This window comes from Onishia taeanensis, from assembly GCF_013349955.1.
In the GTDB taxonomy this organism is placed as follows: Bacteria; Pseudomonadota; Gammaproteobacteria; order Pseudomonadales; family Halomonadaceae; genus Onishia; species Onishia taeanensis_B.
The window spans coordinates 541,644-599,314 of record NZ_JABVXC010000001.1; the positions used below are offsets into that span (position 1 = coordinate 541,644).

The window sequence follows — 57,671 nt, forward strand, 5'->3', positions numbered from 1 at the left end:
GCGGCCAAAGCCGGCGCCGAGGTCTATCGGCGCCATAAACGAAGGCCCCGCCGGCAATGCCGGCGGGGCCTTTTTTGCTTCCGTCTTTTTTGCTTCAGTCACCGGATAACGTCGACGGGCGACCACTAGGTGGAAGACGACGCCGCCGGGCTGCGGCAACAGGCAGGCGCCATCTTCATGCGCCTGCCATCGGGTCGCTCACAGCTTAGAAGGCCCGGCGACGATACTCGCGATAGCGCGGGTACCAGAAGTTGCGCTCGATGGACGCCCACAGCACATCGTCATCGCACTCGAGTGCCTTGCCCTCGTGCTGCGCCATCTTCGCCACGTCGAAGGCGATGGACTGGCTGATCTCGCGGATATCCGACAGGGCCGGCAGTAGCGCGCCTTCTCCGTGCTGCACCATCGGCGCATGCTTGGCCAGGGCATTGGAGGCCGCCATCAGCATCTTATCGGTGATGCGGCTGGCGCCGGAGGCGATGACCCCAAGGCCGATGCCCGGGAAAATATAGGCGTTGTTGCACTGGGCAATCGGGAAGGTTTCGCCGTCGAGCTCAACCGGCTTGAAGGGGCTGCCGGTGGCGACCAGCGCCTGGCCATGGGTCCAGGCGAGCACGTCATCCGGGGTCGCCTCGACCTTCGAGGTGGGGTTGGACAGCGGCATCACCAGCGGCGCCTTGCAGCCGGCGTGCAGCGCCTCGATCAGTTCCTGGTTGAACAGACCGCGCTGGCCGGACACGCCGATCAGCACGGTGGGCTTGGCCTGCTTGACCACCCCGAGCAGGCTGGTGTCAGCAAAGTCCGCCGCATCATGGGCAAGCCGGCTCTGGAAGTCGTAGAGACCATCCATATCGCGGGTCAGGAGGCCATGACGGTCGACCATCAGGATCCGCGACCGGGCCTCGGCTTCTGAGAGGCCTTCGGCGCACATGGCGACCACGACCTGCTCGGCGATGCCGCACCCGGCGGAGCCCGCGCCGACGAAGGCCACCCGCTGCTCGGCCACACCCTCTTTCTTGGCCTTGCAGGCGGCAAGCAGAGTGCCCACGCAAACCGCCGCGGTGCCCTGAATGTCGTCATTGAAGCAGCACAGCTCGTCCCGATAACGCTCGAGCAGCGGCATGGCGTTGGTCTGCGCGAAGTCTTCGAACTGCAGCAGCACCTTGGGCCAGCGGCGCTTCACGGCGGCAATGAAGTCGGCCATGAAGGCGTTGTACTCGTCCTGAGAGACGCGCTTGTGACGCCAGCCCATGTACATGGGGTCATCGAGCAGGGTCTGGTTGTTAGTGCCCACATCCAGAGTGATCGGCAGGGTATAGGCCGGGCTGATGCCGCCACAGGCGGTATACAACGACAGCTTACCGATGGGGATGCCCATGCCGCCGATGCCTTGGTCGCCAAGCCCCAGGATGCGCTCACCGTCGGTGGCCACGATCACCTTGACGTTGTCCTTGGTCGCGGAGCGCAGGATGTCATCCATGTACTCCCGGTCGGGATAGGAAATGAACAGGCCGCGATGGTTGCGGTAAATATTGGAGAACTCTTCGCAGGCCTCCCCCACGGTCGGGGTGTAGATGATCGGCAGCATTTCCTCGAGGTGTTCCTCGAGCAGGCGGAAGAACAGCGTCTCGTTGTCGTCCTGGATGGCGCGCAGGTAGATATGGCGATCCAGGTCGGTCTGGCATTGGCAGTACTGGCGGTAGGCTCGCGAGGCCTGTTCTTCGATGGACTCGACGTTCTGCGGCAGCAGGCCAATCAGGTTGAAGGCAATGCGCTCTTGCAGGGTAAAGGCGCTGCCCTTGTTGAGCAGCGGCATCTCAAGAAGCGACGGCCCGGCATAGGGCACATAGAGAGGGCGCTTGGGAAATGTGGTCATCGTCTCATCCTTTGACTGGCAGTGGGCGAGCATCGCCGCCCGATGGTTGGGAGCTTGGCACGGACCACCACAACGACCGGCCCCAGCATTCGACCGGGGCAGGATGACGGAGGCCGCCAATGGCTTGCGCTCAGACGAAGCGGCCGAGGCCTGCCGCCTCACGCAGGCGATCCATGAAGGGCGCGGCCTCAGAACGCGCCCGTTCGGCACCCTTGGCCAACACCTGCTCGATGTGTCCCGGGTCCTCCATCAGCGCCTGGTAGCGCTCACGGGGTTCGCGCAGATGGGCATTCAGGGACTCGAAGACCCGGTCCTTGGCCACACCCCAGCCGATACCGTTCTCGTATTCGCGGCGCAGATCGGCGGTGTCCTCGGCGCTAGCGAAGGCCGAATAGATCTGGAACAGGGTGCAGGTGTCCGGGTCCTTGGGTTCGCCGGGTTCCAGGGAGTTGGTCTTGATCTTGCGCACCAGCTTCTGGAGTTTCTTCTCGGACACGAACAGCGGAATGGTGTTGTTGTAGCTCTTGGACATCTTGCGCCCGTCGAGACCGTTCAACACTTCCACCTTATCGTCGACCACCGCCTCGGGCTGGGTAAAGAACTGACCCTTGTAGAGATGATTGAAGCGCCCAGCGATATCGCGGGCCATCTCGATATGCTGAATCTGATCGCGACCGACCGGCACCTTGTGGGCGTTGAACATCAGGATATCGGCGGCCATCAGCACCGGATAGCCGAACAACCCCATGGTGATCCCCTTGTCCGGGTCAGGGTAGCCAGCGGACTCGTTGTCGGCCACCGCTGCCTTGTAGGCGTGTGCCCGGTTCATCAGTCCCTTGGCGCAGACGCAGGACAGCATCCAAGTCAGCTCGGGAATCTCGGGGATATCCGACTGGCGATAGAAGATGGCGTTGTCGGTATCGAGCCCCAGCGCCAGCCAGGTGGCCGCGATTTCCAGCCGCGACTGTTCCACACGCTTGGGATCCTGACACTTGATCAGGGCATGCAAGTCGGCGAGAAAGTAGAAGGACTGGACGTTGGGGTCCTGGCTTGCGGTGATGGCCGGCTTGATCGCTCCGACGTAGTTGCCGAGATGCGGCGTACCGGTTGTCGTGATACCGGTGAGAACGCGTGTCTTGTTCATGAATTCGGACGGGTCCACTGAGTAAATGGCAAGTGCCCACAGTCTACCGCGCCGCCCCCATCAAGGCGAACAGGACGGCCCGTTGGGGACGGCCCGCTGGACGACATCGAAGCGCCATTCCAACGGGCCGCTCTGCACGATTGCCGCCCTCGCTGCGCTGCACGCGAGGGCTGGCCTTAGCTCACCAGGGTCGCCGCATCGATGCTTTCAAGGCCAAAGGCCTTGGCAACCGCCGGGTAGGTCACCTGGCCTGCGTGGATATTGAGCCCGGCCAGGAAGTGCGGGTCATCGGCCAGCGCCTGCTGCCAGCCCTTATCGGCCAGCGCCATCACGAACGGCAGGGTGGCATTGGTCAGCGCCTGGGTCGAGGTACGGGCCACGGCGCCAGGCATGTTGGCCACGCAATAGTGCACCACGCCATCGACCGCATAGGTCGGCGCGGCATGCGTGGTGGCATGACTGGTCTCGAAGCAGCCGCCCTGGTCGATCGCCACGTCGACCAGCACACTGCCGGGCTTCATCTCGGCGAGCTGGGCACGCGAGATCAGCTTGGGCGCGGCGGCACCGGGCACCAGCACGGCACCGATGATCAGATCGGACTCGCGCACCGCCTCGTCCAGGGTGTCGGCGGTCGAATAGACGACCTTGATGCGACCCTGGTAGCGGTGATCGAGCACCTCGAGACGCGCGAGGGACTTGTCGAGGATGGTCACCTCGGCGCCCAGCCCCAGCGCCATGCGCGCCGCATTCTCGCCGACCACGCCACCGCCGATCACCGTCACCTTGGCCGGCGCTACACCAGGCACGCCCGGCAGCAGAATGCCGGCACCGCCCTGGGCCTTCTCCAGGCTGTGGGCCCCCGCCTGCACTGCCATGCGCCCAGCCACCGCGCTCATCGGCGCCAGCAGCGGCAGGCCACCGCCGGCTCCGGTGATGGTCTCGTAGGCGATGCAGGTGGCGCCGCTCTGGATCAACCCCTGAGTCAACGCCTCCTCGGCAGCCAGATGCAGATAGGTAAATAGAATCTGGCCGGACGACAGCCGCTCGACCTCTTCCGGCTGAGGCTCCTTGACCTTGATGATCAACTCGGCATCCCGCCAAAGCGTCGTTACATTGGCCTCGAGGGTCGCGCCGGCGGCCTCGTAGTCGGCATCCGGGAAGCCGGCACCCTCCCCGGCCCCCGCCTGCACCACCACCTGATGATCACGGCCGGTCAGCTCGCGCACACCCGAAGGTGTCAGGGCCACGCGGTATTCATGATTCTTGATTTCCTTCGGCACAGCGATCTTCATGGCACCTCCTGAGGAATAGCGGGCGCGCCGGGGCGCAAGGCGGGTCATCACAGACCCGACACGTGATAGCAGTACAGCACAGCGGCACAAGAGCAACCAAGGCCAAGGGAAACTTTAGAAAGATGCCAAAGAAAAACCCCCGGCTGACAACGGTTTTCGTTGTCAGCTGGGGGTTAAAAAACAAATATTTCTGGTGTTGGCAGCGCGTTCGGCCATCAGTCGCGCCGATGCGTACCGCAGGCCCAGCAGGTTTCGAAGACGCCCTCGAGATGCTCGCCGCAGCCCGGGCAGCTCCAGTCAGGGCGGGCCTCGCCAGGCCCCTCGAGGGCCTCGCGTACCAGCGTTCTGGCGCGGGCGGCGTTATGCGGCGCCACCCACACCTCCGGCTCGCACTCGCCAAGCGGCAGCTCCCCTGCCCCACCACCGAGGGTCAGGTTTCTGAGTTCGGCCCGCACCCCAGCGCTTTCCAGCACGTTGTGCACATGGCTGACCAGCAGCGCGTTGGGGTAGGCGAAGACCCGCACCCAGCCCCCCATCAGTCGCGGAAGACCCTCACGCCGAGCGCCTTGAGATAATCGGTCTCGGGAATCGACGGATGCACTGGATGATCGCTGCCCTGATGGCCCTGATAGATCACCTGGCCATGACGGTCCTGGTGACGCACCGCCCCACGCACGCACTCGACGAGGCGCTCCGGCGCCAGGTGCATCGAGCAGGAGGCGCTCATCAACAGGCCGTCACGGCCCAGCAGACGCATGGCCTCACGGTTGAGGCGCGAGTAAGCCCGCTCGCCGCTGGGAATATCCTTGCGCTTCTTGATAAAGGCCGGCGGGTCGAGGACCACCACATCGAACTGCTCGCCTTCGGCCTTGAGCGCAGCCATGGCCTCGAAGGCATCCCCCTCGCCGATGGCCACCTGGTCGGTGAGACCATTGAGGGCGGCGTTGGCAGCCACGTGCTCGAGGGCATCGCTGGAGGCATCCACGCACAGCACCTCGCTGGCCCCGTGCGCCGCCGCCTGCACGCCCCAGCCACCCACGTAGCTGAACACGTCCAGCACGCGCTTGCCGGCCACCAGCTTATTGAGCCAGGCGCGGTTGTCGCGGTGGTCATAGAACCAACCCGTCTTCTGGCCGTCGAGCACCCGGGCGACGAAGCGCACGCCGTTTTCCTCGAGCAATACTTCCTCGGGCAGCTCGCCCTTGACCACTTCAACCTGGCGATCGAGCTGCTCCTGACGGCGCCCGGAGGAGTCGTTCTTGAAGACGATGGCCCGCGGCGACAGCACCTTGTCCAGGGCATCGATCACCTGCTCGGCCATGCGCTCCATGCCCAGAGTGTTGAGCTGGACCACCAGCACATCGTCGAAGCGGTCGACGATCAGTCCAGGCAACAGATCACCCTCGCCGTGCACCAGCCGATAGAAGGGCTTGGCGAAGAGCCGCTGGCGCAGGCCCAGGGCCTGCTTGAAGCGATGCACCAACAGCGAGCGGTCGAGGCGCATTTCCGGGTCCCGAGACACTACCCGAGCACAGATCAGCGAATGCGGATTGACGTAAGCGACCGCCATGGCACGGCCGTTACTGGCCTCGACCACCGCCTGGGCGCCCGGCTCAAAGGTCTTGAGCGGGGTCGCATCGGTATCGATCTCGTTGGAATACAGCCACAGATGCCCCGCCTTCAGGCGGCGGTCGGCGTTCTTCTTCAAGCGCAGGCGTTCGGTCACGGAAGTCTCCGTCAAACAGACAACAGGAAAGTAAGGACAGTCTACCCTGACAAGCCCGATAACGCGCGGGCCTGCCGGGTTGATCGAATCAGGTCTGGCAGTTGGGGCAAAAAACACTGGCGCGCTGGCCGAGAGTGACCAAGCGCAACTCCCTGCCACAGCGCCGGCACGGCTCGCCGTCACGGCCATAGACGTTGAGGCGCTGGGCGAAATAGCCCGGCTCCCCGGTACCGCTGACGAAGTCGCGCAGGGTCGTACCGCCCTGGGTAATGGCCGACGACAGCACCTCGCGGATGGCCGCGGTAAGGCGCACGTAGCGCTCGCGGGAAATCTGGCCGGCGGCTCGGCGCGGATCGATGCCGGCAAGGAACAGCGCCTCGGCGGCGTAGATATTGCCCACGCCGACCACCACGGCGTTATCCATCAGGAAAGGTTTCACGGCCAGGCGCCGCTTGCGCGAGCATTGGAACAACCGCTCGTCATCGAAGGCCGGCGACAGCGGCTCGGGGCCTAGCCGAACGAAGCGCCGGTCGCTTGCAACATCACCCTGGAGCCAGTCCAGGAAGCCGAAGCGACGCGGGTCGTGATAGCGCAGAATAGCGCCATCCTCCATCACCAGATCGACATGATCGTGCTTCTTCGGCGGGTCGCCAAGCCGCGCGATACGCAGGCTGCCGGACATGCCCAGATGCCAGAGCAGCGCAGGTCCTGCCGCCTCCTCGTCATGCAACGCATCGCCGACCGGCGCGCCATCGGTCACCGCGCTATCGGTCGGCGACTCGATGGGCAGGATCAGGTACTTGGCACGGCGCGAAAGCGTCCCGATCCGCGAGCCTATCAGTGCATTTTCGAGCCCTTCCGGCACCGGCAGGCGCAGGCGACGGTTGCGCACGATCACCTCATGGATCTCGCGCCCTTCCAAGTAGGGCGCAATGCCGCGGCGCGTGGTCTCGACTTCGGGAAGTTCGGGCATGGCACAACGGGTCCGTGAAGCGACGGGGGTGGGCGAAATAGTGAGCGTCCAGAGACGCAAAAACCCGGCGCTAACCGGGTTTAGGCGACAGACTTGCGCCTGCGGCAGGAGCCATCAAGACTTACTTGATCTTGGCTTCCTTGTACATCACGTGCTTGCGGATCGTCGGGTCAAACTTTTTCATTTCCAGTTTGTCCGGGGTGTTCCGCTTGTTCTTATCGGTGGTGTAGAAGTGGCCGGTACCGGCGCTGGACACCATACGAATCTTATCGCGCATGACTCAGTTCTCCCTAGAAGGCTGCTTAGACGCGTTCGCCGCGCTTGCGGATATCAGACAGCACCGCTTCGATGCCTTTCTTGTCGATGATGCGCATACCCTTGGAGGAGAGGCGCAGCTTGATGAAGCGCTTCTCTGACTCCACCCAAAAACGGTGGGAATGCAGGTTCGGCAAGAAACGACGACGGGTCTTGCGCTGGGAGTGAGATACGTTGTTACCTGTTACCGGACGCTTGCCGGTAACCTGACATACATTGGACATGGGAGCCTCCAACCGCTTGGCGAGTTGTTCAAAACCTGTCGGGCAAACCGGGTAGGGCGAACGGCTGGCCACCGCCTCGATGCCCCCTTATTTAACCCAGGGAATTCTAAAGGGTGCATGTTATACCAGAGGCCGGCACGCGCGGCAAGCATCAACGGCACAACAACCTACCCCTGCACCCCCATGAGCGCTGGCCTGGACGTCAAGACGGGCTTCTCTGTTGGCACGACACCTACACGACAGACAGGTGCTGTGTGACCGGACGCGACGGCGACCACTCGTAGCCGTCACGCCGGGCGACGCATTTTACCCCAGCTTTTTCTATAGCGAAACGGCCCAGGGACAAAACCGGGCCGCCCTACAACCAGCCTCGCTCGGCGAAGGACACCACTTCGCCATCACCGACCACGAAGTGATCGAGCACCCGAATCTCGAATAGCTCCAACGCCGCCTTGAGGCGCTGCGTGATGCGCCGGTCGGCGTCGCTGGGCTCGGCGACACCGGAAGGATGATTGTGCGCCAGGATGGTGGCCCCGGCGCCCAGCGCCAAGGCGCGCCGAGCCACTTCCCGGGGGTAGACCGAGGCACTGTCGAGGGTGCCGCGAAACAGCGATTCGAAGTGAATTACGCGATGCTGGCTGTCGAGAAACATGACGGCGAACTCTTCATGGCCCAGGTGGCGCAGCTTGGAGGCCAGAAAGGCGCGCACCAGCGACGGAGAGGTCAAGGCATCGCCCCGGGTGAGCTGGCTTGCCAAATGGCGACGCGACATCTCAAGAACCGCCTGAAGCTGCACGAAGCTGGCATCGCCCAGCCCATGCTCGGCACAGAAACGCGCCCGGTCGGCCTCGAGCAGCGGTCGCAACCCGCCGAAGCTCGACAGGAGATCCCGCGCCAGATCCACCGCCGAGCGCCCCTTGACACCCACCCGCAGAAATATTGCCAGCAGTTCCGCATCGGACAGGGCCGCAGGCCCCAGACTCAGCAGTTTCTCCCGTGGGCGTTCACCCTCGGGCCAGTCTCGAATCGCCATATGACGCCTCCCTGCGTCCGGTTCACGCTATCGCCGCCTTTCCCGCCGTTCTCGCAGCGGCTAGCCGACGCTGCCAAGCCCTGGCGAGGCAACAGACCCAACCAAGTAAAAAGTAGTAACAGAGGCGCTCCAAGCCCGCCAGTCTCACCGCACGCGCCCTGCTAACGCAGCACGACAGTCGGCCCCGGCACGGGAATGGAAAGACTGCAATGGAAAGCCGGGCAGCCCACCTTAGGGCATTACCGGGGGACATGCCGGGCGCTACGCAAGAAATGCTGCGAGTGGTAAGGTAAGAGCTTCGCTCACTGCTCGGATACTGAGATGGCAACACCCTCCGGCAAGCGCATTCTGCTGGGCATCAGCGCCGGCATCGCCGCCTACAAGAGCGCCCACCTGGCCCGCCTTTTGAAGAAGGCCGGGCATGAGGTGCGCGTGGTCATGACCGACGGCGCACAGGCCTTCATCACCCCACTGACGCTGCAGGCCCTTACCGGCGAGCCGGTGCGCACCTCCCTGCTCGACCCCGAGGCCGAGGCCGGCATGGGCCATATCGAGCTGGCTCGCTGGGCCGAGCTGATCTTGATTGCCCCGGCCACTGCAGACCTGATGGCGCGCCTCGTCCACGGTCATGCCGACGACCTGCTGACCACCCTGTGCCTGGCCAGCGACGCCGACAAGGCCATGGCTCCCGCCATGAACCAGGCCATGTGGCGCCACCCGGCCACGGCCCGTAATACCCGCCAGCTAGAGGCCGACGGCTGGTGGCTACTGGGCCCGGATGCCGGTGACCAGGCCTGCGGCGATGTCGGGCCCGGGCGCATGCTCGAGCCCGAAACCATCGTCGATACGCTTTTCAAGGCGCCCAGTGACGCCCCCTTAATGGCGCCCGATGCCGCGCCTTGGATGACGCCCGATACCACGTCAGCCGAGGCTCGCCCAGCGCAGGGCCTGACGGTGACTATCACGGCGGGCCCGACTCGCGAGCCGCTGGACCCGGTCCGCTACCTGTCCAACCACAGCTCGGGGAAGATGGGCTATGCGCTGGCCGAGGCGGCCGCCGCACTGGGTGCCACCGTGCACCTGATCAGCGGCCCGGTGAGTCTCGCCACACCCAGCGGGGTTAACCGCATCGACGTGACCTCGGCCAACGAGATGGCCGAGGTTGCCTACCGGCTGGCGGCGCAAAGCGACGTCTTCATTGGCTGCGCGGCCGTCGCCGACTACCGGGCCGCCAACGTCAGCGAGCACAAGATCAAGAAGAGCGCGGAGAATGACGAGCTGACGCTTACCTTGGTCAAGAATCCCGACATCATCGCCGAGGTGGCCAAGCACCGCGCTGGTGCACCCCGCCCTTTTATGGTGGGCTTCGCCGCCGAGACTCGCGATGTCGAGACCTACGCTCGGGACAAGCTGGCCCGCAAGGGCCTCGACATGATCGTCGCCAACGATATCTCCCTGGCCGGGCTCGGCTTCGGCGCCGACCACAACGCCGCCCTGCTGCTGTGGCCGAGCGCCGATGAAGCCAGCCAATCGCTCGGCCGCCGGGCACTGCCCGCCCAGAGCAAGGCTACGCTGGCCGCGACGATCCTCGACTGCCTGCTCGAGCGCCTCGAACAGGCCGACGCGACAGCATCTTCCATTGCTGCTACCCCAGATTCACCACAGGACCCCCAATGACCGCGACTTCCTCCGCCCCGCGCCTGGCCGTCAAGATTCTCGACGAGCGCGTCCGCGATCATCTGCCCCACTATGCTACCGCCGGTAGCGCCGGCATGGACTTGCGCGCCCTGCTCGACGCCCCACTGACCCTGGAGCCGGGCGATTGCGAACTGGTACGTACCGGGCTCGCCGTGCATATCGCCGACCCCGCGCTCGCCGGCATGATTCTTCCTCGCTCGGGGCTGGGTCACAAACACGGCATCGTGCTTGGCAACCTGGTCGGGCTGATCGACTCCGACTACCAGGGCGAGCTGATGATCTCGGTATGGAATCGCGGTCAGACAAGCTTCGTGCTCGAGCCCTGCGAGCGCCTGGCACAGTATGTGCTAGTACCCGTGGTACAGGCAGAGCTCGAGGTCGTCGACGATTTCGACGCCGGCCTGCCCAACGATCGACAGAGTAGCCCTGGCCAACAGGGCACCGGCCAGCGTGGCACCGGCCAGCGTGGCACCGGCCAGCGTGGCACCGGCCAGCGTGGCACCGGCGGTTTCGGCAGTTCCGGGCGCCACTGAATAGCCGCTTCTTGCATGCGGGGCCCGGATGCCCCGCTCCCCCTACAAGCCTCTAGCGAAGGAATGGCCTCATGACACAGGTACCCGCTTCGATCTTCCGCGCTTATGACATCCGCGGCATCGTCGATGACACCCTTAGCGAAGATGGCGTCGAGCAGATCGGTCGCGCCATCGGCAGCGAGGCCGCCGCACGCGGCGAAACCACCGTGGTGGTGGCCCGCGACGGCCGCCTCTCCGGCCCGCGCCTGGCCGCCGCCCTGATGCGCGGCCTGGCTGGCGCGGGCCAGAACGTCATCGACATCGGCATGGTGCCGACCCCGGTGCTCTACTACGCTACCCACGTGCTCGACGGCACCGCCTCCGGCGTGATGGTCACCGGCAGTCACAATCCGCCTGACTACAACGGCCTGAAGATCGTGCTGGCCGGCGAAACCCTGTCCGGCGAGGCCATCACCGCCCTGCATACGCGACTCGTCGAGGATGACCTGACAAGCGGTCAGGGCAGCATCCGCGAGGACGACGTGCGCGAGCAGTACCTGGCACGCATCCTTGGCGACGTGACGCCGGCGCGGCGGCTCAAGGCAGTGGTCGACTGTGGCAACGGCGTAGCCGGCGAGCTCGGCCCCCAGCTCGTCGAGCGTCTCGGCATCGAGACCATTCCCCTGTTCGCCGAAATCGACGGCACCTTTCCCAACCACCACCCGGACCCGGGCAAGCCCGAAAACCTCACCGACCTGATTCGCACCGTCAAGGAAACCGGCGCCGACATCGGCCTGGCCTTCGACGGCGACGGCGACCGACTGGGCGTAATCACCCCGGCCGGCGAGCTGATCTACCCGGACCGGCTGATGATGGCCTTCGCCGAGGACATGCTGGAGCGCAACCCCGGCGCCAGGGTGATCTTCGACGTCAAGTGCACCGGTAATCTGGCCCAGGTGATCGAGGCCGCCGGCGGCACCCCGGAGATGTGGCGCACCGGCCACTCGCTGATCAAGGCCCGCATGAAGGAGACCGGCGCGGCGCTCGCCGGCGAGATGAGCGGCCATATCTTCTTCCAGGAACGCTGGTACGGCTTCGACGACGGCCTCTACGGCGCCGCTCGCCTGCTCGAGATCCTGGCCAAACAGCCCGAAGGACAGGATGCCGACGACTTCTTCGCCCGCTTCCCCCAGGACCTGGGCACCCCGGAGCTCAACATCACCGTCACCGACGAGACCAAGTTCGCCCTGGTCGAGCGCCTGGCCCGAGAAGCAGACTTCGGTGAAGACGGCGTCAAGACGACCCTGGACGGCATACGGGTCGACTATCCTGATGGCTGGGGCCTATGCCGCGCCTCCAACACCACGCCGGTGCTGGTGCTGCGCTTCGAGGGCAAGAGCCAGGCAGCGCTCGAGCGCATCCAGGCACGCTTCGGCGATGCCCTGAAGCAGATCGACCCGAGCATCGCACTGCCGCTCTGAGTCACCGGCTCGGATGACGTCGATCCGAGTGCTCTGAAGAACGCGGCGCCGAACCAGCGGCGCCGCCCGATCACGCCCCCGACCATACCGGGGCGCTGCCACGAGAGACATTCCCATGAGTGAACACAGCCGCGACCCCCGCCAGGTCGTCGAGGTCCTCTCCGAGGCCCTGCCCTATATCCAGCGCTTCTCCGGCAAGACCGTGGTGGTCAAGTACGGCGGCAACGCCATGACCGAGGACACCCTGATCGACTCCTTCGCCCGCGACATGGTGTTGATGAAGGAAGTCGGCATCAATCCGGTGGTAGTCCACGGCGGCGGCCCGCAGATCGGCGAGCTGCTCGACAAGCTCAAGATCGAGTCGCGCTTCGTCAACGGCATGCGGGTCACCGACGCCGAGACCATGGACGTGGTCGAAATGGTGCTAGGCGGGCTCGTCAACAAGGGCATCGTCAACCTGATCAACCAGTGCGGCGGCAAAGCCATCGGCATGACCGGCAAGGACGGCGCCCAGATCCGTGCCCGCCAGCTCAAGGTCGAACAGAAGACGCCGGAGGTGACCGCCTCCGAGATCATCGACATCGGCCATGTCGGCGAGGTCGAGCACGTCTCCACCGACCTGATCGAGATGCTGACCGCGCGCGACTTCATCCCGGTGATCGCACCGATCGGCGTCGACGAGAACGGCCGCAGCTACAACATCAATGCCGACCTGGTGGCCGGCAAGGTCGCCGAGGCGCTGTCCGCCGAGAAGCTGATGCTGCTGACCAATGTCGCCGGCCTGATGAATGCCGAGGGCGAGGTACTCACCGGGCTCTCGACCCAGGACGTGGACAACCTGATCGCCGATGGCACCATCCACGGCGGCATGCTGCCGAAGATTCGCTGTGCCCTCGAAGCGGTCAAGGGCGGCGTGGCCAGCGCGCACATCATCGACGGTCGCGTCCCCCACGCCACCCTGCTGGAGATTTTCACCAAGGCCGGGGTCGGCACGCAGATTCTTGAAAGCGAGCACTGATCGCGAGTCTCGGTTAACGGTTTGCCCCGCTTGCGGAGGCTCAGTAGGATGAGGTCAAGATCCCAAAATATTATTAGAAGAAGCTCATGACGCAGGAAACCAACAAACCCAACCGCCGCGAGCAGATCCTCCAGGCGCTGGCGCTGATGCTCGAGGAAGACAGCGGCAAGCGCATCACCATCGCCGCCCTGGCCCGCCAGGTCGGCGTCTCGGAGGCTGCGCTATACCGCCACTTCCCGAGCAAGGCGCGCATGTTCGAAGGCTTGATCGAGTTCATCGAGGAGAGCCTGTTCGAGCGCATCCGGCGCATCCTCGACGAGACCCCGGAGACCCTGCCGCGCTGCCAGCAGATCATCACTCTGCTGCTTGGTTTCGCCGAGAAGAATCCGGGCCTGTCCCGGCTGCTCGGCGGCGACGCCCTGACTGGCGAGACTGCGCGTCTGCGCCTGCGCATCCACCAGCTCTTCGAGCGCCTGGAGACGCAGCTCAAGCAGGTCCTGCGCGAGGCCGAGCTTAGCGAGCGTCGCCGGCCGCGGGTCTCTGCCTCGGCCAGTGCCAACCTGCTGATGGTGCACGTGGAAGGCCAGATCTCCCAGTACGTCAGGAGCGACTTCAAGCGTCGCCCCACCGAATTCTGGGACGACCAGTGGACACTGCTTGCCGAGCGCCTGCTCGTCGATGTCCCGGAACTCGCCCGCGCCTGACGGCGGCTAATGCCACTGACCCAGCGACGACTTCCCTGAAACGCAAAACCCCCGGTGCCAAGGGCACCGGGGGTTTTCTTGTCAGCTCTCGCCCTCGACCAACTTCGAGTGGAGATGCCTCAGCGCAGAACGCTAGTCAACAAAGGCTGGAAACCTAAGGGCTATGCGAATGGCTATGCCACCAGGGCGTCGCCGATCTGCTGCTTGATCTTCTTCATGGCGTTCTTCTCGAGCTGACGAATACGCTCGGCGGACACGCCATAGACATCTGCCAGGTCGTGCAGGGTTGCCTTGGGCTCATTGAGCCAACGACGCGTCAGGATGTCCTGAGAGCGCTCGTCGAGCTCGCCCAGCGCTTCGCGCAGGCGACGGGTGGAGTCTTCTTCCCAATCGCTGTCCTCGATCTGGGTCGCCGGGTCATAGCGACCGTCGTCGAGGAAATTGACCGGCGCCTGATAGGACGAGGACTCATCGTCATCGCTCGGCGACGCATCGAAGCCGGCGTCGTAGGACGACAGCCGCCCTTCCATGTCGCGCACCACATGCGGCTTGACGTCGAGGTCCTTGGCGATGGCATCGACCTCATCATTGTTCAGCCAGGCCAGGCGCTTCTTGGCACTGCGCAGGTTGAAGAACAATTTGCGCTGAGCCTTGGTGGTGGCGATCTTGACGATACGCCAGTTGCGAAGCACGAATTCGTGAATCTCGGCCTTGATCCAGTGCACCGCAAAGGACACCAGACGCACACCCTGATGCGGGTCGAAGCGCTTGACCGCTTTCATCAAGCCCACGTTGCCCTCTTGGATCAGGTCTGCCTGGGGCAGGCCGTAGCCGGAATAGCTGCGGGCAATGTGAACCACGAAACGCAGGTGCGACATGACGAGCCGACGGGCCGCCTCAAGGTCGTTCTCGTCATGAAGGCGGAAGGCCAGTTCGCGCTCTTCATCGGCGGTCAACACGGCAATGCCGTTCACCGCCTGAATGTAACCATTCAGATCGTGGCCCGGGGAAAGGTGGCCAGCAGGCAGAAGACTGGTGCTCATGCAGGATGTCTCCAAGTTTGCCCTCAGTATCGTGCGCACAAGAACATAAGAATGAATCGCTTGCGCGCGGTAGCGGACGTCATGGTCAAGGCTGGGGTATAGGCCCTTGATCATTAGATGACTAACGTTTCGCCTGTTCGACGCCCACCAGACCATAAAGTTCCGGTGAATGCCAGCCCATCTTCATGCGATATCCGCATCGTCACGCAGTGTAGCTTACCGGGGCCGAATGTCAGCCAGATGACGTGACACCGCAATCCAGGCCCCCAGCAAACCCAGTAGTGTACTCGAAACGAGCAGCGTTGCCGAGCCTGCACCATCCAGCCCAGGCATCGTGAAGCTGGCGCCGTAACTCTCGGCCAGCGCCGTGGCCGGGGCGCTCAGCCACTGCCTGCCCAGCGCCAGCAGCGCCCAGGCCAACAGCCCGCCGCCCAGTCCATACCAGGCGCCGCTGTATAGGAAGGGACGGCGCACGAAACCGTGGGTGGCGCCGATCAGGGTCACGACTTCGATTTCCTGGCGGCGGCTCTCAACCGCCAAACGAATGGTATTGCCCACCACCAGCAGCACGCCCAGACCAAACAGCACACCGAGCGCCAGCGTCACTCGCCGACCCAGCTCGGCGAGACGCTTGAGGCGCTCGAGCCAGGCCAGGTCCACTCGCACCTCGTCGACGCCGCCGACCGCCTCCAGTTGGGTCGCCAGGGTGCGCATCGCCTCCGGCGACGCATCCTGAGGCGAGACCACCACGCTTGCCGGGAGTGGGTTGGTCTCGAGTCGCTCGAGGGCATCCTCGAGCCCCAACGCCTGCTGGAACTCGGCCATGCCTTCGGCGGCGGTAATCAACCGTACCGCCTCGACCGCCGGAGCGGCTCCCAGCGCTTCAGCCACCCGCATCGCTTCGCGCTCATCGACATCGCTGTCCAAATAGGCCGTTAGCGTCGCACTTTCATCGAGCTCGGCATCCAACAGCCTGGCGCCGTCCAGGGACAGCCACAGGGCGGTCGGCAGTATCAGCGCAATGGCGATGGCCAGCATGGTCAATAGGCTGGCAATGGGGGTACGAATCAACCGACCGGCACTGTCCAGGCACATGGCCCGGTGATGGCGCGCCCAGGCACTGAACCGGCTACGCATCACGGTACGCTGGCTGCGTGCGCCGCGCGGCGAGGACGAACGCGCCGCTTTTGCACTCTCGCGCTCGCTCATGTGGCCTCCTGGTCACCGACCAGACGCCCGTCCCGCAGGCGCAGCACGCGATGGCGCAGCCTGGCGATAAGCGCTAGATCGTGGCTGGCGATCAGCACCGTGGTGCCAATGCGGTTGAAGTCCTCGAACAGCGTCATGATGTCGGCGGAGAGCTGGGGGTCGAGATTACCAGTCGGCTCGTCAGCCAGCAGCAGCGACGGTTTGTTGACCACCGCCCGGGCGATACCGACCCGCTGCTGCTCGCCGCCGGAAAGCTCGATAGGCAGCGCTTTTTCCCGATGCAAAAGCCCTACCTTGTCCAGCGCCGCACGCGTACGGCGCGCTATCTCCCGAGGCTCGGCGCCCTGAATCTCGAGCGGCAGGGCCACATTGGCGAAGACATCCCGATCAAAGAGCAGCTGGTGATCCTGAAAGACCACGCCGATCTGGCGTCGATAGAAGGGCACCTGGCTGGCATGCAGGCCAGCGATATCATGGCCGGCCACCCGCACCTTGCCACGGGACGGGCGCTCCAGACGCATGATCAGGCGCAGCAGCGAGCTCTTGCCGGCCCCGGAGTGGCCGGTCAAGAAGACCATCTCGCCGCGCTGGACCCGAAAGTCGATATTGGCCAGGGCCTCGAAGCGCCCACCATAGCGCTTGCCGACATGTTCGAAGGCGATCATCGCTTAGCGTCTCATTCGCTGCGCGACGTATTGAAGAGCGCATCGACGAAATCACGGCCGGCAAAGGGCCGCAGGTCGTCGACGGTCTCGCCGACGCCGATATAGCGGATCGGCGTGCCGAGCTGCTTGGCCAGAGCGAAGATGATGCCGCCCTTGGCGGTGCCATCGAGCTTGGTCAGGGTGATGCCTGTGACCGGCACCGCCTCGTTGAAGGTGGCCGCCTGTGACAGGGCGTTCTGACCGGTGCCGGCATCGAGCACCAGCATCACCTCGTGGGGGGCGGCGGCGTCGAGCTTGGCCATCACGCGCTGCACCTTCTTGAGTTCCTCCATCAGGTGGCCCTTGTTGTGCAGGCGCCCGGCGGTATCGGCAATCAGCACATCGACGCCCCGGGCCTTGGCGGCGGAGAGCGCGTCATAGATCACCGAGGCACTGTCGGCGCCGGTGTGCTGGGCGATCACCGGCACGCTGTTGCGCTCGCCCCACACCTTGAGCTGCTCGACGGCGGCGGCACGGAAGGTATCGCCGGCGGCCAGCATCACGCTGCGCCCCTGGCCCTGGAAACGCTTGGCCAGCTTGCCGATGGTGGTGGTCTTGCCAACGCCGTTGACGCCGACCATCAGGATAACGAAGGGCCCCTGCCCTTTTTCGGGCAGCACCAGGTCCTTGGCCACCGGTTCGAGCAGTGCGGCCAGCTCCTCTTGCAGGGCGTCATAGAGCGCCTGCGGCTCCTTGAGCTCCTTGCGTGAGACTCGAGCGGTCAGGCGGTCGATGATCTCGGTGGTCGCCTCGATGCCCACATCCGCCATCAGCAGCTGGGTCTCGAGGTCTTCCATCAGCTCATCGTCGATCTGCTTCTTGCCGAGGAACAGATCGGCGATGCCTTCACTCAGGTTGGCGCGGGTCTTGCCCAGACCTTCCTTGATACGGGCGAACCAGCCTTTCTTCTTGCCTTTCTCTGGCGCATCCTTTTCTGGCGACCCCTTCTCTGGCACGTCCTGCTGTGATGCGCCCTCCTCAGGTTCCTGGCTCTGCTGAGGCTGGGCGTCACGGTCGGCGGCGCGAGACTCAGGGGCGGTCTCGGGCTCAGGCGTCAGCTCTGCTTGCGCCTCTGCGGCCGGACGCTCGTCATGCTCGCCGCCTTGTGTATCGGGTTTCGCTGTATCCAGCCCGGGGCTGACGTCCTCCGCCTGCTCGGCGGGCTGTTCAACGTTTTGTTCAAAGGCCTGGTTAGAGGTCTGCTCAGACGCTTCGTCCTGGCGCGGCGCGCTCTCAGGGTCCTGCTCGGCCGGCTCCTCGGCAGCCTGAGCCTGTGACGAGTGGTCCTGCGATGGCTGGGCCTCGCCAGCCCGCTCTGCGGTATCGGCGTTCGTCGCGGAGCCATCATCGTCGGTGCCTTCTTCCGCGCCGGGGGAAACCTCCTGGTCCGACGAGGGCTCTTGCTGAGCCGGGTCCTGCTTCTTCTTGCGCTTGAAAAATCCGAACATGGGCGTGATCTGGTCTCGAGTGCGGAGAATCAGCTCATCGTACCATCGCCGACCATGACTGTGGACAAGCCCCCGGGTACAATTAGCCGATCATGAAACAACGTCGATCCTCTTCATCACGCTCCCGCCACCAGGGCAAGGCTCAGGGCAACGGCTCGAAGGCCGGCCGCCGGAGCGCCGGCCGCCGGGACGCCGGCCGCCTGAGAATCATCGGCGGCGACTACCGCCGCCGCCAGTTGCCGGTACTCGACCACCCCGGCCTGCGCCCGACGCCGGACCGCGTCCGCGAGACCCTGTTCAACTGGCTGGCCAGCGCCACCGCCGGCGCACGGGTGCTGGACCTTTTCGCCGGTACCGGCGCGCTGGGCCTCGAGGCGCTGTCGCGCGGCGCCCGGGAGGCGCTGTTTATCGAACAGAGTGCCCCGGTCGCGAGGGCGCTGGAGGCTAACATCGCCACCTTGGGGGCCAATGGCCGCGTCATCAGCGCAGACGCCAAGGCTTTTCTCGGCGACACCTTGGGCGACAGGCCAGCCGGCGCCTTCGATCTGGTCTTTCTGGACCCCCCCTTCCGCCAGGATCTGGCCGAAGAGAGCTGTCGCCAGCTGGTCGACGGCGGACTTCTGGCCGCCGGCGCCTGGGTCTATCTGGAAGTCGAGGCGGAGCTGACGCCCAGCGTGCCGGCGGACTGGATGCTGCATCGAGAGGTGCGCGCCGGCGACAGCTGCGGACGGCTCTACCGTCTGCCCTAGACGACGCTTGCCGCGCCGCGCCACCCGTCGTACGCTGCGCCCTGACCATTACCCGTCTGCCAGTGAAGGTAGACTGTCATCAGGAGATACAGGATGAGCATCGAACTCTTCAATCAGCTCGAGCAGCAAGTCAACAACGCCGTCGAAGCGATCGAAATGCTGAAGATGGAAGCCGAGGAGCTGCGCGAGGAGAACACCCGTCTCAAGCAGGAACACGACGAGTGGGAGCAGCGCCTGAATGGCCTGCTGACCAAGTTCCAAGCCCTCGACACGGGCGACGGCAGCGACACCAACGCCTCCTGATCCATTGGCGTAAAGACGCTCAAGAAAGCACAAGGCGCCACCCTTTCGGGTGGCGCCTTAGTATGCATGTGATATGCATAGGGTATGCATGGCGTGGGCATGAATCGTCGGCTGTCGCCCAGGTGCCTCACCAACAGGTGCACAGGGTCAGTTGACGTAAAGCAACCTAGCCTAAAGCCAGGCCCATCAGCAGCGCATCCTCGCGCGGCGATGACGGCTCTGCAGCAGGGTAATAACCGCGACGTCGCCCTTCCTCGATGAAGCCAAGCGCAAGATAGAGCCCCAGCGCGGGGGCATTGCTCGCCCGGACCTCGAGCAGCAGCCGTTCACTGCCCCAGGCTGTCGCCGTGGTGATCAGCCGTTCGAGCAGCGCCCGAGCCACGCCCTGGCGGCGCGCCGCGGGTGCCACGGTGATCGCTTGAAGTTCGGCTTCGAAGGGCAAGCGGGCCAGAACGGCGAAGCCCAGAAGCGCATCGCCGTTGACCTTATGATCGCTCTTATTACCGCCCCTATCGCGCAACACCACCCCCACGACCTCATGATCTTCGGCGGCAAGGGCCTCGGCGAGCTGACGCGCCGTCCAGGGGTGCGACTGGCCGGCACGCTCCACGGCCAACACCGCCTCATGCCAGTCGGGCGTCAGCACCATAAGCAGAGGCTCGGGGTTCATGGCGCGCCAGTCCCTTGCTCGTCGGGCCTGCGCGCCTGGGCATCGCCCTGACCAACCTCGTGCTCGATGTTGCCCATGTTGTCTTGTCGCTGGGTGCCCTCCTGCACCGGTTCTCTATGCCAGGCCTCTGCCCACTGGCGCAGTAGCGGCCACAGGTCGCGCTTGGCCTCGGCATCGGTGGCCAACGCCTCGAGCGACGGCAGCTGCCAGGCGGGCAGCTCGAGCAGGGTGCAGTCGCCCCCCTCGAGGGCCAGCACCCGGGAAAGGGTGGCGTCTTCACCGAATACCAGCAGCCGCTCGGGCCGCCAGCCTTGGCGACGGCGACCGTCGAGGAAGGCTCGCAGACCATCGCGGGCCTCATCGAGGGGAGCCGAGACCGGCAGCTCGTCCATCATCGGCCAGCGGAAATGCTGGAAGGCCGGCATCTCGGCCGGGCGAATCCCGGCGGCACGCAGAAGATTGGCCAGCAGACGCCTGTGCATCTCGTTCGGCGGCGTCTCGGCGGGAAGCAGCAACAGCCAGCGTCCCTCGAGGGCGGCCAGCTGCAACGAGAAACGCAGCGCCTCGGCAGGCGTCGAACGGGTTGTTTGGTCCGCTGAGGCAGAAGGCGCATCGGCGCTGGCCTGATGAGAGTGGCGCTGATCAGAAAGGCCCTGCTGTGGCCGTGCCTCTTGAGAAGGCCGGGCGTTAGGGGGCGCTTCACTGCCCGAGCCCAGATGATCCTGGGGCGAGGCCTCGGCAGGTGCCTCCCCGGTCAGCAGCGCCCTCGCCCGACCGATGCCCTTAACCTCATCTTGGCCGGGTGGTGGCTCGGCAGGCGGCTGACCCGCCTGCGCACTCGCTCCGGCTGCCGGTGCGGGCCTTACAGGTGCGGCGACATCATCGATCAGGGCCTGTAGACGCGCGGCCGGCGCCTTGGCCGCAGGCGCCGCCGGCTCTTCCCAGGCGCAGGCCTCGGTAGGAGCCGCATTAGGCAGGCGATAGCGCCCGACCCAAGCGGTCAGGCCCATCGCCTCGAGATACTGCAGGCGCTGCGGTTCGTTCACGAGCGACCGCCACCCCGGCAATTAGGTGAGTCGGGGCGTGCTTCGCCACGGGTCTGCCACTCTTCATCGGTGTAGAGGTGCAGCGCCAGCGCATGCACCGGGCCTGCCAGCTCGTCCGCCAGCAGCGCGTAGATCATCTGATGACGCTTGACCGGCATCAAGCCGGCGAAGCGCTCGGACACCAGGGTGACCTTGAAGTGAGTCTCGGAGTTGGCTGGCACATTGTGCATGTGGCTCTCGTTCTCGACCGCCATATGGGTCGGTTCGAGGGTCTTAAGCGTGTCTTCGATGCGCGCCTGAACGCTCATGGTATTTCCTCCCGGGTCGCAAGCCTTGCATTGTAACGTCTTCGCCGCGCGCTGGATAAGGCTCGCTCAGGCCGGACGGCCACGTCTCGCCAGCGGCACGCGCCACAGACTGAGCATCAGCGCGACCACGACGCAGGCGCAGCACACCCAAAGCGCCAGTGACAGCGAACCGGCCGACAGCGCCAGCATCATCCCCACCATCGCAGTCCCCAGCGCCTGACCGAAGGTACGCACCGAGGCCAGCACGCCAGAGGCATTGGCGCTGTGCTCGAGCGCCACACTGCCGATCATTTCGCGGTTGTTGGGCGCCTGGAAGATGCCGTAGCCGATCCCGCACAGGGCCACGCGCCAGACGATGTCCGTGGCGTTCGCCGCCTCGCCGAGCATCGCCAGCGACAGCATGCCGAGCAGAAAGATCGAAAGCCCCAGCGATGAAATCAGCGTCGGGTTGAAGTGATCCGCCAGACGGCCGGCGAACGGACCGGTCAGCATCAACGCTAGTGGCCAGGGCGTGAACAGGAGCGCCGCGGCGATCGGGCTCAGGCCCATCCCACTCTGAAACAGAAAGGGCAAGCCGACAAACGAGGCCCCCTGGGCGATGAATGCCAACATCGAGATGATCGCCGCCACGCTGAAGCGCGGCTCGCGAAAGATCACAAGCGGCACCAGCGGGCTGATCGCCCGGCGCTGCCGCCAGACAAACAGCGCCAGGCAGCCCAGGCTAACCGCAAGCGGCAAGAGCATGGCGGTACTGGCATTGCCGTGGCCGGCCCGGTCGAGGGCAAACACGAAACCGCTGACCATGACCATGGACAACAGCGCACCGGGCCAGTCGAAACGCCCCGCTTCGCGCGCCTCGCGTGGGAGTGCCTGCAGCGCCAACACCAGCGCCGTGATACCGATCGGCACGTTGATGGCGAAGAGCCACGGCCAGCTCGCCAAGTAGAGGATGCCCCCACCAAGCGACGGCCCGAAGGCAATGCCGAACGCCACCACCAGCGCCCCGAGACCGATGGCCGATCCCAGCAGGCGCGAGGGAAAGATCACCCGATACATCGACGGGCCGATACTCAGCATGGCCGCCGCGCCGAGCCCTTGAACCATCCGCGAGGCCAGCAGCCATTCAATGCTATTCGACAGCGCACAAGCCAATGACGCCAGCGTGAACACGCCTAGCCCGCCGATATAGAGACGGTGACGGCCAATCAATCGGCTAAGTGCAGCAAACGCCAGCAGCGTCGAGGCACTCACCAACTGGTAGATATTGGTGATCCACACCGCGCGGGATTCGCTGATGTCGAGCTCACGGGCCAGGGTCGGCAACGCAATGTTGACGATGCCGCCGTCTAGCACCGCCATCAGGGTGCCCAACACCAAGACCAGCATCGCCAGGCGGCGCTGCGGGCCGGGTAAACCATCATCCTCGGGCCGGGTCTCGAACAATCGACTCATGGGCCATCTGCCATGCCAACAAGGTGGGTGGCGCACCGCCATGCGGGGCCAGAACGAAAAAACCGGCCGCGGCCGGTCTTCATCGAGACGAGGGACGAGGCGCCAAGCGCGCCTTTGATGCCGGCTAGTGCCGTCGGGTCCATGCGAAAGACTATGCTAAAGACCGTGCTAGCAAACCCAGCTCATACGCCCTGCTCGCAAGTGCTGCTGCTAGTTCTGGTGGCTAGTCCTGCTCGTGTTCGAGCAGCAAGTCGTCATCGATCTCGGCAACTTCCAGCGGTGCCTCGTCATCCAGGTCGACCGCCAGGTAGCTATGCTCGACGCACACGAAGCGCTGGAACAGCGCCCAGTCGAGGGTCTCGGGCCACTGGCGCCGGTCTTCCTCCCAGGCCTGGAGCTCGGATTCCAGGATTTCCAGATAGCGCTCGCGCACGAAGCCTTCGAGGGCTTCCGGCGAGTCCATCTCAGGAATCAGATAGACGGTATTCTCGCGATCGACGTCCTCGAGCGTCAGGTCGTCATCGCCTACCGTCGGTTCCAGCGAGTTGATCCAGTCCACGAACAGCTGGGTCGGCTTGACGCTCAAAGCGGAGCGGTTTAGCAGTTTCATTGGACTCTCCTCGACTTGCCTGCCACGACGGCGAAACGCAGCCCATTATGGGTGCTGTGACCGCGCGTTACCAACACTTCCCGGCGCGCTCGGCGAATCCGGGCTACCGAGGGCGGTCGACCGCCTCTACCGATGCCTCCCGGCGACCGGGCGGCATCGGAGCGAACCTCTTTTTTCAGGGATGAAAAAAGGAGCGCCCATGGAAGGGTGCACCGCGTGTTCGCGATGGTGCTATCCCCGGGCGGTTACTCCCCGGCCGATCATTCCACCTCGGGGCGCATCGCCGGGAACAGCAGTACGTCACGAATCGAGGCGCTGTCGGTAAACAGCATCACCAGGCGATCGATGCCGATGCCTTCGCCGGCGGTCGGCGGCAGGCCGTACTCGAGCGCACGCACGTAGTCGGCGTCATAGTACATGGCCTCCAGGTCTCCGGCGTCCTTCTCGGCGACCTGGGCCTTGAAGCGCTCGGCCTGATCCTCGGCGTCGTTGAGCTCCGAGAAACCGTTGGCGATCTCGCGCCCGCCGATAAAGAACTCGAAACGGTCGGTGACGAAGGGATCTTCGTCGTTGCGACGCGCCAAGGGGCTGACCTCGGCCGGGTAGGCGGTGATGAAGGTCGGCTGCTCGAGCTTCTCCTCGGCGACTTCCTCGAAGATCTCGGTGTGCAGCTTGCCAAGTCCCCAGCCTTCCTTGACCTCGATACCCAGACGCTTGGCCAGCGCGCTGGCGGCCTCGAGGCTGTCGAGGTCGGCATCCTGGATGCCCTCGCCGTGCTCGAGGATCGCCTGGCGCATGGTCAGGCGTTTGAAGGGCTTGTCCAGTTCGAAGGTGGTGCCCTGGTACTCGAGCGTGGTGGTGCCAAGCACTTCCTTCGCGGCGTTGCGGATCATTTCCTCGGTCAGGTCGAGCAGGTCAAGATAGTCCGCGTAGGCCCAGTAGAACTCGAGCATGGTGAACTCGGGATTATGCCGGGTAGACAGCCCCTCGTTACGGAAGTTGCGGTTGATCTCGAAGACCCGCTCGAAGCCGCCGACCACGAGACGCTTCAAGTAAAGCTCCGGCGCCACGCGCAGGAACATGTCGATATCCAGCGCATTGTGATGGGTTGTGAAGGGCCGCGCGGTGGCGCCACCGGGGATCGCCTGCAGCATCGGCGTCTCGACTTCCATGAAGCCGCGGGTCTCGAAGAAGCGACGGATCGAAGCGATGACGCCGGCCCGCACCTCGAAGGTACGCCGCGAGTCCTGATTCATGATCAGGTCGACGTAGCGCTGACGATAGCGGGCCTCCTGGTCGGTGAGGCCATGGAACTTGTCGGGCAGCGGGCGCAGGCTCTTGGTCAGGAGCCTGGCCTCGCGCATCATCACGTACAGATCGCCCTTACCGGACTTATGCACCGGACCGCGACCGGCAACGATATCGCCGATGTCCCAGCCCTTGATGTCATCGAGCACCTCGGCGGGCAGCCCCTTCTTGTCGACATAGAGCTGGATCTGAGCGGAGGAATCCTGGATGACGATAAAGGGACCGCGCTTGCGCATGATGCGCCCAGCCACGGCCGCCTGACGATCCAGCGTCTCGAGCTCGGCCTTGTCCTTGTCGCCAAGCTCGGCGTCGAGCGTGGCGGCCAGGCTGTCGCGGCGGAAGTCGTTGGGAAAGGCGCTCGCGCCAGTGCGCTGCGCATTCTCGCGGCGCTCGGCCAGCTTGGCGCGGCGCTCGGCGATCAGGTGATTCTCATCGGGCGAAGTGGGATCTTGATGGGCCATTACGCTACCTGAAATGTGATGGGCGACGGGGGTGACGAATGGGCAGCGTGGTGCTGCCCCTGTCGATCACAGCCCCTGCTTGAGACTGGCTTCGATGAACTGATCCAGATCCCCGTCGAGGACCTTCTCGCAGTTGCTGGACTGCACGCCGGTGCGCAGGTCCTTGATCCGCTGGTCGTCCAGTACGTAGGAACGGATCTGGCTGCCCCAGCCGATATCGGCCTTGGCTTCCTCGGCCTGCTGCTTGGCGGCATTGCGCTCCTGCATCTCACGCTCGTAGAGCCGGGCCTTGAGCATCTTCATGGCCTGGTCACGGTTGGCGTGCTGGCTGCGCTGGTTTTGGCAGGCCACCACGATACCGGTCGGCTCGTGGGTGATACGCACCGCCGAGTCGGTGGTGTTGACGTGCTGACCGCCGGCGCCACTGGAGCGATAGGTGTCGGTGCGCAGGTCCGAGGGATTGATATCGACCTCGAAGCTGTCATCGATCTCCGGTGATACGAACACCGAGGCGAAGGAGGTATGGCGACGGCCGCCGGAGTCGAACGGACTCTTGCGTACCAGGCGGTGCACGCCGGTTTCGGTGCGCAGCCAGCCGAAGGCGTGGTCGCCCTGGACGTGGATCGTCGCCGACTTGATGCCCGCTACATCACCCGCCGAGACCTCGATGATATCGGCCTTGAAGCCGTGATGTTCGGCCCAGCGCAGATACATGCGCAGCAGGATGTTACCCCAGTCCTGGGCCTCGGTGCCGCCGGAGCCGGCCTGGATATCGAGATAGGCGTTGTTCTCGTCCATCTCGCCGGAAAACATGCGACGGAATTCGAGCTTGGCGAGGCTCTCCTGCAGGCCGGCCAACTCACGGCTGACCTCATCGACGGTATCCTGGTCTTCTTCCATCTCAGCGAGCTCCAACAGGTCGCCGTTATCGGCCAGGCCCTGCTCGAGTGTTTCGATGGTTTGGACGACGGCTTCCAGCGAGGCCCGCTCCTTGCCAAGCTTCTGGGCATAGTCCGGATCGCTCCAGACGTTGGGGTCCTCGAGCTCGCGGGTCACTTCCTCTAGCCGATCTTTCTTCTCGGCATAGTCAAAGATACCCCCTCAGGACGTCTGTCCGTTCGGACAGGTCCTTGATCTGAGTATGAATCGGGTTGGTCTCTAGCATGGATACGCTGCCTGAGTTCTCTAACAAGTAAAGATCCCGGGACGTCAATGCGCACCGGGCGAAAAAGCGCTCCATTATAGCGAACCCCGCGGCACCCGGCCATCCCAACGCGGGGGCAAACGCAGCGACCCCGGCCGATGGCCGGGGTCGCTAGTCGCGGGTCGTAAGGCACTCGATCAGAAGCGGTAGTCCATCGACAGGGCGAACACGTCCGCCGATACATCATACTCGCCGGACAGGCTACCTTTCTGCGCATTTTCGGCTTTGCTGCCGTCCTGGTCGATATCGCCACCGTCCCCGAAGACACGCATATAGCCTGCGGTAACGCCGAAGTTCTCGGTGGCCTGATAGGTGGCACCCAGCGCTGCCCAGGTACGATCGGCATCCGGCACTCGTGGGGTGCGGTATTCGGCGCTCGGCACCGGCGTTTCGTCATAGCCGACACCGGTACGCAGCAGCCACTTGTCGGTCAGTGCATAGTTGGCGCCCACCGAGTAGGCCCAGGCGTCTTCCCAGTTTTCTGTCGTCGTGCTCGGATCACGGCCGTCTTCATAGGTGACCTTAAGCTCCTCGAAAGAGCTCCAGTCTGTCCAGCTGGCGTTGGCCATTAGCGCCAACCGCGGGGTCAGCTGGTGATAGATACCGATATTGGCATTGGCCGGCGTTGAGATGGAAGCACTGCCATCAGAACCGGTCACCTGACCACCCGCCACAGCTGCATTGGAAACGGGGTCAGTGCCGCGCACCTTGAGTTGCCCATCCAGGTCGAGATCGACTTCAGACCGATAGCTGAGTCCCAATCGGGTCTTGTCGGTAACCTGGAAAAGCGTGCCCAGGGTAAAGCCATAGCCCCAGTCATCGCCCTCGACGGTACCAATCACATCATTTCCACCAGGCGTCGCTACCGGGCTACCCTGTGCGGCCGCTCGCGAACCAAAGTCCACCGCGTTGGAAATGGTGGCATCGCCATATTCGGCGATCAGGCCCGCCGCCACCGACCAGCGATCGGTAACGCGAAAGTTGACCGTGGGCTGGATATCGATGGTGGTAAGCTCGGTCTCGATGGCGTGATAGCGGCCGATCCAGTCGTCGTCGTACTTGGTAGAAAGCCCATAGGGCGCGAAGACCGCCAGGCCCAGGTCGATGCGCTCGCTGGCCCGGGTCTTGATGGCGAAACTTGGCACCACGGCGTTCTCGCCGCCCTGGCGGGAGCCGCCCTGGTCATAGCTGACGGATGGCGCATTAGCAGGGCTGGCCGCGGCATCCTGTAGCTCGAAGTCGGCATTGATGGCGGCAACCCCAATGGAGACTTCGTTGCCGTCGATATTGCCAAGGGCGGCCGGGTTATAGGCCATGAAGCTGACATCTTCGGCCCCAGCAGCGGCGTTCGACAGGGCGTTGCCCAAGGTCTTGGCACTCTGTTCACGCACCTGGAAGCCGGCGGCGAAAGCCTGGCTGGCAACCAGACTGGCAGAGGCGATGGCAACGGCGATGGCGAGCTTGTTGGTCTTGTAATGCATCGTATGACGTCCTGTTCAGGAAAGGCTGGCGTGGCTGGTGTTCCTCACCCACATCAGGCGAGCTGATGCCTTACTTGTGGCGTAAAGTGCCGCCGGGATCAAGGACAAACGATCGTTTTAATCCCATATTTGCTAATACTTTAGCATCAATAAACGCATTCTCTTTGAACTTTCATAGGCTTATAAAACCTGCCCCGTCGCCCTGGCGACTGCCTCGCACCTCGCTTGACCTTTGTGTAACCCAAAGGTTTTACACTGAACTCGTTAACCGCTCGTCAGTGCCAGGAGAGGTACATGAAAGTCAGCGATCTGGCCAAGGCCGCCGGCGTGACCGCCGAAACGGTACGGCACTACACCCGTGAGGGCTTGCTGGCCCCGACCCGGGACCCTAACAACGGCTACCACTGCTTCGATGCACAGGATCTCGAGCGGCTGGCCTTCATTCAGCGTGCTCGCACCCTGGGATTCAGCATCAAGGAAGTCCGCGACATCCTGGCCCACGCCGACCACGGCGACTCGCCCTGCCCACTGGTGCGCGACCTGCTGGCCCAGCGCTTGCCGGAAATTCGTGAGCGCATTCGTGAACTCGAGGCCCTGGCCGCCCGCATGGAAGAAGCGCTGGATGCCTGGGCCGACATGCCCGATGGCACCCCGGACGGCCACAGCCTATGTCGGCTGATCGAAAGCCTGCCCGCCCCATCCACCGACAAGGCGGGACTCGCCACCGCCAAGGAGGAGGCATGACCCAGCGCAACCAGCCGACAACAACGGCACGCCAGATCCCCGGCATGAACTGCCAGGGCTGCGTCTCGACCATGCGCCAGGCCATCCAGGCCGAGGACCCGGACGCCGAGGTCAGCGGCGAACCCAGCGAAAAGCGCCTCGAGGTCACGACTCGCCTCGATGGCAATCGAGTGGATGCGCTGCTCGAGGAAGCCGGTTACCCCGCCGATGAATCTCCGGGCACGGCCCGTCAGTCGGATGACACCAAAACCGCAGCGCCGCCGGCAGATACCACGCCAGAGACACAGCAAGCGCCAGGGCCGGAGGCGTCCGCAGCAAGTGATCAGCCTGCATCCGGCAAATCCGGCAGCGTGCGCCTATCGCTATCCGGCATGACCTGCGCCAGCTGCGTGAAGAGCGTGCAGCAGGCGCTCGAGCGCACCCCGGGAGTCATTGGCGCCGAGGTCAACTTCGCCAGCCACACCGCCCAGGTGCGTGGCAGCGCCAGCGCCCAGTCCCTTGTCGAGGCCGTGGAGAGCGCGGGCTACGGCGCCTCACCCATCGAGGACCTGCGCCAGGCCGAGGCACGGCGCGTCGAAAACGATCAACAGGCGTACCGGCAGCGCCGGCGCGGCAGCCTGGTGGCGTTGGCCCTGGCGGCACCACTGATGGTCGCCATGTTCTTCCATCACCCGGTCCTTAGCGGCGCCGAGCGGGGTGTCTGGGCACTGATCGGGCTCGCGACGCTGGGTGTGCTGGCAGGGCCCGGGCGGCACTTCTTCGTCAGTGCCGCCAAGGCGCTGCGCCACCATGAAGCCAACATGGACACCCTGGTGGCCATGGGCACCGGCACCGCCTGGCTGTATTCGATGACGGTGGTTGCCTTCGCCCCCTGGCTGCCCGAGGCGGCCCACAACCTCTACTTCGAGGCCTCGATCATGATTGTCGGCCTGATCCTGGCCGGCAACGCCCTGGAACTCCGGGCCCGAGGCCGCACCAGCGAGGCCCTGGGCCGACTGCTCGACCTGCAGTCCAGCACGGCTCGGGTGATCCGCGATGGCGAGGAAGTCGACATCGACATCGATGCCGTGCGCGAAGGCGACCGCCTTCGCGTGCGCCCCGGCGAACGCCTGCCGGTGGACGGCGAGGTCGAGGACGGCGAGAGCCACGTCGATGAATCCATGCTCACCGGCGAGCCACAGGAAGTCGCCAAGTCGGTGGGTGATGAGGTCAGCGCCGGCACCGTCAACGGTCGCGGCAGCCTGATCTATCGCGCCACCCGGGTCGGCGCCGACACCCGCCTCGGCCGCATCACCGATCAGGTGGCCCGCGCTCAGGGCTCGCGCCCGCCGATCGGCGCCCTGGCCGACCGGGTCGCCGGCGTCTTCGTGCCCACGGTGATGATCATCGCCGTCGCCACGGCCCTGGCCTGGTTCAACCTGGGCCCCGAGCCCCGGGTGCTGCATATGCTGATCACCGCCACTGCCGTGCTGATCATCGCCTGCCCCTGCGCCCTGGGGCTCGCCACGCCGCTCTCGACCATGATCGGGGTCGGCAAGGCCGCCGAGCACGGCGTCCTGATCAGAAACGGCGAGGCGCTGCAGCTGGCCAGCCGTCTGACCACCCTGGTGGTCGACAAGACCGGCACCCTCACAGAGGGCAAGCCCCGCGTCACCGACGCCCACTTTTTTTCTGACACGGGCCTCGATGCCCGGGGCAATGAGTCCGAGAACGACGAGCTCCAGCGCAGTGAGTCTCAGGCGCTGAGTTTGGTCGCGGGCCTCGAGCAGGGATCCGAGCATCCGATGGCCGCCGCGTTACTGGCCCACGCTGACGAGGCCGGCGTGCGCCCACAGGCGGTCAAGGACTTCACCAGCGTCACCGGCGGCGGGCTCAAGGCCACCAGCGAGCAGGGCCAGGCCCTGCTGCTCGGCAATGCCCGGCTACTCGAGGATGAAGGCATCGACCTGGCACCTGGCCAGGCGAGGGTCGAGCAGCTCGAAGACCAGGCCCGCACCGTCGTGCAACTGGCTGTCGATGGTCGACTCATCGCGGTATTCGGTATCAGCGACCCGCTGCGCGAGGACAGCCGGGCGGCCGTTGCCCGCCTGCAGGCGGATGGGCTCAAGGTAGTGATGCTGACCGGTGATAATGCCCATACCGCCGAGGCCATCGGCCGCGAGGTGGGTATTGACGAGGTGCGCGCCGGACTCCTGCCCGAGGACAAGCATGCCGAGATAAAGCGCCGCCAGGACGCCGGCGAAGTAGTCGGGATGGTCGGCGATGGCATCAACGACGCCCCGGCACTGGCACAGGCCAGCGTCGGTTTCGCGATCGCTCAAGGCACCGACGTGGCCATCGAAAGCGCCGGTATCACCCTGATGCGAAGCTCGCTTGCCGGCGTGGCCGATGCCATCGAGATCAGCCGCGCGACCCTTGCCAACATCAAGCAGAACCTGTGGGGAGCCTTTGGCTACAACAGCCTGTGCATTCCGATCGCCGCGGGCGTGCTCTATCCCGCGACCGGCTGGCTGCTATCGCCGATGATTGCCGCGGCGGCGATGTCGCTGTCTTCGGTCACGGTGGTCGCCAACGCCAACCGCCTGCGCCGCTTCCGGCCGTCCGCAGAGGCAGCAGCGGCTTCGCAAGCAACCTCAGGCCCCGACACCCAATCCCAGGAGGTGCGCTCATGACGCTACTCGTGAATCTTGGTGGCATCGCCCTGATCGGCGCCATCGTCTGGTGGTTCTGGCTCGGTGCCTAATCAAGTACTTAGACCAAGTACTTAGGTCAAGCACTTAGGTCGAATGCTTAACCGATCCCAGGCGCCCGCTCAGCTCACTCCGATATAGCGCCCGGGCTTGTGGTTGAGGGCGATGATCAGGTTCATGATGACCGCCCCCAGCACCGACAGCGCGATGCCGTTGGGCTCGAGCACCAGGAAGGACAGGCCCAGGATCAGCATATCCACGCCGAGCTGCACAAGGCCCGCACGCCAGCCGAAGCGCTCCTGCAGATAGAGCGCGAGGATATTGATACCGCCGAGGCTGGTGCGGTGACGAATCAGCACCAGCAGACCGATCCCCAGCAGGCTGCCACCGATCACTGCCGCATAGACGGGGTTCAGCGACGCGATATCGACCCAGCCAGGCGTCAGAAAAGCAAAGAGCGACAGCAGCGCCGTGGCGATGAAGGTGCGCAGGGTGAAGGACCAGCCCATGCGCTTGATCGCCAGATAGTAGAAGGGAAGGTTGATCACAAAGAACATGCCGCCGAAGCCGAGCCCGGTGACGTACTGAGCGAGCAGCGCCAGGCCGGCGGTACTGCCGGCGAGCAGCATGGCCTGGGAGTAGAAGGTCACTCCGAGCGCCACCAGCAGGGTGCCAAGCAGCATAGCCAGGACGTCTTCGTGGGGCCGATGAGGGTCCTGGGGCAGGTCCTCAGCCTCGACGTCTTCCAGCTCGGGGCGCACATTCTCAGCGCTCTCCCCCGCATCGTGGCTTGCCTGCGCGGCGTCGTCTTGCGGCGCGGCCGCAATCTTTTCGTCGTCCTTCGGGCGTTGAGATTCGCTACGCTTATCGCTCATTGGCGGCCTCCTCGGCCAGGTCATCCAACTGGAACAGGGTCGAATCAGGCCTGGCTCAGCGGCTCGGCGTGCTCGACCATCAATTGCAGCGACTCGCGGCCCTTCCAGCGGTTGCGGTTGAGCTTGAAGGCGCAGCGCAGCCGGTCGCCGAGCCCGAAGGCCGGCACCTCGCCCGGCGTCAGGGCGCGGAACCAGATCGCCCGCACCGTGGTGCGGCCATGGCCGAGCTCCAGCATCAGGTGGCTACCGTCAGCGCCCACCGGGCGCAGCGCCTCGACGAGGAAGTCGCCCTCGAACAGCGGCGCCTCGAACTCGCGGCCGAAGGGCGCGAGGGCCGCCAGCTCATCAAGCGTCGCAAGCGACAGCTGTTCCGGGGACAAGGCACCGTCGGTGTAGACGCAGGGATAGAGTTCACGCTCGCCCAACTGCTCGCCCACCGCCTGCCAGATCGCCCGGCGGAAGTCGTCGAGTCGCTCCCTGGGCAGGCCGATACCGGCGGCTCCACGGTGGCCGCCGAAGCGCGGCAACGCTTCCGGGGCCAGGTCGTGGGCGCGCTGCAGGGCGTCACGCAGGTGCAGGCCCTCGATGGAGCGCCCGGAACCGGTCAGCATGCCGGCGGTCGCCGCCGGGGTCAGCACCAGCGCCGGGCGGCCGAAGGCCTGAACCAGCCGTGACGCGACGATGCCCTGCACCCCGGCGTGGCCGGTCTCCAGGAACACCACCAGCGCCGGCACACCATCGGCAAGCTGAGCGCTAGCCAACACCTTGGCCTCCTCGGCCATCTCGGCCTCGATGGCCTTGCGGGACTGATTGTCCTGATCCAGCACCTCGAGGTGACGCGCCGCCGTGCCATCGTCGGCGGCCAGCATGAAGTGCAACGCCGCATAGGGGTCATCGAGGCGCGAACGGGCATTGATGCGCGGCCCCATCTGAAAGGCCAGGGTCTCGGCGTCGAAGGGCACGCTATCCGGGCCCAGCCGAGCGGCCATGGTCCGCCAGCAGGCGGCCTCCATGCGGTTGATCAGCGTCAGGCCATGATTGACCACGGCGCGGTTGGCGACGCTGCCGCCCAGCGACACACAGTCGGCGACGGTGCCCAGCGCCACGTAGGAGAGCCAGGGCGAGAGCTTGGGGGTCGAGGACGACAGTGCGCCCCAGTCGATCAGCACCTGCCGGGCCAGTGACATGGTCAGCCAGGCCACCATGCAGCCGGCAATGGTCGGGTCCGGGTAATCGCAGTCGTCCCGGGTCGGGTTTACGGTGGCATAGGCCGAGGCCGGCGGCCCCTCCTCGGGCAGCGCATGGTGGTCGGTCACCACCACCTCGAGCCCCGCCTCCTTGAGCCTGGCGATGCGCGGCTCGTCGGAGCTGCCGCAGTCGGCGGTGATCACAAGCCTCGGGCCCGGCGACAGGCGCAGGGTGCGCTCGACCAGCGGCAGGCTGATGCCGTAGCCATCGTTGATGCGGTGGCCGATCAGGCTGTGCAGGCGCGACTCCGGCACCCCGAACAGCTCGTTGAGCGTGCGCCGGATCACCACATGTGAGGTGATACCGTCGACGTCATAGTCGGTAAGAATGCCGATATGCTCGCCCTCGACCACCGCCTGGGCGATGCGCTCGGCAGCGCGGCGGGCATCCTTGAGCCGCTCGGGATGGGTCAGATGGCGAAGGCTGGGCGTCACCAGGGGGGCAATGTCGCCCCGGTAGCCAGGGAGCCGCCCAGCCAGCACCCGCGCCTGCAGCTCGGTTAGGCCCTCGGCCTGGGCGCGGGCATAGAGCGCCTCGTCACGCTGGCGCGGCTCGATGCGCGGGGTGAGCGAAGCGGCAAGGACGGTTGAAAGCGAGGCGGGTTCCACGGCGGCTCCTCAAGAAAGGCAGGATGTAGGGACGAAAAACGCCCGGCGAACCGGGCGTCATGACGGCTTGGCAGCGCTGGGCTAAACCAGGTATGGCTCAGCGACGCTGGTCGGCGACGAAGCGCTGCACCGCTTCGAGCTCGGCGGGCAGCACCGCATAGCGTTCCTCGCGCTCGAGCAGATCGTCCATGTGCGGCGGCAGCGGCACACCCGGGAAGCCGGCCTTGACCACCGCATCGGCGAACTTCGCCGGGTGGGCGGTCGCGAGCGTGACCATCGGTGTCGCGGCATCGGCCCGCGCCCGCTCGGCCGCCCGATAGCCGGTGGCGGTATGCGGATCGAGAATCTCGTGAGTGCGATGGTGCGCCTCGCGGATCACCTCGAGGATGGTCGCATCATCGACGCTGTAGCTCGCAAACTTCTCGCGCAGCTTCTCAAGCGGCGCTTCGGCAAGCGCCGTTGGCTCCTGCTGGAAGCGCTCGAGAAGCTCGGCCACGGCATTGCCGTCACGCTCGTAAGCATCGAACAGCAGGCGCTCGAAGTTCGACGACACCACGATATCCATCGACGGCGCCAGGGTCGCTTCGAGATCGCGCTTGGAGAAGTCGTTGTCGGCGAGCGTGCGGTGCAGGATGTCGTTGGCGTTGGTAGCGATGATGAACTGCTTGACCGGCAGGCCCATCTGACTCGCCATGTAGCCAGCGAAGAGGTTGCCGAAGTTCGCCGAGGGTACGCAGAAGCTGACCTCCCGCTGCGGGGCGCCGAGGGCCACGGCCGAGGCCACGTAGTAGACGATCTGGGCCATGATGCGCGCCCAATTGATCGAATTCACCGCCACCAGGCGGGTGCCGTTCAGGAAATCCTGATTGGCGAAGCTCGCCTTGACCATCGCCTGGGCATCGTCGAAGTTGCCTTCGATGGCGATGTTGAAGACGTTGTCGGCGAGCACCGTGGTCATCTGGCGACGCTGCACCTCGGAGACCCGATTGTGCGGGTGAAGGATGAAGATATCCAGGTTATCGCAGTGACGACAGCCTTCGATGGCCGCCGAGCCGGTGTCGCCGGAGGTGGCGCCCATGATCACCGCGCGCTCGCCGCGCTTCTTCAGGAAGTGATCGAGCAGCCGGCCCAGCAGCTGCAAGGCGACGTCCTTGAAGGCGAGCGTCGGGCCATGGAACAGCTCGAGCAGAAAGTGATTGGCGTCGAGCTGATTCAGCGGCACCACGGCGTCGTGGCTGAAGGTCGCGTAGGCGTCCTTGACCAGACCGCGGAAGGTATCGTCGTCGATCTCGCCGTTGACGAACGGCTTCATTACCCGAAAGGCAATCTCGGCATAGGAGCAGCCGGCCATGTCGGCGAGCTCTTCCTTGGACAGCTGAGGGACGGTCTCCGGCACGTAGAGGCCACCGTCGCTTGCCATGCCGGTCAGCACGACCTCTTCGAAGGACAGCGCGGGCGCCTGCCCGCGGGTACTGATATAGCGCATGCTTCACTCCGTGAGTGGCAAGCTTCGAGCCGCGGGCTCGGAGCTGTCGTTGCTCGAAGCTCGCGGCTCGTCACTCGAAGCCGAAATTATTCCTGCTCGTCGAGGGTCTCGACGCGGATACGGGTCACCGAACCGGCGATATCGGCCAGCGACTCGAGCTGACGGATCACCTCGTTCATGTGCTTCTCGCGAGTGCGATGCGTCAGCAGGATGATCGGCACCAGCTCGCCTTCAATGGCTTCCTTCTGGATGATTGCCTCGATGGAGATGCCCTGCTCGGAAAGAATCGTCGCCACCCGTGCCAGCACGCCGGGACGATCGACCGCCAGCAGGCGCAGATAGTAGGCGGTGGTGATCTCTTCCATGGGCAGGATCGGCAGGTCGTTGTCGCTCTCGCCGATGCCGCTGAAGGCCAGATAGGGCACACGGTAGCGGTGCTCGGTGCTGATGTCGCGTGCCACATCGAGCAGGTCAGCGACCACCGCCGAAGCGGTCGGTTCAGCACCGGCGCCCGCACCGTAGTAGATGGTAGGCCCAACGGCATCGCCCATCACCTCGATGGCGTTCTTGACCCCGTTCACATTGGCCAGCAAACACTCCTTGGGCACCAGCGCCGGATGCACGCGCAGCTCGAAGCCGGCTTCGGTGCGCTTGGAAATGCCCAGGTGCTTGATCACGTAGCCGAGGTTGTCGGCCTGCTCGACGTCGTCGAAGGTGATCCGCGAGATGCCTTCGGTGTAGGCCTTGTCGAACTGCAGTGGCACGCCGTAGGCAATGGAGGCCAGGATGGTCAGCTTGTGTGCGGCGTCGATGCCCTCGACATCGAAGGTCGGGTCGGCTTCGGCATACCCCAGCGCCTGAGCCTCGGCCAGCACGTCTTCGAAGGCGCGGCCCTCGTCACGCATGTGGGTGAGAATGTAGTTGCCGGTGCCGTTGATGATGCCGGCCAACCATTCGATGCGATTGGCACCAAGCCCCTCACGCAGCGACTTGATCACCGGAATGCCGCCGGCCACCGCCGCCTCGAAGGCCACGATGACGCCCTTCTCATGGGCGGCCTGGAAGATCTCGTTGCCGTGCACCGCGATCAGCGCCTTGTTGGCGGTGACCACGTGCTTGCCGTTGTCGATGGCGGTCAGCACCAGCTCACGGGCCACTTCGTAACCGCCGATCAGCTCGACCAGTACGTCGACATCGGGATTACGGGCCACCTCGAATACATCGCTGGTGGTCTTGACGCCGGTGGTATCGCAGTCAGGATTTTCGCGACGCATCGCCACCTGCTCAATCACGATCGGGCGACCGGCCCGACGCGCGATCTCATCGGCGTTGCGCATCAGCACATTGAACGTACCGCCACCCACGGTGCCCAGACCACAGATTCCCACTCTGACCGATTTCAACGTTTTGCTCCCTTTGCAGATACTCGATTGTTCGCATTGTCGACGTCGCGGCGTCACAACGACCGCGAATGCGGCTGCCAGACCGCTCAGAAATTCAGTTTTCAGCCATTCAGGTCCAGCATTTCCGCCAGCCGCTCGGCCGGCACGTAACCCGGCACCAGGCGCCCGTCAGGCATCACGATGGCCGGTGTGCCCTGCACGCCGAGCTCCATCCCCAGATGATACTGTGACTCGACCAGATTGTCGCAGTCCGGGGCGATATCCAAGGCTTCGCCACGTTTGGCTGCACTCATGGCTTCGGCCGGGTTCGATGCGCACCACACCTGGCTCAGCAAGCGGGCGCCCTCTGAACCGGCGCCGGCGCGGGGGAAGGCCAGATAATGCACGGCGATGCCCATCTCGTTGAGGGCCGGCACTTCCTCGTGCAGGCGCTGGCAGTAGGGGCAGGTGGTATCGGTAAAGACGTAGATCGTCGCCTGCGGCGCTTCGTCACTGCGGAAGATCACCTGTTCACTGTCGGGCACCTCGGCGATACGCGCGGCACGCTGGGTGTTGCGGGATTGCTCGCTCAGGTTCACCAGGCCATCGGCGCCATTCTGGTAGATATCACCGACGATGAAGTGCTCGCCGGTGGCATCGCTATAGAAAGTCTCACCGTTGGCCAGATGCACCTCCCAAAGGCCCTCGACGGGCGTGTCCAGCACCTGCTCGACAGGCATCGACTCACCATTGACGGTGAGGCTGTCGGTCAAAGCCTGGGGGGGCGCCGCCATGGCCTGGGCGGTGAAAAGGCCGGCCAGCAGGCCGGTGGCGGTAAGCAGCAGTCGATTCATGGTCAACCTCGAGGATGATGGTCAGCATGCAGCGTTTCCAGGCGAGCCTGGGCCACATGGGTATAGATCTGGGTCGTCGACAGGTCGCTATGACCCAGCAACAGCTGTACGACACGCAAGTTGGCCCCATGATTCAATAAATGCGTGGCGAAAGCATGCCGCAGGGTATGTGGCGACAGCGGCTTGCCGATACTGGCGGTGCGCGCATGCACCCTGACGCGATGCCAGAAGGTCTGGCGAGTCATGAAGCCATCGCTGCGACCGGGGAACAAGGGGGGCCTGGTGATATCGCGCATCAGCGCACCCCGTCCGGCGCGCAGGTAGCGCTCGAGCCAGGCGATGGCCTCTTCGCCGAGCGGCACCAGCCGCTCCTTGTCGCCCTTCCCCAGCACCCGCACCACGCCCTGGCGCAGGTTGACCGCGTCGGTGGTCAGGCCCACCAGCTCCGACACCCTCAGGCCACCGGCATAAAGCACTTCGAGCATGGCGCGATCGCGCAGGCCGAGGGCGGTGTCGGTATCCGGCGCCTCGAGCAGCCGTTCGACCTCGTCCTCGTCGAGGGTACGAGGCAGACTTGGCCGGACCGGCGGCAGGCGCACCTCGGTCAGCGGGTCGGTATCGATCAGGCCCTCGACCAGCGCCCAGCGGTAAAAACGGCGCAGGCTCGACAGCAATCGAGCGTTGGAGCGCAGCTGATAGCCGCCGTCACGGCGCGCATCGAACCAGTCGGGCAAAGCCTGGGGATCGGGCTCAAGCAGCGATTCACTGCGCTCGGTCAGTCGCTCGGCCCAGGCGGCCAGATCATGGCGATAGGCGGCCAGGGTATTGTCGCTGGCACCCTGCTCCAGCCACAGAGCATCGAGGAAGCGCTCCTGCAAGGTCCCGGTGTGATCGCTCATTCAGCGCCCCATGCTATTGCCCCGCCCAGACACGACGAAACCCCGCCCCGCGCAAGCGGTGACGGGGTTTCGACAGGAAGCATCTCCCGACTTAGGAGAGCTTTTCCTTGATGCGTGCGGACTTGCCGCTGCGCTCGCGGAGGTAGTACAGCTTGGCCTGGCGCACGTCACCACGACGCTTGACTTCGATGGAGTCGACCAGCGGGCTATAGGTCTGGAAGGTACGCTCGACGCCAACGCCGTGGGACACTTTGCGCACGGTGAAGGCGGAGTTCAGGCCGCGGTTGCGCTTGCCGATGACGACGCCTTCGAAGGCCTGCAGACGCTCGCGGGTGCCTTCCTTGACCTTGACCTGGACGATAACGGTGTCGCCCGGGGCGAAGGCCGGAATTTCCTTGGCCATTTGCTCGGATTCGATCGCCTGGATCACGGAATTCTTGCTGCTCATTGCTAGCTCCTCGATAACTTGTATCGCCTTCGGCTCGAGCCGTCGGCGGTGATCCCGACGCGAATCCTTGAGGATGGCGCGGGAATCGCTCTGTGTATGACGCAGGGGCACGGCATGCATGCCTCAAGCCTTTTTCAGGAAGGCTCCTGCACCTCCGCCTTGCTGGCGTATTCCTCGATGAATTCATCGAGCAGTGCCTGCTGGTCAGTCGCCAGGGTCCTGCCTTCGAGCAGGTCAGGGCGTCTGAGCCAGGTGCGGCCCAATGACTGCTTCAGCCGCCAGCGGCGAATCGCCGCGTGGTTGCCGCTGAGCAGTACGTCCGGCACCCGTCGCCCGTCGATCTCGTCGGGGCGCGTATAGTGCGGGCAGTCCAGCAGGCCATCGTTGAAGGAATCTTCCTCCGCCGAGGCCTGATGACCCAGCACACCGGGCACCAGTCGGGCCAAGGCATCGACCATCACCATGGCGGGCAGTTCGCCGCCACTCAGTACGTAGTCGCCGATCGAGACTTCCTCGTCGATATCGGCTTCCACCACGCGCTCATCGATGCCTTCGTAGCGTCCAGCCACCACCACCAGGGGGCCGCTGTCGGCCAGCGCCTGCACGCCCGCCTGATCCAGAGGTCGCCCCTGTGGCGACAGGTAGATCACTCGGGCCGGCCGGCCGGCACTGCTCTCGGCCGTTGCCCGCGCCTCATGGATGGCTTGGCGCAGGGTATCGACCTTCATCAACATGCCTGGTCCGCCCCCGTAGGGACGATCATCCACCGTGCGGTGGTTATCGGTTGCATAGTCCCGGGGATTCCAGAACTCGAGCTCCAGCAACCCCTGTCTGACCGCCCGTCCCGTCACCCCATACTGGGTGATGGCATCAAACATCTCCGGGAACAGCGATACGACCCCAATCCACACGGCGTTTCTTCCAGGCCTAGCTCCTCTAGACTGCCCGCGGGCAGCGATCAAGGAGGGCGTCACCAGGACGTCTTAAAATTCGGGATCCCAGTCCACCGTCATGCGACCGGCGGCAAGGTCCACCTCGAGCACCACTTCGTCGGGCAAAAAGGGCAGCAACCGCTCCTTGCCGTCGGCGTCCTTGACGACCATCACGTCGTTGGCGCCGGTCTCGAACAGGTAGGCCACACGTCCCAGGCTCTCGCCGTCCTGTGTGGTGACCTGGAGACCCTCCAGTTGGTGCCAGTAATACTCGCCCTCATCGAGCGGCGGCAGCGACTGCTTGGGCAGCAGGATCTCTGCGCCGGCCAGTTGCTCGGCCTGCTCGCGCGACGTCACCCCGTCCAGCTGGGCCACTAGGCCCTTGCCGTGCTGACGCCCCTGCGCCAGTTTCCGGTCGACCAGCTTGCCGTCGAGCCGCAACTGCCACTCGGGGTAGTCGAGGATGCCGTCCATCGGGCTGGTGTATGAATACACCTTCAGCCAGCCCTTCACACCGTAGGTACTGGTCAGCTTGCCCAGCACCACGTGCTGGTCACTGCCGGCGCCTGTCGTTGCGTCTTGGGTCATGGCCATTACCACCTAGTGCCGTACTCGCGTCCGCAGATCAGGCTCAGGCCTGCTTGCGGGCTTCCTTGACCAGCTCGGCGACGCGCGCAGAGACCTGGGCACCCTGTTCCTGCCACTGGGCGATACGGTCCAGATCGATGCGCAGACGCTCTTCCTGGCCGCGAGCGACCGGGTTGAAGAAGCCGACGCGCTCGATGAAACGGCCGTCACGAGACTTGCGAGAATCGCTTACGGTCAGGTGGTAGAAGGGACGCTTCTTGGCGCCACCACGTGCCAGACGAATGGTAACCATTGCGTTATCTGTCCTTCGGTTGGAGTTGCTGAAAATTGGTCTTCGGCCGCGCGCTGTCGCGCGGTCCTGCCACGAAGACGCGACATTCTACGGAAATCGATGCCTCTTGGGAACCTTTTGTGTACCAAGCGGCGATCATCGCCGCGGCAGGCCACCCGGACCGCCCATACCGCCGGGGCCACCCATGCCGCCGGGACCGCCGGGGCCACCGCCGCCCATCATGCCCGACATGCCGCGCATCATCTTCTGCATGCCGCCTTTCTTGCCGACCTTCTTCATCATTTTCTGCATCTGCTTGTGCTGCTTCAGCAGGCGGTTGAGGTCGGGCACTTGCAGGCCGGCGCCCGCGGCGATGCGGCGCTTGCGCGACCCGTTGATGATCTCTGGACGACGGCGCTCCTTGGGTGTCATCGAGTTGATCAGCGACTCGAGCTTGCCGAACTCCTTCTCGGGCCCGGGGCCCTTGGCCATATCGGCCATCTGTCCCATGCCCGGCAGCTTGCCCATCAGGCCGCCCATGCCGCCCATCTTCTTGAGCTGCTGGAGCTGGTCGCGGAAGTCCTCGAGGTCGAAGCCGTCGCCCTTCTTGACCTTCTTGGCGAGCTTTTCGGCCTTGCCCTTGTCGACGGTGCGTTCAGCTTCCTCGATCAGCGACAGGACGTCGCCCATACCGAGAATGCGCGAGGCCACGCGATCCGGGTGGAAAGGCTCCAGGGCATCGACCTTCTCGCCCATGCCCATGAACTTGATCGGCTTGCCGGTGATATGACGCACCGACAGGGCGGCACCGCCGCGGGCGTCGCCATCTGCCTTGGTCAGGATCACGCCGGTCAGCGGCAGGGCCTCGTGGAAGGCCTTGGCGGTATTGGCGGCGTCCTGACCGGTCATGGCATCGACGACGAACAGGGTTTCCTGCGGTGCACAGGCACGGTGCAGGGCCTGGATTTCGTCCATCATGTCGGTGTCGACATGCAGGCGGCCGGCGGTGTCGACGATCACCACATCGTGAAACTGGATCTTGGCGTGCTTGAGGGCCGCCTCGGCGATCGCGACCGGCTGCTGGGAGGAGTCGGAGGGAAAGAAGTCGACGTCGACCTCACCGGCCAGCGTCTCGAGCTGGTCGATGGCCGCTGGGCGATAGACGTCGGCAGAGACCACCAACACTTTTTTCTTTTCCCGCTCGCGCAGGTACTTGGCCAGCTTGGCCACCGAGGTGGTCTTGCCCGCGCCCTGCAGGCCGGCCATCAGAATCACCGAAGGCGAGCCCTTGAGCGAGAGTCCCTCGACGCCATCGCCCATGATCGCCTCGAGCTCCTGCTGGACGATCTTGACGAACTGTTGGCCAGGCGAGAGGCTCTTCGAGACCTCCTGGCCAACGGCGCGCTCGCGCACCCGGTCGATGAACGCCTTGACCACCGGCAGCGCAACATCGGCCTCCAGCAGTGCACGGCGCACCTCGCGCAGGGTGTCCTTGATATTGTCTTCGGTCAGCTTGGCCTGACCGCTGATGGACTTCAGCGTCTTCGATAAACGCTCTGTCAAACTATCGAACATGGGGCCCTCCGGCAGGGATGCCTGGCTTTGGGCGGCGATTATACGCCTTCCCGCCGCCAGTCTCCATGCGCCAGCCTCTCGAACCAGGCATCGCAGAGAACAGTACTCCGGCGCCCGGCTGGGCGCGACCGGGGGGATTCGGTATAGTGACCCCTCCTTGAATTTCCACTCGCGAGACGCCGCTGTCGACGGCGATGGACAGCAACCGATGCAGGCGCTTCCTTTTGCTCTTCTGGCCATAGCCTTCTACCTGGGCGCTGCCTCCTGGCAGGCACTGACCCTCTTGCGTCGCGCCCCTCAGCGTCCGAAGCTGGTGCGCAGCCTCGGCACCCTGGCGCTGGCCTTCCACGGGCTGGTGATTGCCGTGGTGATCCGCGAGACCGGCGGCCTCTGGCTTGGCCTGTCACCGAGCCTGGTGATGGTCAGCGCGCTGGTCACGGCGCTCTTGATGCTGGTCAGCCTGGCCAAGCCGGTGCTCAATGCCGCCGTCGGCGTCTTCCCTGTCGCGGCGCTGACCCTGGTGACGGCCGTGGCCTGGCCGGGCGGCGAGCATCAGGGACATATCACGCCAGGCATTGCCCTGCACGCCATCAGCTCAGCCCTGGCCTTTGCGCTGCTGGCGATCGCGGCCGTGCAGTCCATGCTGCTGGCCTGGCAGAATCAGGCCCTGCGCCACCACCACATCAGCGGCATCGTTCAGACCCTGCCGCCACTCACCACCATGGAGCGGGTGCTGTTCGAGCTGATCTGGGCCGGCATGATCCTGCTGACCCTGGCTATCGCCAGCGGCTTCCTGTTCGTCGACAACCTGTTTGCTCAGCACCTGGTTCACAAGACCGTACTCTCGCTGGCCGCCTGGGTGATCTTTGCCGCTCTTCTCATCGGCCATCACTGGCTGGGCTGGCGCGGACTAAAGGCGGTACGCTGGACCCTGGGCGGCGGCGCCTTGCTGCTGCTGGCCTACTTCGGCACCAAGTTCGCCGTCGAGGTGATCTTCTCTTGAAGCCGACCGCCCGGGATGCCTGCCGCGCCTTGACAGCCTCTGGGGGAATCCCTACAAACATGCCTGACCTGTCTTCGAGGACCTTCTCATCTTGAGTGACGATTTCCCGCTAGGACTACTGTTCGGCCTGCTATTCTTGCTCGTCTGCCTGTCGGCGTTCTTCTCGAGCTCCGAGACCGGCATGATGTCGATCAACCGTTACCGTGTTAGCCACCAGGCCAATAGCGGCGATCGTCCTGCCAAGCGCGTGCTTCGCCTGCTGGCCAGGCCCGACCGGCTGATCGGCGTCATCCTGATTGGCAACAACCTGGTCAACAACCTGGCGGCGGCCCTGGCCACGGTGCTGGCCATTCACTACTTCGGCGAAGTCACCGGTCCGGCCATTGCCCCGCTGATCCTGACCATCGTGATCCTGATCTTCGCCGAGGTCGGCCCCAAGACCTACGCGGCCATCAAGCCCGAGCGTATCGCCTACCCGGCATCCGTGGCGCTCGAGCCGCTACTCAAGGTGCTCTACCCGCTGGTATGGCTAGTCAATACCATCTCCAACGGCCTGCTGCGCCTGATCGGCGTCAAGAGCCTGACCGGCAACGGCGACCATCTGACCCGAGATGAGCTGCGCACCGTGGTCCACGAAGCCGGCACCATGATTCCCCGCCGCCACCAGGCGATGCTGCTGTCGATCCTCGACCTTGAAAACGTCACCGTGAACGACATCATGGTGCCCCGCCACGAGGTGGTCGGTATCGACCTCGAAGATGAACTCGAGAGTATCCTGGCGCAGATCCGCACCAGCCAGCATACCCGGGTACCGGTGTTCAAAGGCGACATCAACAACATCATCGGCATGTTGCACCTGCGCAACGCGGCGCGCTTCCTGTCCAAGGACGAGGTCACCAAGGCCGCCATCGTTCAGGAAGCACGGGAGCCCTACTTCATCCCCGAGTCGACGCCGCTGCACACGCAATTGCTCAACTTTCAGCAGCAGAAACGGCGCACCGGCATCGTGGTCGATGAGTACGGCGACGTGGAAGGCCTGGTCACGCTGGAGGATATCCTCGAGGAGATCGTCGGCGAGTTCACCACCGACATGGCAGGCATGCATCAGGAAATGCACCTCCAGGATGATGGCAGCTACGTGATCGAGGGTACCGCCAATATCCGCGAACTCAACAAGTCACTGGGCTGGCAGCTGCCCACCGACGGTCCTAAAACCCTCAACGGCCTAATCCTCGAGCACCTCGAGTCTTTCCCCGAAGGCCCCACCTGCCTGCAGGTCGGCAACGTGCGCATGGAAATCATCGAGGTCAAGGACAAGGTCATCACCTCGGCGCGCTGCTGGCAGCACGTGCGCCGGGCCGCCCGCCAGGAGTGACGACAGGCCATGGGGGCTAGCGCTCAAGGTCCCGGCCTGCCCCTTCCCGGTACCGCGCATCAATGATGCCTTCGGCCCCCTACCGGTTCGATGAGTCAACTACGCAAGCAGTGATCTCATCAAGTCGCCCCCAGGCAAGCCGTACCCAAGCAAAGCGCCGCGCTGACTGACAGCGCGGCGCTTTGCTTGGTGTCTAGGAAGGGTCTAGGAGGGGCAAGGCGTCGTACGAAGGACAACGGAGGGCCCCATGATGGGAGGCATCATTCGCCCGCGCCGTCGCGAGCGGGCGCCTTCCCGCCGGGCGTGATCCAGGCGTCGGCCTCTTGCTTCAGCGCCTTCACGCGGGCCGCGAGCTCCCCACGACGAGCCTGAGCGGGCGGCACCGGCTCACCGAACACCAGTGCCACCCGCGCCTGAAAGCGGCGTGGCAACCGGGTCAGCGCCGGGCCATCGCGGTTAGAGGTCCAGGATCCCCATAGCCCGGCCAGCCCCGCCGGCACCACCGGCACCGGATTGCGAGCGAGAATCAGGTCGAGGCCTCGGCGAAAAGACTGCATCTCGCCATCCCGGGTCAGCCGGCCCTCGGGAAAGACCATCACCACCTCGCCGTGGCGCAGCGCCTGGCTGACTTGATCGAGGGTCCGCCGCAGGCCGCCCGGGTCACTGCGCTCAGAGTCCACTGGAATCGCCCCCACCAGCCGGAAAAGCCAGTTCAGCCAGGGCGATTCGTAGATCGGCCGGTCCATCAGGAAGCGCAGCGGCCGTGGACAGGCACCACCAATCACCAGCGCGTCCATGAAGCTGACGTGATTGCAGACCACCAGGGCTGCACCGCTCGCCGGCACATGGTGACGACCGCGCAGGCGCAGCCGGTAGATCAACGCGACCAGCACGAACACCAGCAGGCGCAGCACCGGCCGCGGACGACGCACGATCATCGCCACCCCAACCGCCAGCGCGACGCCCCCGAGGCTTGCCACGAAGCTTTGCAGATCGAGCCCCAGCACTGACAGCATCAGCCAGCCGTAGCCCGCGGCCGCCACCATCAGCAGCGCATTGCAGATGTTATTGGCGGCAATAATCCGCCCGCGCTGTGCTTCGTGGCTGCCCAATTGCAGGAGCGTATAGAGAGGCACGATGTAGATACCGCCGCCCAGGCCGACCAGCATCAATCCCCCCAGCATGCGCCAGACCCTGGGGTCATCGAACAGCACCGTCAGCGGCTGGCCCATGGTCGAGGCACTATCCACACCGGCCAGCAGTAGACTGGCTGCACCGATCACAAGCGCCCCCAGCGGCACCAGGCCGAGTTCCAAACGCCCGCCCGACAGCTTGGCACAGGCCAGGGCCCCGGCACCAAAGCCGCAGGCGAAGGCCACTAGCAGCACGCTCAGCATCACCTCGCCGCCGCCCGCCACCGCTCGCGCCCAGGCAGGCAGCTGAGTCAGAAAGCTCGCGCCCAGGAACCAGAAAACGCTGATCGCCAGAATCGCCGACCACAGCACTGGCGAATGTACACCGCCGCGCAGCACCTCGAGCAGGCTGGCCAGGGGGCGAAAACGCAGCCGACCTCGCTTGGCCGAGCGCGTGGCGGCGCCTGTAGCGGAGCCACCGGTTGAAGGCTGCGCACTGGCAACCGGCGGCACTGCCAGGCTAGCGCCCCACCCCAATAGAGCGACGCCGATCAGGGTTCCCATGATCGCCGGGCGCGACAGCGTATCGGGAAGCGCCGCCAGCACCCCGGCCAGCAACGCACCGGCAAGAATCGCCGCGAAGGTACCGATATGAACCCAGGCATTGCCGCGCCCCAGCTCGTAGGACGGCAAATACTGAGGCAGGATGGCGAACTTGACGGCCCCGAACAGCGCCGACTGCAGGCCCATCAGCCCCAGGAGGACGAAAAGCGCCACTAGGTTCTGGTACCAGACGGCCATCGCCGCCAGCGACATCAGCACGCATTCGACAAACTTCAGCAGTCGCACCAGCCGGCGTTTGTCGACGCGGTCGGCCAGCTCCCCACCCCAGGCGGAAAACAGCAGAAACGGCAGGATGAACAGCCCCGCTGCCAGATTGATGGCTAACCCCAGGTCCCAGCCAAGACGCGGCACGGCGACAAAGGTCAGCATCAACAGCAGGATGTTGCGGAAAAGATTATCGTTGAAGGCACCCAGCGCCTGCACCCAGAAAAGGGGTGCGAAGCGACGCTGGGTCAGCAGGCCAGGGCTCACACGCTGCCCGGAAGGTGTCGTAGCCCGTTAAGCAAGGTCGTGAGCAGCTGGTCGATCAACTCCCCGACCTCCAGCGGCTGACCCTGCCAGTAGCCCAGACGCTCGTTGAGGCCAAGCTGCACCAGCCCATGGACGCTGCCCCACAAAGTGCGCGCCAGGCGACGGGCTTCTGGATCATCGATCGCCGGCTGGAACTCCTTTAGGGTGGCCTCGACTCGCACGAAAAGCGCCTCGATCATGTCGTTCTGACGCTGATCGAGCTCACCTTCCTGGGCCAGCGGGTAATCGAACAGCAGTTGCCAGCGAAAAGGCGCCGCCTTGGCGAAATGCCAGTAGGCCGTGGCCAGGCCCGTCAGCCGTGCCTGGGGACCGCCGTCATCAAGCCCCTCGATGGCACCGCGCAGATGGGCCAGGGTTTCGATATTGACGTGCTGAAGGAGGTTGTTGAAGCTGCCGTAGAGCTTCAGCAGGGTGCTGGGAGCGCAGCCGACCTCGCGGGCCAGCGCTCGCAGCGACAGCGTATGTACGGGGTGCTCTTTGAGCCAGGCATCGCAAGCTGCCATGACCTGAGCATGCAACGCCTCGGGCGCGTGCTGTCTGGGACGTGCCATTGCATCCTCGCAGGTACGCTGAACGGCTAAGGGACTAAAGCGACGATGTCGCATATCTCGAACAGCGTTTTATATCAGCATACCGCCCCATCACACAAACATAAACACAACCACAATCTCGCCAGCGTGACGACCTGCACGCTTTGCAGCGCCCGGGCTCTTGGTTACCCTGAGCCACCGCGCGGCGCGCCTTGACGCGCCCGATAAGCGCCAAAAAGACACTGGAGAGCCCATGGCCGGTCGCCTGCATATTGCGCCGCTTGATCTGCCCCGGCTAATGCCCGAGCTCATAGCCGACGAGCCGCTGCTGACCGGTGCCAACCTGGCGCCCCGCCAGGGACTATCGATGATTCGCCTCGATGCCGGCCGACCGCATCTGCGCCGAGCCTTCTGGGGACTGACCCCGCCCTGGCTCAAGGTGCTCGATCACGCCCCCCACTGTGCCCGGGCGGAGAGCCTCGATGATCGCAAGATGTTTGCTGAGGCCTTCGCCGCCCGTCGCTGCCTGATCCCGGTCACCGGCGTCTATGTGTGGCGCACCATGCCACGTGGCAAGCAGCCCTATCTGGTGACCCGCGTCGACCGCGGCCCCCTGCTGCTGGCCGGCCTGTGGGCCCGCTACCACACCACACTGAGCGCCTTTCACGACTCCATGGCCCTGATCACCGTGGCGGCGCCGCCACTATTAGCCCCGCTCAGCGACCGCCTGCCGGCGGTGATAGAAGCCGACCGAGCAACCGCCTGGCTCGACCCGTCCACCCCGCTCGACGAAGCTCGCGCCATGCTGAATCCCGCCTCCAGGGAACTGTTGGGCGCTTTTCCGGTATCAAGACGAGTGAATCACCCGCTGAATCAGGAATGGGCCTGTGGCCACCCCACCGGCCCCATGCTGCGCTGGCAGCCCGCACAGGAGTCATGATGATCGCCACGACCCGCCTTGCCCCAACCCGCCGCTACCGCGACAGGCTGGCACACCTGGTCCTTGGCAGCGCCTTGCTGATGACCCTCATCGCGCCCGCGCTTGCCAGTGCTTCGGCAACTTCCGACACATCGCCCCAAGCCTCATCAGAAGCGTCCGCCAAGACAGACGACGCCACGCTGAAAACCAGTCCCAACGACAGCCGCGACTACCGCCTGCTGACCCTCGATAACGGCCTGACCGTTCTTTTGGTCAGCGATAGCGAGGCGGACAAAGCCGCCGCCTCGATGAACGTCGACGTCGGCAGCGCAAGCGACCCCGAGGACCTGGCAGGTCTTGCCCACTTCCTCGAACACATGCTGTTCCTGGGCACCGACGCCTACCCGGCCCCAGATGCCTACCAGTCGTTCATCAACCAGCATGGCGGCAAACACAACGCCTTCACCGCAAGCCAGGACACCAACTACTTCTTCGACATCGAACCCGACTCGCTGCCCGGCGCCCTGGATCGCTTCAGTCAGTTCTTCATCACGCCGCGCTTCAACGCCGACAAACTGGAGAGCGAGCGCAACGTGGTGCATTCTGAATATCAGGCGCGGCTGCGTGATGACGGACGCCGCGAGAATGATGCACTCGACCAGGTGCTCAACCCCGACAACCCGACCACCGGTTTCTCGGTGGGCAGCCGCGCCACCCTGACGTTGCCCGAAGATGCCGAGACACCGCTTAGGCAGCGAGTCATCGATTTCTTCAAGGCCCACTACGGCGCTGGCGTGATGCATCTAGCGCTGGTGGCACCCCAGCCACTGGATGACCTGGAGGCCTTGGTCCGCGAGCGCTTCGCGGCGATTCCCAACCGCGGCCTTAGCCGCGCGAAGGTCGAGGAACCTCTGGTTCGTCCTGACAGCCTGCCACTGTCCCTGGATGTCGCGTCGTTACGGGACGAGCGCCAGTTGCGCTTCTACTTCCCGGTGCCCGACCCCGAGCCCTTCTACGCCACCAAGCCTGCCTCTTACATCGCCAACCTGCTGGGCCATGAGGGTCAGGGCAGCCTGCTCGAGCAGCTGCGCGAGGCAGGGCTTGCCGACGGCCTGTCGGCAGGCGTCGGACGCGGCGATGGAACCCATGCCCTGTTCACCGTTGGCATCAGCTTGACGCCAGAGGGCGCCCAACAGATCCCGAGCATTCAGGCCAGCCTGTTCGCTGCCATCGACAAGATCCGTCAGCAGGGGCTCGATCCCTGGCGCTACCAGGAACAGGCTCGCCTTGCCGAGCAGGAATTCCGCTTCCAGCAACACGGTGACCCTCAGCATGACGCCACTCGTCTGGCCATGAACCTGGCCCACTACCCGAGCCGTGATGCCCAGTTCGCCCCCTATCGCATGGACGGCTTCGACAAAGCCCGCATTGAGGACTACCTTTCGGCCCTGACACCGGACAACCTGCTGAGGGTCTACCGTGCCCCCGATGTAGAGGGTACGGCCACCTCGCCCTGGTTCGACGCCTCCTATCGCATCGACCAGACCCCGGACTGGGCGAGCGCCTCGCCCATCGGCGAGCTGTCACTGCCAGAGCCCAATCCCTATATCGCCCAGGACCTGAGCATGGGCAACGTTCAGAATGCACCGCCCAAGCGCCTGCTGGAGACTCAGGGCGCCGAGGTCTGGCACCAGGCCAACGTCGACTTCGACACACCCAAGGTGGAATGGCGTTTCAGCCTGCAGCACCCGGCGGCGGCCGCCAACGCCCGCGATGCGGCGCTGACCCGACTGCTCGCTGGCTGGCTCAACGACAGCCTCAACGAGACGCTCTATCCAGCAAGGCTGGCCGGCCACCAGTTCAATGCCTACGCCCATGCCCGCGGCATGACCCTGTCCTTCTCCGGCTGGCGGGATCGCCAGCCCCGACTGATCGAGCGAGTGCTCACTCAACTGACGCAGGGCGAGATTACCGAAGACAGCGTCGCGCGAGTCCGCCACCAGCTCGAGCGCGAGTGGCGCAACGCCCCCAAGGCAGCGCTCTACCAGCAAGCCAACCGCGCCCTCGGCGAGGCGCTGCTGCGCCCGCAGTGGCCGGCGGCGACCCTGCTCGATGCCATTGGCGACCTGAACGCCGACGATCTGCGTGATTATCGGGCTACCTATCTGGGTGCGCTGCATCTCGAGGCCATGGCGGTAGGCGACCTGTCGGCCGAGACCGCGCGTGCCACCGGCGCATCGGTCATCGACACCCTGGCACCGACGCTGGATGCTAACGCCGTGCCCAACCTCGAACCGCTGGATATCTCGAGCACCCTCCCCAACCTGCACCCCAACAGCACTCGCCAGGACTCCTTGGTGCTTCGCTATCTGCAGGGGCCAACCCAGACTCTGGACGAGCAGGCACGCTTGGCGGTGCTGGGCCAACTGATCTCTACACCCTTCTACACCCGGCTGCGCACCGAGCAGCAGCTTGGCTACATCGTCAGCGCCAGCTACATGCCACTACTTGAAGCACCGGGCATGAGCCTGCTGGTGCAGTCACCGGATACCGATAGCGAGATGATCGGCCAGCGCATCACGGCCTTCCTCGACGAGTTCGACCAGACCCTCGCCGAGCTCGACGAAGCCACCCTGGCGCCATACCGGCAGGCCGTGCATGACCGCCTGCTGGAGCGCGACACCTCGCTGGGCGCGCTCGCCAATCGCCAATGGCAGGCGCTGGCACGCGACGATATCGGCTTCGACCAGCGCGAGCGCCTCGCTGAAAGGGTCTCGGCTATCACTCCAGCAGCATTGCGTGAGGCATGGGCCGAACTGCGCAAAGCGCCCGCCGCCAACATCACCTTCGATCCCGGTGACAGCCCCAGCGACCTGCTGGCATTGACGGCCGACCTGAAACCGCTACCCGGAGCCGATTGACGTCACGCCCCTCCGCACCCGCGGCGCCGTTTCCCGGCGCCACGGAAAATAGCTGGCGGAGGCGAGTTGCGAAACGCCCATGCCTTGACACGACGACGCCCGGACCTTTTGCCAGGATCCGGGCGTCGTCGTATTGATATGCACGGTGATACGTAACGTCAGCCATCGCTGAAGAGCGAAGCCTTGAGCGTCGGCACGGCTTGTTAGCGGGGCGGCTCAGGCACCGAAGGCCTGCGCCGGCATGATCGCCTCGACATGCATCACCAGTTCCTCGAGGATCTGACGCTCGCCGTCTTCGAGGCTGACCTGATTCAGGCGCTCGATCTCCCGGGCGAAGCCCTGCAGAGTCAGGCCGCCCAGGCTCGCATCGTTCATGCGCGACCAGCGATAGGCATCCCACTGGGCCTGCTCTTCGCCTTCCAGGGTGTCGGGGTAACTGCGGGCCCGGAAGCGGAACAGCATTTCCTCGAGCCGCGGGTCCTGGAAGGCAAAGCTGGCGCCGACCAGGTCCCAGGGATCCGAGTCCCTCACCCGCTGCATCTGCTGACGATCCGCCGGCGAGAAGAAGCCGCCGGAGTAGAGCATGAGGTCCGGGTCCTGCGGGCCTTCGGGGGGTGGCTCGGCGAACACCCCGGCGGCGCGGCTGGCCGCCTCGGGCGCGGCCGAAAGCTGCTTCCAGTGCTCGCGACAGGTCGGCAGATCGAGCCCCAGGCGCTCGACGATAGCGCCGTACTCGCCGCGGCGCTCGCCGCTTATATCCTTCAGATAGCTCACCGGCATCAGCACCGGGCTCTTGTTGAGGTGAATCACCTTGAGCGGAATGCGGGTCTCCCCCTCGGCGAGATCGTCGGCACCGACGAACACCCGGGCGCGTATTTCCTCCACCGACAGCTCGAACAGCGGTGCTGGGTCCATCGCCAGATCATAGACGATCACCCCGTTGGGGTTGCTGGGGTGTTCGGCCAGCGGCATCACCAGGGCACTGCAGGCGCGGCTCGCCGGGTAGCGACGCGAGATATGCAGCAGCGGCTTGCGCGAGGCGATGTCCAGGCGCTTGGCGACCTCGCGCTTGCTACGCAGCGCCAGCAGGTAGTCGAAGAGCCCCGGATTGCAGGACTTGAGCAGTCGCGCCAGGGCGATGGTGGCGCGAACGTCCGCCAGCGCGTCGTGGGCGCCGGCATGCTCGATGCCGTTGGCGGCGGTCAGGTGCTCGAGCTTGAAGCTCGGTGCACCATCCTCGCGCTTGGGCCACTCGATTCCCTCGGGGCGCAGGGCATGGAAGGCTCGCACCACATCGATGAGGTCCCAGCGCGAATTGCCGCTCTGCCACTCCCGGGCATAGGGGTCCAGGAAGTTGCGATAGAAGAGATGGCGGCTGACCTCATCATCGAAGCGCAGGCTGTTGTAGCCCAGGGCACAGGTGCCCGGCTCGCTCATGGCGTCATTGATGATACCGGCAAATTCGGCCTCGGGAACGCCACGACGCTGGGCCTTCTGCGGCGTGATGCCGGTGATCAAGCAAGCCTGTGGGTGCGGCAGATAGTCGTCGGCGGGCTTGCAGTACACCTCGATCGGCGCGCCGATCTCGTTGAAGTCGGCATCGGTGCGGATCGCAGCGAACTGCGAGGGCCGATCCCGGCGCGGATCGGCCCCGAAGGTTTCGTAGTCGTGCCACAGGAAGGTCCGCGGAGCGGCGGGGGACGGCGCCATGACAGGCTCTCCAGGCAGTCTAAATGACGCCCAGCCTAGCACAGTCCCCCGGATGGCTCAGCCACGTCATTCTGCCAAGCGATTCAGACCAGTCATTCAGCCAAATCCCTGGGCAAGGCGACTCAGCTTCGCGGCAGGGTCACGTTGAGCTCGAGCACCGAGCAATCCTCGTCGCGATCGAGGCTGATGTTGATGGCATCCTGCTCGACCTTCACGTAGCGACGAATCACCTCCAACAGCTCGCGCTCCAGCATCGGCATATAGTCCGGCTGGTCACGCTGACCACGCTGATGGGCGACGATAATCTGCAGTCGCTCCTTGGCGACCGACGCGCTCTTTTTGCGCTCACCTCTCAAGAAATCCAGCAGTTTCACCGACGACCTCCCCCGAACACACGGCTCAGCAGCCCTTTCTTCTGGTACTCGTGGAAACGCAGCGGCACTGTCTCACCGAGCAACCGCGAAACGGTATCGGTGTAGGCCTGGCCGGCATCGCTTTTCTGGTCGTGCGTGACCGGAATGCCCTGGTTGGACGCCCTCAGCACTGCCTCGGACTCAGGGATCAGGCCGATCAGATCGATGGCCAGGATCTCGCAGATGTCATCGAGGTTGAGCATGTCACCGCCGTCGACCCGTGACGGGTTGTAGCGAGTGATCAGCAGGTGCTCCTTGACCGGGTCGCGATTCTGCTCGGCGCGACGGGTCTTGGAGGACAACAGGCCGAGAATGCGATCGGAGTCCCGTACCGAGGACACCTCGGGGTTGGTCACCACCACCGCCTCGTCGGCAAAGTACATCGCCAGTTGGGCACCACGCTCGATGCCGGCCGGCGAGTCGCAAATGATGTAATCGAAGTCCTGAGTCAGAGCGTCGAGGATCTTCTCGACGCCTTCGCTGGTCAGGGCATCCTTGTCGCGGGTCTGAGAGGCCGGAAGGATATGCAGGTTTTCGACGCGCTTGTCGCGAATCATCGCCTGATTGAGTCCGGCATCGCCTTGAATGACATTGACCAGGTCATACACCACGCGGCGTTCGCAGCCCATGATCAGGTCAAGGTTGCGCAGACCCACGTCGAAGTCGATCACCACTGTCTTGTTGCCGCGCAGCGCCAGCCCAGTAGCGATGGCGGCCGCACTGGTCGTCTTGCCAACCCCACCCTTGCCGGAGGTCACTACAATGATCTTGGCCAAGATAAGCTTCCTGTTGCTAATGAGATAACGGATCGTCGCGACCTTCAGGTCAGAGCGACAATCGCCAGCTGGTCCTCGCTCAAGCTGACCTGAACGGTGCTGCTTAGCAAGCGCGGGTCGATATCTTCCAGTCGCTTGTAGTTGCCGGCTACCGACAGCAGCTCGGCGTGCAGTTCGCGACAGAAGATGGCGGCGTCATGATCGCCATGGATGCCGGCCAGCGCCCGGCCCCGCAAGGCGCCGTAAACATGAATATTACCCGCGGCCAGCACTTCGGCACCGGCATTCACCGCACCGATCACCACCAGGTCGCCTTCTTGGGCGCTGACCTGCTGGCCCGAACGCACGGTGCCACGATAGATGCGTCCCGTCGGAGTCGCCTCGGTATGTACCGCGTCCTGTGTCGAAGCGGTATCGCCCGCATCGCGCTCACTGGACACGCTCTCGAGGGCGCGCGGGCGCACCTCCTGGGGCGGGAACCAGCCAAGGCCCAGCGCCCACGCGGACTGCTTGACCGGATCAGCCCCCCCACGCACCGCGACCGGCAACAGCTTGTTGGCACGGCAGACCGCACAGATGCGTTCCAGCGATAGATGCGGCTCATCGAGCCTCTCGACACTGAGCACCACAGGCGTGTGCTGAAAAAAGGCCGGAGACTGGCTGAGTTTGCTTTCTAGCTGGTCACGAATGCGCTCGGGATCGGCGCTGGTCAACTCCATGACCGTCATGGGCAACATGCCACCCTTAAAGGTAAATGCCATGCTGGCCCTATCCATCTTGAGGCTCATTGCCGGACTCCGCAGGGGGTGATGAAGGTTAAAGCTAAGCGAGGGATAGCCCCCCTGCAACTGATCATAAGACCAAGAGGCCAAGCTGTCAGTGATTGTCTTGTCCGAGTTGTGCCTGACGAGCATTTATTTCCGCCGGGAAAGCCATCTGGTCAGCCGGCCGGTGAGTGATGCCTCCATGACGGCGGGACTTTTCCGACCCTTCGTCACATGCTTAGATGGAGAGTCACCGCCATGGCGCGTCGCAGGCCGCGCCTATACAGGAACGCAACATCATCATGTCAGGAAAGACACCCACAGGATGGCTTCGTCGCCTGCTGGCGCCCCGCTGGCAGCACCCGGATGCCGAGAAACGTCGCGAGGCCGCCGCGCGACTCGATGCCGCTCGCCCGGAGGAACATCGTCGGCTAGAAACGCTGGCCCAGGACCAGGACGCCCGCGTACGCCAGGCAGCCCTGTCGCAGATCGGCGACCCGGAAACCTTGCTGGCGATGATGGACGAGGCCGCCTCGCCCGAATTGACGGCCCGCCTGGTCGCCTTGCTGGTGGGGCGTGAACCAGGCGTCAGCCTGGACCGCCGCCTGGCACTGGTCGAGTGCCTCGATCAGACACGTCTGTTGAGTGACATCACCCTGCAGGGCGATAACCAGCAGCTGCGGCTGACGGCACTGGCGCGCATAGACGATGAAGAAACGCTGATCCACCAGGCCTGCGAGAACGGCATCGCCACCGTGCGCCGTGCCGCAGCCGAGCGTATCGACAGCGAAGAGGGGCTGCGCGAGCTGTCTCGCCGCGCCCGGCGCGACAAGCAGATTCACCGGCTGGCCCGCGAAGCCCTTGGCAGGCGCCGCGCCAATGCGGCTCAGGCTGCCGCCGCCAACGAGAAGCGCGAGCGGCTGCTCAGCGCTCTGGAGGCGCACGTCACTCACGCCTGGGAGCCCCTTTACGCCGGCCGATACCGGCACCTTAGGCGCGAGTGGGAAGCCCTCAAGGACCTGCCTAGCGCCGAGCAGGAACGCCGCTATCAGGATGCCTCTCTGGCATGCCGCAAGGTAATCAGCGATCACGAGGCTCATCAACAGGCCGCCGAAAGTGTGCATGAGCAGCGCGCAAGCGACGACGAGACCCGCCTTGGCCTGATCGAAGCGCTGGAAGAAAGCCTCGCCGGGCTTCGCCAGAATGAGCGCCTCACCGGTCAGGACCTGGCCAGCCTGCGCGCCCAGCGGCGCCTGCTGGAGCAGCGCTGGGAAGAGCTCTCCGACCGCCACCCGCCGCAACATGAACTGCGCGAGCGCTACAGCCGGGCCCTGGCCGACTATCATCACCTGGATGTCGCCTGGGCGAGGCTTGAGCAGCATGCCGACACCCTGGAGCGCGCGGTCACCGACCATGATCGCGACCGGCTATTGGCGCTGCTCGAAGCCGTCGACTGGCCTGACGACCTGCCCCCTGTGGATGCGATCGAGCGTGCCCACGCACAGCTCGACCGCACCCCGTCATCCCAGACAACGGTGAGTCGCGAGGAAATCGAGCGCGGCCTCTCGGCCCTCGATGAAAAGCTCAAGCGCGGCGCCTTCAAGGCCGCCAGCCGCCTGCATCAGCAGCTGCGCCAGCAGTTGGAGGCGCGGCCGGCAGACGATCGCCAGGCACTCGAGGGCACTCTCAAACGCCAGGGTGCTCAGCTCGCCGAACTGCGTGACTGGCGCGGCTTCGTTGCCGCCCCCAAGCGTGACCAGCTATGCCAGGCCATCGAAACTCTGGCCGACGATGACACCCTAGCCGCCGATGTGCTGGACCGCCGCCATCGCCGGCTGGTCACGGAGTGGAAGGCACTGGGTGACGCCGCCGCCACCCGCGAGCTATCGCAACGCTTTCGCCAAGCCTCCGAACGCATCCATGCGCGCCTGGCGCCCTGGCGAGACCAGCAGCGAGCCCAGCGTGTTCAGAATCTCGAGACCCGCCAAGCACTGTGCGACCAGCTTGCCACCCTGCTGGATGCTCCCGATCCCGAGGCCGACCCGGACGCACTGCGCGAGATTCGCGACAAAGCCCGCGAACAGTGGCGTCGCTGCACGCCGGTACCGCGCCAGCAGGCACAAGCAGTCGGCCAGCGTTTCGCCACGCTCAGCCATGACCTTCAGACGCTGATCGATCGCCGCGCCCAGCAGATCGCGACCGCCAAGCGCGAGCTGATCGCCGAGGCCCGCCGCCTCAGCGGGTCGTCTCAACCAGCGACCCAGCGCGCCCAGGAGGCCAAGGGCCTACAGCGACGCTGGCGCGCCCTGGGACGAGCGCCCAAGGGCGAGGAACAGGCTCTGTGGCGGGAGTTCCGTAATCTCTGTGACGAGATCTTCGC

Annotated in this window: 52 protein-coding genes (1 of these 52 only partly in view); 14 read left to right on the forward strand and 38 right to left on the reverse strand. The window is 64.8% G+C overall.

The window, feature by feature from the left end; genetic code table 11:
• Positions 1–205 precede the first annotated feature (205 nt).
• The 9 genes from HUS66_RS02425 to radC all read right to left on the reverse strand — a co-directional run bounded on the left by HUS66_RS02425 (position 206) and on the right by radC (position 8,583).
• Positions 206–1,876, reverse strand: coding sequence for an NAD-dependent malic enzyme (locus tag HUS66_RS02425; protein WP_175069362.1), 1,671 nt, complete (start codon positions 1,874–1,876; stop codon positions 206–208).
• 130 nt (positions 1,877–2,006) lie between these two features.
• Complete coding sequence (locus HUS66_RS02430; protein ID WP_175069363.1) at positions 2,007–3,020, reverse strand: tryptophan--tRNA ligase; 1,014 nt, start codon at positions 3,018–3,020, stop codon at positions 2,007–2,009.
• 176 nt (positions 3,021–3,196) lie between these two features.
• The gene (gene ald, locus HUS66_RS02435) at positions 3,197–4,312 is read right to left on the reverse strand and encodes an alanine dehydrogenase (RefSeq protein ID WP_175069364.1); all 1,116 of its coding nucleotides are present in this window, start codon (positions 4,310–4,312) and stop codon (positions 3,197–3,199) included.
• A 215-nt stretch (positions 4,313–4,527) separates the two neighbouring features.
• Positions 4,528–4,848, reverse strand: a complete 321-nt coding sequence (locus HUS66_RS02440; RefSeq protein WP_175069365.1) for a DUF2007 domain-containing protein — start codon at positions 4,846–4,848, stop codon at positions 4,528–4,530.
• A complete protein-coding gene (locus HUS66_RS02445; RefSeq protein WP_175069366.1) occupies positions 4,848–6,038 on the reverse strand; it encodes a class I SAM-dependent rRNA methyltransferase in 1,191 nt (396 codons plus the stop codon). The genes HUS66_RS02440 and HUS66_RS02445 overlap by 1 nt, the downstream gene beginning before the upstream one ends.
• Positions 6,039–6,126: 88 nt before the next feature.
• The gene (gene mutM / locus HUS66_RS02450; protein WP_175069367.1) at positions 6,127–7,011 is read right to left on the reverse strand and encodes a bifunctional DNA-formamidopyrimidine glycosylase/DNA-(apurinic or apyrimidinic site) lyase; all 885 of its coding nucleotides are present in this window, start codon (positions 7,009–7,011) and stop codon (positions 6,127–6,129) included.
• 121 nt (positions 7,012–7,132) lie between these two features.
• Positions 7,133–7,288, reverse strand: a complete 156-nt coding sequence (rpmG, locus tag HUS66_RS02455) for a 50S ribosomal protein L33 (RefSeq protein WP_092522892.1) — start codon at positions 7,286–7,288, stop codon at positions 7,133–7,135.
• 25 nt (positions 7,289–7,313) lie between these two features.
• A complete protein-coding gene (gene rpmB, locus HUS66_RS02460) occupies positions 7,314–7,550 on the reverse strand; it encodes a 50S ribosomal protein L28 (protein WP_092522890.1) in 237 nt (78 codons plus the stop codon).
• A gap of 358 nt (positions 7,551–7,908) precedes the next feature.
• The gene (radC, locus tag HUS66_RS02465; protein WP_175069368.1) at positions 7,909–8,583 is read right to left on the reverse strand and encodes a RadC family protein; all 675 of its coding nucleotides are present in this window, start codon (positions 8,581–8,583) and stop codon (positions 7,909–7,911) included.
• Positions 8,584–8,904: 321 nt separating this feature from the next.
• Here radC and coaBC point away from each other — a divergent pair, with 321 nt between their 5' ends.
• The 5 genes from coaBC (at position 8,905) to slmA (ending at position 13,996) form a co-directional block, all read left to right on the forward strand.
• A complete protein-coding gene (coaBC, locus tag HUS66_RS02470) occupies positions 8,905–10,260 on the forward strand; it encodes a bifunctional phosphopantothenoylcysteine decarboxylase/phosphopantothenate--cysteine ligase CoaBC (protein WP_175069369.1) in 1,356 nt (451 codons plus the stop codon).
• The gene (gene dut / locus HUS66_RS02475; protein ID WP_175069370.1) at positions 10,257–10,814 is read left to right on the forward strand and encodes a dUTP diphosphatase; all 558 of its coding nucleotides are present in this window, start codon (positions 10,257–10,259) and stop codon (positions 10,812–10,814) included. The genes coaBC and dut overlap by 4 nt, the downstream gene beginning before the upstream one ends.
• A gap of 71 nt (positions 10,815–10,885) precedes the next feature.
• Positions 10,886–12,274 carry a phosphomannomutase/phosphoglucomutase gene (locus HUS66_RS02480; RefSeq protein WP_175069371.1) on the forward strand — a complete coding sequence of 463 codons (1,389 nt, stop codon included), beginning with the start codon at positions 10,886–10,888 and terminating at the stop codon, positions 12,272–12,274.
• A 115-nt stretch (positions 12,275–12,389) separates the two neighbouring features.
• A complete protein-coding gene (argB, locus tag HUS66_RS02485) occupies positions 12,390–13,292 on the forward strand; it encodes an acetylglutamate kinase (RefSeq protein ID WP_175069372.1) in 903 nt (300 codons plus the stop codon).
• Between the two features lie 86 nt (positions 13,293–13,378).
• On the forward strand, positions 13,379–13,996 hold the full coding sequence (gene slmA, locus HUS66_RS02490) for a nucleoid occlusion factor SlmA (protein WP_175069373.1): 618 nt from the start codon (positions 13,379–13,381) through the stop codon (positions 13,994–13,996).
• Between the two features lie 173 nt (positions 13,997–14,169).
• Here the strand turns inward: slmA and rpoH are convergent, their stop codons facing one another.
• From rpoH to ftsY, 4 genes are all read right to left on the reverse strand, one after another.
• The gene (gene rpoH, locus HUS66_RS02495) at positions 14,170–15,039 is read right to left on the reverse strand and encodes an RNA polymerase sigma factor RpoH (RefSeq protein ID WP_175069374.1); all 870 of its coding nucleotides are present in this window, start codon (positions 15,037–15,039) and stop codon (positions 14,170–14,172) included.
• A gap of 216 nt (positions 15,040–15,255) precedes the next feature.
• Positions 15,256–16,248: a permease-like cell division protein FtsX gene (gene ftsX, locus HUS66_RS02500; RefSeq protein ID WP_175069375.1), complete on the reverse strand. Its 993-nt coding sequence runs from the start codon at positions 16,246–16,248 to the stop codon at positions 15,256–15,258.
• Complete coding sequence (gene ftsE / locus HUS66_RS02505) at positions 16,245–16,913, reverse strand: cell division ATP-binding protein FtsE (protein WP_092522872.1); 669 nt, start codon at positions 16,911–16,913, stop codon at positions 16,245–16,247. Before ftsE ends, ftsX begins: the two co-directional genes overlap by 4 nt.
• 11 nt (positions 16,914–16,924) lie before the next feature.
• Entirely contained in the window at positions 16,925–18,400 is a 1,476-nt protein-coding gene (gene ftsY / locus HUS66_RS02510) for a signal recognition particle-docking protein FtsY (RefSeq protein ID WP_175069376.1), read from the reverse strand.
• 92 nt (positions 18,401–18,492) lie between these two features.
• Here ftsY and rsmD point away from each other — a divergent pair, with 92 nt between their 5' ends.
• Complete coding sequence (rsmD, locus tag HUS66_RS02515) at positions 18,493–19,149, forward strand: 16S rRNA (guanine(966)-N(2))-methyltransferase RsmD (RefSeq protein ID WP_175069377.1); 657 nt, start codon at positions 18,493–18,495, stop codon at positions 19,147–19,149.
• A gap of 93 nt (positions 19,150–19,242) precedes the next feature.
• Positions 19,243–19,452, forward strand: a complete 210-nt coding sequence (locus HUS66_RS02520; protein WP_092522866.1) for a cell division protein ZapB — start codon at positions 19,243–19,245, stop codon at positions 19,450–19,452.
• A gap of 166 nt (positions 19,453–19,618) precedes the next feature.
• Here HUS66_RS02520 and rimI read toward each other — a convergent pair whose 3' ends face one another.
• From rimI to HUS66_RS02560, 8 genes are all read right to left on the reverse strand, one after another.
• Positions 19,619–20,122 (reverse strand): ribosomal protein S18-alanine N-acetyltransferase, encoded by a 504-nt coding sequence (gene rimI, locus HUS66_RS02525; protein ID WP_254628648.1) that lies wholly within the window; start codon positions 20,120–20,122, stop codon positions 19,619–19,621.
• Positions 20,119–21,168 carry a hypothetical protein gene (locus HUS66_RS02530; RefSeq protein WP_175069378.1) on the reverse strand — a complete coding sequence of 350 codons (1,050 nt, stop codon included), beginning with the start codon at positions 21,166–21,168 and terminating at the stop codon, positions 20,119–20,121. Before HUS66_RS02530 ends, rimI begins: the two co-directional genes overlap by 4 nt.
• Positions 21,165–21,476 (reverse strand): BolA family protein, encoded by a 312-nt coding sequence (locus tag HUS66_RS02535; protein ID WP_175069379.1) that lies wholly within the window; start codon positions 21,474–21,476, stop codon positions 21,165–21,167. Before HUS66_RS02535 ends, HUS66_RS02530 begins: the two co-directional genes overlap by 4 nt.
• 66 nt (positions 21,477–21,542) lie before the next feature.
• A complete protein-coding gene (locus tag HUS66_RS02540; RefSeq protein ID WP_175069380.1) occupies positions 21,543–22,928 on the reverse strand; it encodes an MFS transporter in 1,386 nt (461 codons plus the stop codon).
• Between the two features lie 223 nt (positions 22,929–23,151).
• Positions 23,152–23,538 carry a hypothetical protein gene (locus tag HUS66_RS02545; RefSeq protein ID WP_092522858.1) on the reverse strand — a complete coding sequence of 129 codons (387 nt, stop codon included), beginning with the start codon at positions 23,536–23,538 and terminating at the stop codon, positions 23,152–23,154.
• 260 nt (positions 23,539–23,798) lie between these two features.
• Positions 23,799–25,307 (reverse strand): lysine--tRNA ligase, encoded by a 1,509-nt coding sequence (lysS, locus tag HUS66_RS02550; RefSeq protein ID WP_175069381.1) that lies wholly within the window; start codon positions 25,305–25,307, stop codon positions 23,799–23,801.
• Positions 25,308–25,373: 66 nt separating this feature from the next.
• Positions 25,374–26,472, reverse strand: a protein-coding gene (gene prfB, locus HUS66_RS02555; RefSeq protein ID WP_139172528.1) for a peptide chain release factor 2 whose coding sequence is annotated in 2 segments (ribosomal slippage) — positions 25,374–26,396 and positions 26,398–26,472 — 1,098 coding nt in all. Because the reading frame shifts where the segments join, the coding sequence is not laid out codon by codon here.
• A 176-nt stretch (positions 26,473–26,648) separates the two neighbouring features.
• The gene (locus HUS66_RS02560) at positions 26,649–27,992 is read right to left on the reverse strand and encodes an OmpP1/FadL family transporter (protein ID WP_175069382.1); all 1,344 of its coding nucleotides are present in this window, start codon (positions 27,990–27,992) and stop codon (positions 26,649–26,651) included.
• Between the two features lie 294 nt (positions 27,993–28,286).
• Between HUS66_RS02560 and HUS66_RS02565 the strand changes: the two genes are divergently transcribed.
• Positions 28,287–28,736, forward strand: coding sequence for a MerR family transcriptional regulator (locus HUS66_RS02565; protein ID WP_175069383.1), 450 nt, complete (start codon positions 28,287–28,289; stop codon positions 28,734–28,736).
• On the forward strand, positions 28,733–31,408 hold the full coding sequence (locus HUS66_RS02570) for a heavy metal translocating P-type ATPase (protein WP_175069384.1): 2,676 nt from the start codon (positions 28,733–28,735) through the stop codon (positions 31,406–31,408). Before HUS66_RS02565 ends, HUS66_RS02570 begins: the two co-directional genes overlap by 4 nt.
• 140 nt (positions 31,409–31,548) lie before the next feature.
• On the opposite strand, the gene HUS66_RS02575 is transcribed toward HUS66_RS02570, so the two are convergent.
• The 11 genes from HUS66_RS02575 to ffh form a co-directional block, all read right to left on the reverse strand.
• Positions 31,549–32,109, reverse strand: a complete 561-nt coding sequence (locus tag HUS66_RS02575; RefSeq protein WP_254628665.1) for a YitT family protein — start codon at positions 32,107–32,109, stop codon at positions 31,549–31,551.
• A gap of 236 nt (positions 32,110–32,345) precedes the next feature.
• The gene (gene recJ / locus HUS66_RS02580; protein WP_175069386.1) at positions 32,346–34,157 is read right to left on the reverse strand and encodes a single-stranded-DNA-specific exonuclease RecJ; all 1,812 of its coding nucleotides are present in this window, start codon (positions 34,155–34,157) and stop codon (positions 32,346–32,348) included.
• Between the two features lie 97 nt (positions 34,158–34,254).
• The gene (gene thrC, locus HUS66_RS02585) at positions 34,255–35,643 is read right to left on the reverse strand and encodes a threonine synthase (RefSeq protein WP_175069387.1); all 1,389 of its coding nucleotides are present in this window, start codon (positions 35,641–35,643) and stop codon (positions 34,255–34,257) included.
• A gap of 86 nt (positions 35,644–35,729) precedes the next feature.
• Entirely contained in the window at positions 35,730–37,046 is a 1,317-nt protein-coding gene (locus HUS66_RS02590) for a homoserine dehydrogenase (protein WP_175069388.1), read from the reverse strand.
• Positions 37,047–37,147: 101 nt separating this feature from the next.
• Positions 37,148–37,879: a DsbC family protein gene (locus tag HUS66_RS02595; protein ID WP_175069389.1), complete on the reverse strand. Its 732-nt coding sequence runs from the start codon at positions 37,877–37,879 to the stop codon at positions 37,148–37,150.
• A gap of 2 nt (positions 37,880–37,881) precedes the next feature.
• Positions 37,882–38,778 (reverse strand): site-specific tyrosine recombinase XerD, encoded by an 897-nt coding sequence (xerD, locus tag HUS66_RS02600; protein ID WP_175069390.1) that lies wholly within the window; start codon positions 38,776–38,778, stop codon positions 37,882–37,884.
• A 91-nt stretch (positions 38,779–38,869) separates the two neighbouring features.
• Positions 38,870–39,226 (reverse strand): 50S ribosomal protein L19, encoded by a 357-nt coding sequence (gene rplS / locus HUS66_RS02605; RefSeq protein ID WP_175069391.1) that lies wholly within the window; start codon positions 39,224–39,226, stop codon positions 38,870–38,872.
• 134 nt (positions 39,227–39,360) lie between these two features.
• Positions 39,361–40,137 (reverse strand): tRNA (guanosine(37)-N1)-methyltransferase TrmD, encoded by a 777-nt coding sequence (trmD, locus tag HUS66_RS02610; protein WP_092528885.1) that lies wholly within the window; start codon positions 40,135–40,137, stop codon positions 39,361–39,363.
• A 72-nt stretch (positions 40,138–40,209) separates the two neighbouring features.
• Positions 40,210–40,752 carry a ribosome maturation factor RimM gene (gene rimM, locus HUS66_RS02615; RefSeq protein WP_422730791.1) on the reverse strand — a complete coding sequence of 181 codons (543 nt, stop codon included), beginning with the start codon at positions 40,750–40,752 and terminating at the stop codon, positions 40,210–40,212.
• Positions 40,753–40,789: 37 nt separating this feature from the next.
• Positions 40,790–41,038 carry a 30S ribosomal protein S16 gene (gene rpsP / locus HUS66_RS02620; RefSeq protein ID WP_092528883.1) on the reverse strand — a complete coding sequence of 83 codons (249 nt, stop codon included), beginning with the start codon at positions 41,036–41,038 and terminating at the stop codon, positions 40,790–40,792.
• Between the two features lie 135 nt (positions 41,039–41,173).
• Positions 41,174–42,592, reverse strand: a complete 1,419-nt coding sequence (gene ffh / locus HUS66_RS02625; protein WP_175069392.1) for a signal recognition particle protein — start codon at positions 42,590–42,592, stop codon at positions 41,174–41,176.
• 208 nt (positions 42,593–42,800) lie between these two features.
• Here ffh and HUS66_RS02630 point away from each other — a divergent pair, with 208 nt between their 5' ends.
• Both HUS66_RS02630 and HUS66_RS02635 read left to right on the forward strand, forming a co-directional pair.
• Positions 42,801–43,595 carry a cytochrome C assembly family protein gene (locus HUS66_RS02630; RefSeq protein ID WP_175069393.1) on the forward strand — a complete coding sequence of 265 codons (795 nt, stop codon included), beginning with the start codon at positions 42,801–42,803 and terminating at the stop codon, positions 43,593–43,595.
• A 91-nt stretch (positions 43,596–43,686) separates the two neighbouring features.
• On the forward strand, positions 43,687–44,970 hold the full coding sequence (locus HUS66_RS02635; RefSeq protein WP_175069394.1) for an HlyC/CorC family transporter: 1,284 nt from the start codon (positions 43,687–43,689) through the stop codon (positions 44,968–44,970).
• A gap of 260 nt (positions 44,971–45,230) precedes the next feature.
• On the opposite strand, the gene HUS66_RS02640 is transcribed toward HUS66_RS02635, so the two are convergent.
• Both HUS66_RS02640 and HUS66_RS02645 read right to left on the reverse strand, forming a co-directional pair.
• Positions 45,231–47,198: an MFS transporter gene (locus HUS66_RS02640; RefSeq protein WP_282847896.1), complete on the reverse strand. Its 1,968-nt coding sequence runs from the start codon at positions 47,196–47,198 to the stop codon at positions 45,231–45,233.
• Positions 47,195–47,809, reverse strand: a complete 615-nt coding sequence (locus HUS66_RS02645) for a TetR/AcrR family transcriptional regulator (protein WP_175069395.1) — start codon at positions 47,807–47,809, stop codon at positions 47,195–47,197. The genes HUS66_RS02640 and HUS66_RS02645 overlap by 4 nt, the downstream gene beginning before the upstream one ends.
• A gap of 232 nt (positions 47,810–48,041) precedes the next feature.
• Here HUS66_RS02645 and HUS66_RS02650 point away from each other — a divergent pair, with 232 nt between their 5' ends.
• Complete coding sequence (locus HUS66_RS02650) at positions 48,042–48,728, forward strand: SOS response-associated peptidase (RefSeq protein WP_175069396.1); 687 nt, start codon at positions 48,042–48,044, stop codon at positions 48,726–48,728.
• Positions 48,728–51,628 carry an insulinase family protein gene (locus HUS66_RS02655; RefSeq protein WP_254628649.1) on the forward strand — a complete coding sequence of 967 codons (2,901 nt, stop codon included), beginning with the start codon at positions 48,728–48,730 and terminating at the stop codon, positions 51,626–51,628. The genes HUS66_RS02650 and HUS66_RS02655 overlap by 1 nt, the downstream gene beginning before the upstream one ends.
• Positions 51,629–51,844: 216 nt before the next feature.
• Here the strand turns inward: HUS66_RS02655 and sbcB are convergent, their stop codons facing one another.
• From sbcB to minC, 4 genes are all read right to left on the reverse strand, one after another.
• Positions 51,845–53,338, reverse strand: coding sequence for an exodeoxyribonuclease I (gene sbcB / locus HUS66_RS02660; RefSeq protein ID WP_175069397.1), 1,494 nt, complete (start codon positions 53,336–53,338; stop codon positions 51,845–51,847).
• 122 nt (positions 53,339–53,460) lie between these two features.
• Complete coding sequence (minE, locus tag HUS66_RS02665) at positions 53,461–53,712, reverse strand: cell division topological specificity factor MinE (protein ID WP_175069398.1); 252 nt, start codon at positions 53,710–53,712, stop codon at positions 53,461–53,463.
• On the reverse strand, positions 53,709–54,527 hold the full coding sequence (gene minD, locus HUS66_RS02670) for a septum site-determining protein MinD (protein ID WP_175069399.1): 819 nt from the start codon (positions 54,525–54,527) through the stop codon (positions 53,709–53,711). Before minD ends, minE begins: the two co-directional genes overlap by 4 nt.
• 44 nt (positions 54,528–54,571) lie before the next feature.
• Positions 54,572–55,315, reverse strand: a complete 744-nt coding sequence (gene minC / locus HUS66_RS02675) for a septum site-determining protein MinC (RefSeq protein ID WP_175069400.1) — start codon at positions 55,313–55,315, stop codon at positions 54,572–54,574.
• A gap of 278 nt (positions 55,316–55,593) precedes the next feature.
• On the opposite strand from minC, the gene HUS66_RS02680 reads away from it, so the two are divergent.
• Positions 55,594–57,671: the 5' portion of a DUF349 domain-containing protein gene (locus HUS66_RS02680; RefSeq protein ID WP_175069401.1), read on the forward strand. Its footprint extends 703 nt past the window's final position; 2,078 of the gene's 2,781 nt are visible here — the first part of the coding sequence; its start codon is at positions 55,594–55,596; the stop codon falls past the right edge of the window.

Coding starts and splice junctions, on each gene's coding strand:
- HUS66_RS02425 (WP_175069362.1), bottom strand. CDS start 1,876: ATGACCACATTTCCCAAGCGCCCTCTCTATGTGCCCTATGCCGGGCCG.
- HUS66_RS02430 (WP_175069363.1), bottom strand. CDS start 3,020: ATGAACAAGACACGCGTTCTCACCGGTATCACGACAACCGGTACGCCG.
- ald (WP_175069364.1), bottom strand. CDS start 4,312: ATGAAGATCGCTGTGCCGAAGGAAATCAAGAATCATGAATACCGCGTG.
- HUS66_RS02440 (WP_175069365.1), bottom strand. CDS start 4,848: ATGGGGGGCTGGGTGCGGGTCTTCGCCTACCCCAACGCGCTGCTGGTC.
- mutM (WP_175069367.1), bottom strand. CDS start 7,011: ATGCCCGAACTTCCCGAAGTCGAGACCACGCGCCGCGGCATTGCGCCC.
- rpmG (WP_092522892.1), bottom strand. CDS start 7,288: ATGCGCGATAAGATTCGTATGGTGTCCAGCGCCGGTACCGGCCACTTC.
- rpmB (WP_092522890.1), bottom strand. CDS start 7,550: ATGTCCAATGTATGTCAGGTTACCGGCAAGCGTCCGGTAACAGGTAAC.
- radC (WP_175069368.1), bottom strand. CDS start 8,583: ATGGCGATTCGAGACTGGCCCGAGGGTGAACGCCCACGGGAGAAACTG.
- coaBC (WP_175069369.1), top strand. CDS start 8,905: ATGGCAACACCCTCCGGCAAGCGCATTCTGCTGGGCATCAGCGCCGGC.
- dut (WP_175069370.1), top strand. CDS start 10,257: ATGACCGCGACTTCCTCCGCCCCGCGCCTGGCCGTCAAGATTCTCGAC.
- HUS66_RS02480 (WP_175069371.1), top strand. CDS start 10,886: ATGACACAGGTACCCGCTTCGATCTTCCGCGCTTATGACATCCGCGGC.
- argB (WP_175069372.1), top strand. CDS start 12,390: ATGAGTGAACACAGCCGCGACCCCCGCCAGGTCGTCGAGGTCCTCTCC.
- slmA (WP_175069373.1), top strand. CDS start 13,379: ATGACGCAGGAAACCAACAAACCCAACCGCCGCGAGCAGATCCTCCAG.
- rpoH (WP_175069374.1), bottom strand. CDS start 15,039: ATGAGCACCAGTCTTCTGCCTGCTGGCCACCTTTCCCCGGGCCACGAT.
- ftsX (WP_175069375.1), bottom strand. CDS start 16,248: ATGAGCGAGCGCGAGAGTGCAAAAGCGGCGCGTTCGTCCTCGCCGCGC.
- ftsE (WP_092522872.1), bottom strand. CDS start 16,913: ATGATCGCCTTCGAACATGTCGGCAAGCGCTATGGTGGGCGCTTCGAG.
- ftsY (WP_175069376.1), bottom strand. CDS start 18,400: ATGTTCGGATTTTTCAAGCGCAAGAAGAAGCAGGACCCGGCTCAGCAA.
- rsmD (WP_175069377.1), top strand. CDS start 18,493: ATGAAACAACGTCGATCCTCTTCATCACGCTCCCGCCACCAGGGCAAG.
- HUS66_RS02520 (WP_092522866.1), top strand. CDS start 19,243: ATGAGCATCGAACTCTTCAATCAGCTCGAGCAGCAAGTCAACAACGCC.
- rimI (WP_254628648.1), bottom strand. CDS start 20,122: ATGAACCCCGAGCCTCTGCTTATGGTGCTGACGCCCGACTGGCATGAG.
- HUS66_RS02535 (WP_175069379.1), bottom strand. CDS start 21,476: ATGAGCGTTCAGGCGCGCATCGAAGACACGCTTAAGACCCTCGAACCG.
- HUS66_RS02540 (WP_175069380.1), bottom strand. CDS start 22,928: ATGAGTCGATTGTTCGAGACCCGGCCCGAGGATGATGGTTTACCCGGC.
- HUS66_RS02545 (WP_092522858.1), bottom strand. CDS start 23,538: ATGAAACTGCTAAACCGCTCCGCTTTGAGCGTCAAGCCGACCCAGCTG.
- lysS (WP_175069381.1), bottom strand. CDS start 25,307: ATGGCCCATCAAGATCCCACTTCGCCCGATGAGAATCACCTGATCGCC.
- HUS66_RS02560 (WP_175069382.1), bottom strand. CDS start 27,992: ATGCATTACAAGACCAACAAGCTCGCCATCGCCGTTGCCATCGCCTCT.
- HUS66_RS02565 (WP_175069383.1), top strand. CDS start 28,287: ATGAAAGTCAGCGATCTGGCCAAGGCCGCCGGCGTGACCGCCGAAACG.
- HUS66_RS02570 (WP_175069384.1), top strand. CDS start 28,733: ATGACCCAGCGCAACCAGCCGACAACAACGGCACGCCAGATCCCCGGC.
- HUS66_RS02575 (WP_254628665.1), bottom strand. CDS start 32,109: ATGCTGCTTGGCACCCTGCTGGTGGCGCTCGGAGTGACCTTCTACTCC.
- thrC (WP_175069387.1), bottom strand. CDS start 35,643: ATGCGCTATATCAGTACCCGCGGGCAGGCGCCCGCGCTGTCCTTCGAA.
- HUS66_RS02595 (WP_175069389.1), bottom strand. CDS start 37,879: ATGAATCGACTGCTGCTTACCGCCACCGGCCTGCTGGCCGGCCTTTTC.
- xerD (WP_175069390.1), bottom strand. CDS start 38,778: ATGAGCGATCACACCGGGACCTTGCAGGAGCGCTTCCTCGATGCTCTG.
- rplS (WP_175069391.1), bottom strand. CDS start 39,226: ATGAGCAGCAAGAATTCCGTGATCCAGGCGATCGAATCCGAGCAAATG.
- rimM (WP_422730791.1), bottom strand. CDS start 40,752: ATGGCCATGACCCAAGACGCAACGACAGGCGCCGGCAGTGACCAGCAC.
- rpsP (WP_092528883.1), bottom strand. CDS start 41,038: ATGGTTACCATTCGTCTGGCACGTGGTGGCGCCAAGAAGCGTCCCTTC.
- ffh (WP_175069392.1), bottom strand. CDS start 42,592: ATGTTCGATAGTTTGACAGAGCGTTTATCGAAGACGCTGAAGTCCATC.
- HUS66_RS02630 (WP_175069393.1), top strand. CDS start 42,801: ATGCAGGCGCTTCCTTTTGCTCTTCTGGCCATAGCCTTCTACCTGGGC.
- HUS66_RS02645 (WP_175069395.1), bottom strand. CDS start 47,809: ATGGCACGTCCCAGACAGCACGCGCCCGAGGCGTTGCATGCTCAGGTC.
- HUS66_RS02650 (WP_175069396.1), top strand. CDS start 48,042: ATGGCCGGTCGCCTGCATATTGCGCCGCTTGATCTGCCCCGGCTAATG.
- HUS66_RS02655 (WP_254628649.1), top strand. CDS start 48,728: ATGATCGCCACGACCCGCCTTGCCCCAACCCGCCGCTACCGCGACAGG.
- sbcB (WP_175069397.1), bottom strand. CDS start 53,338: ATGGCGCCGTCCCCCGCCGCTCCGCGGACCTTCCTGTGGCACGACTAC.
- minC (WP_175069400.1), bottom strand. CDS start 55,315: ATGAGCCTCAAGATGGATAGGGCCAGCATGGCATTTACCTTTAAGGGT.